52 protein-coding genes and 1 pseudogene (1 of these 53 running past the window's edge) are annotated in these 57671 nt (G+C 63.1%); 20 read left to right on the top strand and 33 right to left on the bottom strand.

Translation table 11 applies throughout. The annotated features are described in order from the left end of the window. The 8 genes in view from AC1DW2_RS09115 to AC1DW2_RS09080 are tightly spaced (at most 52 nt apart) and all read left to right on the top strand, a layout consistent with a single transcriptional unit that may run on beyond the window. Positions 1–290: the final stretch of a GntR family transcriptional regulator gene (locus AC1DW2_RS09115; RefSeq protein ID WP_071915391.1), read on the top strand. Its footprint begins 439 nt before the window's first position; 290 of the gene's 729 nt are visible here — the last part of the coding sequence; its start codon lies beyond the left edge, outside the window; the stop codon is at positions 288–290. 52 nt (positions 291–342) lie between these two features. Beyond that, the gene (locus tag AC1DW2_RS09110; RefSeq protein ID WP_477005796.1) at positions 343–1302 is read left to right on the top strand and encodes an ABC transporter substrate-binding protein; all 960 of its coding nucleotides are present in this window, start codon (positions 343–345) and stop codon (positions 1300–1302) included. A 2-nt stretch (positions 1303–1304) separates the two neighbouring features. Then, positions 1305–2060, top strand: a complete 756-nt coding sequence (locus AC1DW2_RS09105) for an ABC transporter permease (RefSeq protein WP_477005795.1) — start codon at positions 1305–1307, stop codon at positions 2058–2060. Further along, entirely contained in the window at positions 2039–2845 is an 807-nt protein-coding gene (locus tag AC1DW2_RS09100; RefSeq protein ID WP_247308847.1) for an ABC transporter ATP-binding protein, read from the top strand. The genes AC1DW2_RS09105 and AC1DW2_RS09100 overlap by 22 nt, the downstream gene beginning before the upstream one ends. Before the next feature lie 7 nt (positions 2846–2852). Then, positions 2853–3662: an ABC transporter permease gene (locus AC1DW2_RS09095; RefSeq protein ID WP_477005794.1), complete on the top strand. Its 810-nt coding sequence runs from the start codon at positions 2853–2855 to the stop codon at positions 3660–3662. Between the two features lie 9 nt (positions 3663–3671). Beyond that, on the top strand, positions 3672–4331 hold the full coding sequence (locus AC1DW2_RS09090) for a polysaccharide deacetylase family protein (protein ID WP_477005793.1): 660 nt from the start codon (positions 3672–3674) through the stop codon (positions 4329–4331). 3 nt (positions 4332–4334) lie between these two features. Next, positions 4335–5189 carry a fumarylacetoacetate hydrolase family protein gene (locus AC1DW2_RS09085; RefSeq protein ID WP_477005792.1) on the top strand — a complete coding sequence of 285 codons (855 nt, stop codon included), beginning with the start codon at positions 4335–4337 and terminating at the stop codon, positions 5187–5189. A gap of 36 nt (positions 5190–5225) precedes the next feature. Then, positions 5226–6269: a 5-methyltetrahydropteroyltriglutamate--homocysteine methyltransferase gene (locus AC1DW2_RS09080; RefSeq protein WP_477005791.1), complete on the top strand. Its 1044-nt coding sequence runs from the start codon at positions 5226–5228 to the stop codon at positions 6267–6269. A 91-nt stretch (positions 6270–6360) separates the two neighbouring features. On the opposite strand, the gene AC1DW2_RS09075 is transcribed toward AC1DW2_RS09080, so the two are convergent. Beyond that, positions 6361–7368: an alpha/beta fold hydrolase gene (locus AC1DW2_RS09075; protein ID WP_477005790.1), complete on the bottom strand. Its 1008-nt coding sequence runs from the start codon at positions 7366–7368 to the stop codon at positions 6361–6363. A gap of 83 nt (positions 7369–7451) precedes the next feature. Here AC1DW2_RS09075 and AC1DW2_RS09070 point away from each other — a divergent pair, with 83 nt between their 5' ends. Further along, complete coding sequence (locus AC1DW2_RS09070) at positions 7452–8531, top strand: alpha/beta fold hydrolase (protein WP_477005789.1); 1080 nt, start codon at positions 7452–7454, stop codon at positions 8529–8531. A gap of 159 nt (positions 8532–8690) precedes the next feature. On the opposite strand, the gene AC1DW2_RS09065 is transcribed toward AC1DW2_RS09070, so the two are convergent. After that, entirely contained in the window at positions 8691–9449 is a 759-nt protein-coding gene (locus AC1DW2_RS09065) for an SDR family NAD(P)-dependent oxidoreductase (RefSeq protein WP_477005788.1), read from the bottom strand. Between the two features lie 167 nt (positions 9450–9616). Here AC1DW2_RS09065 and AC1DW2_RS09060 point away from each other — a divergent pair, with 167 nt between their 5' ends. The 6 genes from AC1DW2_RS09060 to AC1DW2_RS09035 are packed head-to-tail and all read left to right on the top strand — an operon-like array spanning position 9617 to position 15479. After that, positions 9617–10876: an extracellular solute-binding protein gene (locus tag AC1DW2_RS09060; RefSeq protein ID WP_477005787.1), complete on the top strand. Its 1260-nt coding sequence runs from the start codon at positions 9617–9619 to the stop codon at positions 10874–10876. Between the two features lie 2 nt (positions 10877–10878). After that, positions 10879–11817, top strand: coding sequence for a carbohydrate ABC transporter permease (locus AC1DW2_RS09055; RefSeq protein ID WP_477005786.1), 939 nt, complete (start codon positions 10879–10881; stop codon positions 11815–11817). Continuing rightward, positions 11810–12658 carry a carbohydrate ABC transporter permease gene (locus AC1DW2_RS09050; RefSeq protein ID WP_477005785.1) on the top strand — a complete coding sequence of 283 codons (849 nt, stop codon included), beginning with the start codon at positions 11810–11812 and terminating at the stop codon, positions 12656–12658. The genes AC1DW2_RS09055 and AC1DW2_RS09050 overlap by 8 nt, the downstream gene beginning before the upstream one ends. A 22-nt stretch (positions 12659–12680) precedes the next feature. Then, positions 12681–13778, top strand: a complete 1098-nt coding sequence (locus tag AC1DW2_RS09045) for a Gfo/Idh/MocA family protein (protein WP_477005784.1) — start codon at positions 12681–12683, stop codon at positions 13776–13778. Between the two features lie 10 nt (positions 13779–13788). Next, the gene (locus tag AC1DW2_RS09040) at positions 13789–14433 is read left to right on the top strand and encodes a ThuA domain-containing protein (protein WP_014496439.1); all 645 of its coding nucleotides are present in this window, start codon (positions 13789–13791) and stop codon (positions 14431–14433) included. Next, entirely contained in the window at positions 14430–15479 is a 1050-nt protein-coding gene (locus AC1DW2_RS09035) for a LacI family DNA-binding transcriptional regulator (RefSeq protein ID WP_477005783.1), read from the top strand. The genes AC1DW2_RS09040 and AC1DW2_RS09035 overlap by 4 nt, the downstream gene beginning before the upstream one ends. A gap of 71 nt (positions 15480–15550) precedes the next feature. Here AC1DW2_RS09035 and AC1DW2_RS09030 read toward each other — a convergent pair whose 3' ends face one another. The 20 genes from AC1DW2_RS09030 to AC1DW2_RS08935 all read right to left on the bottom strand — a co-directional run bounded on the left by AC1DW2_RS09030 (position 15551) and on the right by AC1DW2_RS08935 (position 37708). Continuing rightward, entirely contained in the window at positions 15551–16177 is a 627-nt protein-coding gene (locus AC1DW2_RS09030; protein WP_477005782.1) for an FMN-dependent NADH-azoreductase, read from the bottom strand. Positions 16178–16180: 3 nt separating this feature from the next. After that, positions 16181–17755 carry an isochorismatase family protein gene (locus tag AC1DW2_RS09025; RefSeq protein ID WP_477005781.1) on the bottom strand — a complete coding sequence of 525 codons (1575 nt, stop codon included), beginning with the start codon at positions 17753–17755 and terminating at the stop codon, positions 16181–16183. Between the two features lie 22 nt (positions 17756–17777). Further along, complete coding sequence (locus AC1DW2_RS09020) at positions 17778–18626, bottom strand: N-acyl homoserine lactonase family protein (protein ID WP_028147221.1); 849 nt, start codon at positions 18624–18626, stop codon at positions 17778–17780. Positions 18627–18661: 35 nt separating this feature from the next. Continuing rightward, the gene (locus tag AC1DW2_RS09015) at positions 18662–19546 is read right to left on the bottom strand and encodes an amidohydrolase family protein (protein WP_477005780.1); all 885 of its coding nucleotides are present in this window, start codon (positions 19544–19546) and stop codon (positions 18662–18664) included. After that, positions 19543–20664 (bottom strand): vWA domain-containing protein, encoded by a 1122-nt coding sequence (locus AC1DW2_RS09010; RefSeq protein ID WP_477005779.1) that lies wholly within the window; start codon positions 20662–20664, stop codon positions 19543–19545. The genes AC1DW2_RS09015 and AC1DW2_RS09010 overlap by 4 nt, the downstream gene beginning before the upstream one ends. Further along, positions 20661–21542: an AAA family ATPase gene (locus AC1DW2_RS09005; protein WP_477005778.1), complete on the bottom strand. Its 882-nt coding sequence runs from the start codon at positions 21540–21542 to the stop codon at positions 20661–20663. The genes AC1DW2_RS09010 and AC1DW2_RS09005 overlap by 4 nt, the downstream gene beginning before the upstream one ends. An 8-nt stretch (positions 21543–21550) precedes the next feature. Continuing rightward, positions 21551–22573 (bottom strand): xanthine dehydrogenase family protein molybdopterin-binding subunit, encoded by a 1023-nt coding sequence (locus AC1DW2_RS09000; RefSeq protein WP_014496431.1) that lies wholly within the window; start codon positions 22571–22573, stop codon positions 21551–21553. After that, complete coding sequence (locus tag AC1DW2_RS08995) at positions 22573–24165, bottom strand: xanthine dehydrogenase family protein molybdopterin-binding subunit (protein WP_477005777.1); 1593 nt, start codon at positions 24163–24165, stop codon at positions 22573–22575. Before AC1DW2_RS08995 ends, AC1DW2_RS09000 begins: the two co-directional genes overlap by 1 nt. A gap of 11 nt (positions 24166–24176) precedes the next feature. Continuing rightward, on the bottom strand, positions 24177–24653 hold the full coding sequence (locus AC1DW2_RS08990) for a (2Fe-2S)-binding protein (RefSeq protein WP_477005776.1): 477 nt from the start codon (positions 24651–24653) through the stop codon (positions 24177–24179). 6 nt (positions 24654–24659) lie between these two features. Further along, positions 24660–25478, bottom strand: coding sequence for an FAD binding domain-containing protein (locus AC1DW2_RS08985; RefSeq protein WP_354237674.1), 819 nt, complete (start codon positions 25476–25478; stop codon positions 24660–24662). Between the two features lie 2 nt (positions 25479–25480). Then, positions 25481–25924 carry an SRPBCC family protein gene (locus AC1DW2_RS08980; protein WP_477005775.1) on the bottom strand — a complete coding sequence of 148 codons (444 nt, stop codon included), beginning with the start codon at positions 25922–25924 and terminating at the stop codon, positions 25481–25483. A gap of 5 nt (positions 25925–25929) precedes the next feature. Then, complete coding sequence (locus tag AC1DW2_RS08975) at positions 25930–26367, bottom strand: SRPBCC family protein (RefSeq protein WP_014496426.1); 438 nt, start codon at positions 26365–26367, stop codon at positions 25930–25932. Positions 26368–26376: 9 nt separating this feature from the next. Beyond that, positions 26377–29289 (bottom strand): flotillin family protein, encoded by a 2913-nt coding sequence (locus AC1DW2_RS08970; protein ID WP_477005774.1) that lies wholly within the window; start codon positions 29287–29289, stop codon positions 26377–26379. Between the two features lie 25 nt (positions 29290–29314). Beyond that, complete coding sequence (locus AC1DW2_RS08965; RefSeq protein WP_063984343.1) at positions 29315–30148, bottom strand: phosphoenolpyruvate hydrolase family protein; 834 nt, start codon at positions 30146–30148, stop codon at positions 29315–29317. A gap of 3 nt (positions 30149–30151) precedes the next feature. Next, complete coding sequence (locus AC1DW2_RS08960) at positions 30152–32365, bottom strand: Tm-1-like ATP-binding domain-containing protein (protein WP_477005773.1); 2214 nt, start codon at positions 32363–32365, stop codon at positions 30152–30154. Continuing rightward, positions 32358–33140: an ABC transporter ATP-binding protein gene (locus tag AC1DW2_RS08955; protein ID WP_028147232.1), complete on the bottom strand. Its 783-nt coding sequence runs from the start codon at positions 33138–33140 to the stop codon at positions 32358–32360. The genes AC1DW2_RS08960 and AC1DW2_RS08955 overlap by 8 nt, the downstream gene beginning before the upstream one ends. Continuing rightward, positions 33133–34242: a branched-chain amino acid ABC transporter permease gene (locus tag AC1DW2_RS08950; RefSeq protein WP_477005772.1), complete on the bottom strand. Its 1110-nt coding sequence runs from the start codon at positions 34240–34242 to the stop codon at positions 33133–33135. The genes AC1DW2_RS08955 and AC1DW2_RS08950 overlap by 8 nt, the downstream gene beginning before the upstream one ends. Position 34243: 1 nt before the next feature. Then, positions 34244–35254 (bottom strand): branched-chain amino acid ABC transporter permease, encoded by a 1011-nt coding sequence (locus AC1DW2_RS08945; RefSeq protein ID WP_071915371.1) that lies wholly within the window; start codon positions 35252–35254, stop codon positions 34244–34246. Between the two features lie 239 nt (positions 35255–35493). Further along, complete coding sequence (locus tag AC1DW2_RS08940; RefSeq protein WP_071915370.1) at positions 35494–36321, bottom strand: helix-turn-helix domain-containing protein; 828 nt, start codon at positions 36319–36321, stop codon at positions 35494–35496. 136 nt (positions 36322–36457) lie between these two features. Further along, entirely contained in the window at positions 36458–37708 is a 1251-nt protein-coding gene (locus AC1DW2_RS08935) for an ABC transporter substrate-binding protein (protein ID WP_166351801.1), read from the bottom strand. Between the two features lie 448 nt (positions 37709–38156). On the opposite strand from AC1DW2_RS08935, the gene AC1DW2_RS08930 reads away from it, so the two are divergent. After that, positions 38157–40427: an MHYT domain-containing protein gene (locus tag AC1DW2_RS08930; protein ID WP_477005771.1), complete on the top strand. Its 2271-nt coding sequence runs from the start codon at positions 38157–38159 to the stop codon at positions 40425–40427. Between the two features lie 1459 nt (positions 40428–41886). Here AC1DW2_RS08930 and AC1DW2_RS08925 read toward each other — a convergent pair. From AC1DW2_RS08925 to AC1DW2_RS08905, 5 genes are all read right to left on the bottom strand, one after another. Further along, positions 41887–42486 (bottom strand): DsrE family protein, encoded by a 600-nt coding sequence (locus AC1DW2_RS08925; protein ID WP_477005770.1) that lies wholly within the window; start codon positions 42484–42486, stop codon positions 41887–41889. A 36-nt stretch (positions 42487–42522) separates the two neighbouring features. Further along, entirely contained in the window at positions 42523–43143 is a 621-nt protein-coding gene (locus AC1DW2_RS08920; RefSeq protein WP_477005769.1) for a hypothetical protein, read from the bottom strand. Then, positions 43140–44195, bottom strand: coding sequence for a TAXI family TRAP transporter solute-binding subunit (locus AC1DW2_RS08915; RefSeq protein WP_477005768.1), 1056 nt, complete (start codon positions 44193–44195; stop codon positions 43140–43142). The genes AC1DW2_RS08920 and AC1DW2_RS08915 overlap by 4 nt, the downstream gene beginning before the upstream one ends. 92 nt (positions 44196–44287) lie before the next feature. After that, on the bottom strand, positions 44288–46183 hold the full coding sequence (locus AC1DW2_RS08910) for a hypothetical protein (protein WP_477005767.1): 1896 nt from the start codon (positions 46181–46183) through the stop codon (positions 44288–44290). Positions 46184–46339: 156 nt separating this feature from the next. Continuing rightward, positions 46340–46630: a hypothetical protein gene (locus tag AC1DW2_RS08905; protein ID WP_477005766.1), complete on the bottom strand. Its 291-nt coding sequence runs from the start codon at positions 46628–46630 to the stop codon at positions 46340–46342. A gap of 663 nt (positions 46631–47293) precedes the next feature. Between AC1DW2_RS08905 and AC1DW2_RS08900 the strand changes: the two genes are divergently transcribed. Further along, positions 47294–47668 (top strand): VanZ family protein, encoded by a 375-nt coding sequence (locus AC1DW2_RS08900; RefSeq protein WP_477005921.1) that lies wholly within the window; start codon positions 47294–47296, stop codon positions 47666–47668. 1188 nt (positions 47669–48856) lie between these two features. Here AC1DW2_RS08900 and AC1DW2_RS08895 read toward each other — a convergent pair. Next, positions 48857–49852, bottom strand: coding sequence for a UDP-glucuronic acid decarboxylase family protein (locus AC1DW2_RS08895; protein WP_477005920.1), 996 nt, complete (start codon positions 49850–49852; stop codon positions 48857–48859). A gap of 334 nt (positions 49853–50186) precedes the next feature. Between AC1DW2_RS08895 and AC1DW2_RS08890 the strand changes: the two genes are divergently transcribed. Then, positions 50187–51701 (top strand): undecaprenyl-phosphate glucose phosphotransferase, encoded by a 1515-nt coding sequence (locus tag AC1DW2_RS08890; protein ID WP_477005765.1) that lies wholly within the window; start codon positions 50187–50189, stop codon positions 51699–51701. A 151-nt stretch (positions 51702–51852) separates the two neighbouring features. After that, positions 51853–52089, top strand: a complete 237-nt coding sequence (locus AC1DW2_RS08885) for a hypothetical protein (protein WP_477005764.1) — start codon at positions 51853–51855, stop codon at positions 52087–52089. Between the two features lie 21 nt (positions 52090–52110). Here the strand turns inward: AC1DW2_RS08885 and AC1DW2_RS08880 are convergent, their stop codons facing one another. Then, the gene (locus AC1DW2_RS08880; RefSeq protein WP_477005763.1) at positions 52111–52470 is read right to left on the bottom strand and encodes an H-NS histone family protein; all 360 of its coding nucleotides are present in this window, start codon (positions 52468–52470) and stop codon (positions 52111–52113) included. A gap of 638 nt (positions 52471–53108) precedes the next feature. Between AC1DW2_RS08880 and AC1DW2_RS08875 the strand changes: the two genes are divergently transcribed. Next, complete coding sequence (locus AC1DW2_RS08875; protein WP_063676974.1) at positions 53109–53441, top strand: H-NS histone family protein; 333 nt, start codon at positions 53109–53111, stop codon at positions 53439–53441. 157 nt (positions 53442–53598) lie between these two features. Here AC1DW2_RS08875 and AC1DW2_RS08870 read toward each other — a convergent pair whose 3' ends face one another. From AC1DW2_RS08870 to AC1DW2_RS08855, 4 genes and pseudogenes are all read right to left on the bottom strand, one after another. Next, positions 53599–54831 (bottom strand): polysaccharide biosynthesis/export family protein, encoded by a 1233-nt coding sequence (locus tag AC1DW2_RS08870; protein WP_477005762.1) that lies wholly within the window; start codon positions 54829–54831, stop codon positions 53599–53601. Beyond that, complete coding sequence (locus AC1DW2_RS08865; protein WP_477005761.1) at positions 54809–56437, bottom strand: tyrosine-protein kinase domain-containing protein; 1629 nt, start codon at positions 56435–56437, stop codon at positions 54809–54811. The genes AC1DW2_RS08870 and AC1DW2_RS08865 overlap by 23 nt, the downstream gene beginning before the upstream one ends. After that, complete coding sequence (locus AC1DW2_RS08860) at positions 56434–56793, bottom strand: hypothetical protein (protein WP_477005760.1); 360 nt, start codon at positions 56791–56793, stop codon at positions 56434–56436. The genes AC1DW2_RS08865 and AC1DW2_RS08860 overlap by 4 nt, the downstream gene beginning before the upstream one ends. A 193-nt stretch (positions 56794–56986) precedes the next feature. Further along, a pseudogene (locus tag AC1DW2_RS08855) lies at positions 56987–57671 on the bottom strand (Ig-like domain-containing protein); the annotation flags it as partial.

Raw genomic sequence — 57671 nt, 5'->3', positions numbered from 1 at the left:
GTCACCGCATCTTCCATCGTGCGCTGGTCAACGCGTGCGGCTCGCCATGGCTGCTCGGCTTCCGCGACGTGCTGCACGAGCAGAGCGAGCGATATCGCCGCCTCTCGATCCGGCGAGAGGCCGGTGGCAAGCCACGCAACGTCGAAGCCGAACACAAGGCGATCGTCGCCGCCGTGATCAGGCGCGATGCGGATGCGGCAGTTCGCGCCTTGTCAAAGCACTTCGGCACCACCAAAGAATTCGTCGAGCTCGCCGCCTCTCGCATTGCGGAGGTGAGCCGTACGACCTGACGATCCGGAAAATTCCGGCACACAAAAAACAGAGACCGGGAGGAAACCAATAATGAAGATCAATCACGCGTTGATGTCGCTGATCGCCGCCGCAATTCTGGCGGGGCCTGCGAGCGCCGCCGACACCATCCGCGTCGGCCTGCCCACGAAAACCTATTGGCCGACGACGATTGCCGAGACGGCGGTGCGGCAGAAACTGTTCGAGAAGGAAGGCATCCAGGCGGAGTTGACGATCTACCGCAGCGGCGCGGAGACGTTCGAAGGCATGGCTGCGGGCGCGGCCGACATCATTCTCGATCCGCCGTCGCTGGTCTCCGCCGGACGCAAGAAGGGCGTCATGTCACGGATCGTCGCCAATGCCGCGATGGGCAATTTCGGCTGGCAATTGATGGTCCCGACCAAGTCGACGCTCGACGTCAAGGACCTCAACGGCAAGAAGGTGGCGATCACCGCGGCCGGCTCCGGCTCCGACCTGCTCGCGCTGTGGACCATCCAGGACAAGAAGATCGATTTTACGCGTGTTCCCGTCGGCGGCGGTGGCCTGGTGCCGAACCTGCTGGCCGGAAATGTCGAGGCGGCCGTGGTCTATTCGCCTCTGAGTTTCCAGATCTCGAAGTCCGGCGAGGCCAAGCCCATCCTCGATTACGCGACCGCGGTCCCGCCGAACCTCACTGCGGGCTGGATCGTGCTCGACAAGTTCGCCGAGGCCAAGCCCCAGATGGTGCAGAAGGCGGTGAACGCCCTCTACGGCGCGGTCGCGTTCATGCGCGCCAACCGCGACGTCACGATCAAGCTGATCGCCGAGCTCTATGAAATGCCGCCGGAGATCGCGGGCCTTGAGTACGACAACACCATCATGAAGCTCGAGACCAGCGGCGACATGGGCGCGGCCAACGTCAATGCGGCCGTGCAGCTGTCGCTCGATCTCGCCAAGCTTGGCGGGCTCAAGGACATCGTGCCGGTCGAGGACGTGATCTCGGCCAAGTTCAAGCCCGTCCCGACCAAGCCGTAACGATGCAAAGCACGTTCGTCATCAACCTTGCGCGGATCGCGATCATCATCGCGGTCCTGGCGCTGTGGGAGGTGCTGCCGCGCACCGGCATCGTCAATCCGCGACTGCTGCCGTCGGCGTCCGATACCTTTGCAACGCTCGGTGATCTGCTGCAGCGCGCGGCCGTGCAGAAGGATCTGATGGTGACCGCGACCGAGGTGTTGGCCGCGTTCGCGCTGGCCGTGCCCTTCGGTGCGGTGATCGGCTTCCTGGTCGCGGAGAACCGCTACTTCGCGGACGTGGCCAAGCCGCTTTTGTTCTTCGCCTTCAGCATCCCGAAGTCGATCTTTCTGCCGATGTTCATCCTGGTGTTCGGCGTCGGCTTTGCCCAGAAGGTCGGATTCGGCTTCTTCTCGACGATCTTCATCGTGATCATGTCGACCACGACGGCGGTGGAGTCGGTCAAGGTCGAGCACTTGACGGTGGCGCGTTCCTATGGTGCCACGCCGATGCAGACTGCCTTCCGGGTCTATCTGCCGAGCATGCTGCCGGTGCTGCTGGAGGCGTTGCGGATCTCCATGATCTTCAACCTCACCGGCGTGATTTTGGCGGAGATGTACGCCTCGCGCGACGGCATAGGCCACCAGATCGCGACTTGGGGCGAGAACTTCCAGATGAAGCAGCTCCTCGCCGGCGTCGTGATGGTCGCCGCGATCGCCATGACCTTCAACGAACTTGTCAGATGGGTGGAAACGCGATGCAGCCATTGGCGAACGTGACCCCGTTGAAGCCCGCCGCGCGGGCCGGCGCGATCGAGGTGAAGAACGTCGGTCAGGTCTTCAAGACGAGGTCGCAGGACGTCGTCGCGCTGGAGGACGTCTCGCTCGAGGTCAAGCCCGGCCGTTTCGTCGTGCTGGTCGGCCCGAGCGGCTGCGGCAAGTCGACCCTTTTGATGATGATGGCGGGGCTGCGCCAGCAGACCTCCGGCACGATCACCATCAGCGGCGCGCCGATCCTGCAGCCCGACCCCAACAGGGTCGGTGTGGTGTTCCAGGAAGCGAGCCTGTTTCCCTGGCTGACGGCGGAGGACAATGTCGAGTTTCCGCTGGCGCTGCGGGGCGTGCCCAAGGCCGAGCGCCGCGCCAAGGCGCAGGATGCGCTCAAGCTGGTCGGCCTCGACGGCTTCGGCAGGCGTCATCCCCACGAACTCTCCGGCGGCATGAAGCAGCGCGTGTCGATCGCGCGCGGGCTGGTGCAGGACCCGCCGGTGCTGCTGATGGACGAGCCGTTCGCCGCCCTCGACGAGCAGACGCGCATGACCATGGGCGACGAGCTGCTGCGGATATGGGCCGCGACCGGCAAGACGGTCGTCTTCGTCACGCACAGCCTCACCGAAGCCGTCTATCTCGCCGACGAGGTGATCGTGATGTCGGCGCGGCCGGGCCGCATCGTCGACCATCTCCAGGTCCAGCTGCCGCGGCCGCGCACGTATGAGATGCTGAGCGGCGACGCCTTCGGTGCGCTGCGCGACCGCATCTGGCGGCACATCCGCAAATCGGCGTGAGGCTGATATGAGCGCCAGAATAAGTGCGAAGACGCTGCGATACCTGATCGTGATCGGCCTGATTGCGCTGTGGGAGTTGCTGCCGCGCACCGGTCTCATTCCCGAGCTGTTCCTGCCGTCACTGTCATCGACGCTGATCGCCGGATGGACCGATGCTGCGGAATACGGTCATGCGCTCGCGGTGACGCTCTATGAGGTCGTGGTCTCCATGGCGTTCGCCTGCGGCGGCGGCATCCTGCTCGGCGCCATCGTCGGCAGCCTGCCGCGTCCGCGCGTCCTGATCATGCCGATGGTGTCGAGCCTGTATGCGGTGCCGCTCGTGATCCTCTATCCCGTCTTCACGGTGTGGCTCGGCATCGGCTCGGAGTCCAAGATCGCGTTCGCCTCGATCTATGGCTTCCTGCCGACGATGCTCGCCACCGCCGCCGGCATCCAGACCATCGATCCGCAGCTCCTGCTCGCGGCACGCAGCATGGGCGCGACGCTGAGCCAACGGTTGGTTCGCGTCATCATCCCGGCGGCGATTCCGACGGTGCTGTCGGGCCTGCGTGTCGGCGGTGCGCTGGTCATCGTCGGCGTCGTCGTCTCGGAGATGCTGATCTCATCGGCCKGCATCGGCTATCTGATCTCGCGCTACCGCACAATTCTCGATAGTCCGCACGTGTTCGCGGGCGTGCTGCTCGTGCTGTTCCTCGCCATCGCCTTCAACGCTGCGATCCGCTGGATCGAGCGCAAGGCGGCGATCTGGCAGACCGGCACGCGGGCCGGTCAGGCCAATGACGAGATCGCGTCGAGCGCGATGCAGCCGGCGACCTGAGGTATTTGTGTGTACGATTTGACCCTGACATTCGACAACGGCCCCGATCCCGATGTAACGCCGCGCGTGCTCGATGTTCTCGCCGGGCGCGGCATCAAGACCACCTTCTTCGTCATCGGCGAGAAGCTCGCTGACCCCGCGCGGCGCGGCCTTGCGGTGCGTGCGCACGGGGAGGGGCACTGGATCGGGAATCACACGTTTACGCACACCATTCCGCTCGGTGAGCAGGCAGGTCGCGAGACGGCAGAGAACGAAATCGGCCGCACGCAGTCTGCGATCTCTGATCTCGCGCATCCCCAGCGCTGGTTCCGGCCGTTCGGTGGCGGCGGCAATCTGGATGCGCGGCTGCTGAAGCCATCCGTCGTCGACTATCTCACCCGCAACAAACACAGCTGCGTGCTCTGGAATGCGATCCCGCGGGATTGGGACGACCCTGATGGCTGGACCGAGCGCGCACTCGACCAATGCATCCGGCAACCCTGGACGCTGATGGTGCTGCACGATCTTCCGACCGGTGCGATGAATCATCTCGAGCGGTTCCTAGACCGCGCCGAAGCCGCCGGCGCGCGCTTCCGCCAGGATTTCCCGCCGCAATGCGTTCCGATCCGCAGCGGCGAGATTGCGCTTCCGATCAACGACTATGTTTCCTCCATCGAAGAGAGTGTTTGACTGATGAAAGTTGCAAGCTTCACGATCGCCGGCACCGCGAGCTACGGCATCGCCACCGACAAGGGCGTCATCGACGCCGGCAAGCGCCTGAAGGCATTTCCGACGCTGAAGGCGCTGCTGGCGAAGGGATCGCTCGACGAGTTGAAGAAGCTCGCTGTCGAGAAGCCCGACTACGCGCTGCAAGATGTCGCGCTGCTGCCGACCATTCCCGATCCCGACAAGATCTTCTGCATCGGCGTCAACTATGCCACGCATCTGGCCGAGAGCGGCCATCCGACGCCGGCGCATCCGATGATCTTCACCCGCTTCGGCAACAGCCAGGTCGGCCATGGCCAGCCGATGATCCGGCCGCTGGAATCGGAGCGTTTCGATTATGAGGGCGAGATGGCCGTCATCATCGGCAAGGCCGGCCGCCGCATCTCACGCGATGCCGCGCTCAGCCATGTCGCCGGCTATGCCTGCTACAATGACGGCAGCATCCGCGACTGGCAGCGCCACACTTCGCAATTCGCGCCGGGCAAGAATTTTGCCGGCACCGGCGGCTTCGGGCCCTGGATGGTCACGACCGACGAATTGACCGACGTCACCAAGCAGACGCTCATCACGCGCCTCAATGGCGTCGAGGTGCAGAAGGCCCCGATCTCTGATCTCGTTTTCGACGTGCAGGCCTTGATTGCTTACTGCTCGACGTTCACCGAGCTTGCGCCCGGCGATGTCATCGTCACAGGCACGACCGGCGGCGTCGGCGCCTATCGCACGCCGCCGCTGTGGATGAAGGGCGGCGACGTCGTGGAGATCGAGATCTCCGGCATCGGCATCCTGCGCAACCCCGTCGAGGACGAGGGACGCGCGGCCTGATCGGCTGCACTCAACAACAATAAGAAGGAGAATCCCATGCCCATGCCAACGCATATCCTGCCGACCACGGTGGTTGGCAGCTACCCGCAGCCGGAATGGCTGGTGAATCGCGCCATGCTGTCGAAGGTGGTGCCGCGCACGCGGTTGCACGACATGTGGCGGTTGCCGGCAGAGCATCTGGAGGAGGCGCAAGACGATGCGACCATCGTCGCGATCCGCGACATGGAACGCGCCGGCATTGACATCGTGACCGACGGCGAAATCCGCCGCGAGAGCTACTCCAACCGCTTCGCCACCGCGCTCGACGGCATCGACGGGGACAATCCCGCGATGATCGTGGCGCGCACCGGCAACACGCAGACCCCGGTGCCGCGTGTCGTCGGTCCCGTCAAGCGCAAGGGCCCGGTCGAGCTGCACGACATGCAGTTCCTGCGCAAGAACACGGATCGGGCCGCCAAGATCACTTTGCCGGGCCCGTTCACGATGAGCCAGCAGGCCAGGAACGAGTTCTACAAGGACGAGGAAGAGTTGGCGATGGCGCTCGCTGAGGCCGTCAATGCCGAGGCGCTCGATCTGCAGAAGGCAGGCGCGGATGTGATCCAGCTCGACGAGCCCTGGGTGCGCAACAATCCGGATCTTGCCAAGCGCTACGCCGTCAAGGCGATCAACCGTGCATTGCAGGGCATCACGGTGCCGACGGTCGTGCATCTCTGCTTCGGCTATGCCGCGGTCGTGCCGGGCTCGAACAAGCCGGCCGGCTATTCCTTCCTCGCCGAGCTTGACGACACCATTGCCGACCAGATCTCGATCGAGGCCGCGCAGCCGAAGCTCGACCTCGGCGTGCTCAAGGACCTGTCGTCGAAGAAGATCATGCTCGGCGTGCTCGACCTCGCGGATCCCGCGATCGAGAGCGTCGACACTGTGGCCGCCCGTATCCGCAACGGCCTGAAATACGTCTCGCCGGACCGCCTGGTCCCGGCGCCCGATTGCGGCATGAAGTACATGCCGCGCGCAACCGCGTTCGGAAAACTGAAGGCGATGTGCGATGCGGCGGCCATGGTCCGGCGGGAGATCGGCTGAATAGAGCTGGGCCGGCGAGGGTCGTTCGTTCGCCGGCTATCGCCTGGCTGTGGCCAGCCTGGTCGAAGTCTGCGCGGGCGTCAGCTGCCGTTCAAGCCGACAGGAATTTGGTTAGATGCTCCGTTGTGTCGGTCGGGTTTTCCTCGGGAAAGAAGTGACCGCCCTTGACGGCCCGACCTTGTACGTTGTCGGCCCACTTCTTCCAAATTCCCAATGCGCCGCCATTCTGCTCGTAGAATGTATCAAGTGGCCCGCCGGAGGCCCACAGGTGCAGCATAGGGCACTTAATGCGCCTGCCTTCCTTCTGGTCCGCCTTGTCATGCTCGATATCCAGGGTTGCGGCCGCGCGGTATTCTTCGCAGATCGCATGCACCCGGGCCGGATCGCGGTAGGTTTCGATGTATTCCGCTTTCACTTCGGGGCCGAATGAGCCCTGGCCGAAGGGATTGTCGAATACCGCGTCTGGCGCACCGATCAGGTATTTTTCGGGAAGCGGTGCCTTCTGCGAGAGGAGGCTCCATGGCCAGTAGGTCATGGCGAACTTTGCGTCGGCGTGGCCCCAGGCTTCCGAGATCGGCAGCACGTCAAACACTGCGAGACGCTGCACCTTCTCCGGGTGATCGAGCGCAAGGCGGTAGGAAACGCGACCGCCGCGATCGTGTCCAACCAGATCGAATTTGGAAAAGCCAAGCTTATCCATCACGGCGACGAGCTCATTCGCCATCGCCTGCTTTGTATAGGGATAGTGATCCTCCGCAGAGGCGGGAACGCCGCTGCGGCCATATCCACGAAGATCGACGCAGATGACCGTGCGATTACCGGCGAGATGCGGCGCGACATGACGCCACATCAGGCTGGTTCGCGGAAATCCATGGACCATGAGCAGTGGGGATCCTCTCCCGTAGCGCCTGATGAAAATGGTGTTGTCATCGGTCTTGATCTCCTTTGTCTCGAAGAGATCGGAAGCGTTCGAGGTGGAATTGTTTGGGGATTGGCCGGCCGCGCGCCGCGGTAGAAGCGCCAGTGATAGAGCGGCGCTCGATGCAGCGGTCATCACCTGGACGAAGGTGCGGCGCTCGATCTTTGTCTTTTCTGTCATCCCTGAGGTCCTTCGAGGTTCGCGCGACGCTCCTGGCAAACGCCCCCCTCAATGACGACGCGGTGAGACATGTTAGCACCTGCGTGGAAGCGCGCTTTCGCAGGATTAGCGTCACTGAACCGTTCGTGCTGATGATTTCGGTCATCCCGCTGGCGCGATGGGGCAGAGGCGGGAAGCAGTCGGGAAGTGATCGCTGGAATGATCCTCCGCCTGTAACCAATTTGGTCGCGTCGCCGAATAGCGGAGGTCAGGGTGAGCGGAGGTGCGTCAACGCACGCCGCCAGAGCAATGGAGGATTCATGTCCGACGAAATCAACCACGATCGCCGGCGTTTCGTTGGTGCTGCGGCAACGACAGTTGCGGCAGCACAATTCGGCGTGATCGCGCCGGCGGTTGCAGATCCCCGAGCGAGCAAGAAGGTCGCCCGCGACGTCAGCAGAAGATCGGAAGCGGCGGGGACGGACGCCACCGTCGTTCTCGTCCATGGCGCCTGGGCCGACGGTTCAAGCTGGGCGCACGTCATTACGCTGCTGCAGTCCGAGGGACTGAAGACGATGGCCGCGCCGATTCCGCTCACATCGCTATCAGATGATGTTGCGGCGCTTGAACGAGCGCTGGAGCGGACAGACGGGCCGGTTGTCCTTGTCGCGCATGCCTATGCCGGCGCCGTGATAGGTGCGGTCACTCAGGACAGAGTGCGGTCGCTGGTCTTCATTTCGGCTCTCTCTCCCGACGAAGGCGAAACAGTCGCGCAAATATTCTATCGCGACAAGCCGTCGCCGGAGGCGCCGAAACTCACCCCCGACAGTCATGGTTTCCTCTGGATGCCGAACGACCGGTTTGGCGCGGCCTGGTGCCAGCATGCCCGACCTGAGCAGGCTGCGCTCCTGGCTGCGATCCAGCGTCCCATTGCCGTCGCGGCAATCCAGGAAAAGGCTCCGAAGGCCGCATGGAAGGCAAAGCCGTCGTGGTACCTTGTCGCCGAGGAGGATCGAATGATCAATCCGGCGACACAGCTATTCCTGGCACGACGGATGGGTGCGCAGGTTCGCTCCGAGAAAGTCGATCATGCATCGCCGATCACCGCGCCGAAGCTGGTCGCCGGAATGATACGCGAGGCCGTCACCAACTCACGTCCGAGCGTCACGCAGCAACACGGCTGAACTGTCGCGGTGTGAGCTGATTGAAAGTGCCATTGGCATCTTTTCCAATAGGCTTCGCGACCTCGGCTTGTGCAAACAACTGGACGGAGTCACCCGCTGACTCTTAGTCAGCGGGGCCCGGGTTCGTGCTCTGGTCCCGCCCACGACCCTCAAAGCATCTCACACCCAGCCGCCATCCACGACGTAGTGCTGAGCGGTGCAGGCGGAGGCCTCGTCGGACGCGAGGAACAGGGTGAATTTCGCGACCTCGTCCGGTACCAGCCGGCGCTTCAGGCACTGTCGCTGCTGCAGTTCGATCTCGCCCGCCGGCGTCATCCATTTCTCGAGCTGGCGCTCGGTCATGATCCAGCCCGGCGCGATCGCGTTCACGCGGATGTTGTAGGGACCGTAATCGCGCGCGAGGGAGCGCGTCAGACCGACGACGCCCGATTTGCTGGCCGTGTACGCGGCCATGCCGCCTTGTCCGGCCATCCACGACACCGAGCCGAAATTGATGATGGCGCCGGCGTTCGCCGCCTTCATGTCCGGCAGCACGGCTTGCGAGGCGAAGAACTGGTGCTTCAGGTTCACCGCGATGCGGTCGTCCCAGTATTCCGGCGTCATCTCCTCGGTGTTGTGCCGTTCGTCATGTGCGGCATTGTTGACGAGGATATTGATCGCGCCGTGTGCTTTGCGCGCCTCGGCGACGCCGGCGCGCAACGCGGCGATGTCAGTCAGGTCGACGCGCTGGAAATGCGCAGCCAGACCCTGATCCGACAGCTCGCGTGCGAGACGTTGGCCCTCGTCGGCTTTGATGTCGAAGAACACGACATTGGATTTCTGCTGCGCGAAGCGCCGCACGATCGCAGCCCCAATCCCCGATGCGCCACCGGTGACGAGAACGACCTTGCCGGCAAGGTCGGAATAAACGGCGGCCATGGGCACCTCTCAAATTGCGTTGCGGGCGGTGCGAGGCGCCGCCCAGTTGTCCCGCCAACCTTAGCCATTCCCGGCGTGAGGTGCATAGATCAGAATTTTAGTTGCGTACCTCAAAAATCGAAGGCAGGATTGCAGCCAAAGAATAAGAGCCGGTTGGGAGGAATGTGATGAGACTGCTCGGGAAGCTGGGACTCGCCGCCGCCGCATGCCTGCTTTGGGCCAACTCTGCCGCGGCCGACACGACGGTCAAGTGGCTGCACATCGAGGCCAATCCGGCCCAGGTGAAGATCTGGGAGGAGGTTGCGCGCGCCTATGAGGCGTCGCATCCCGGCACCAAGATCGAGATGCAGTTCCTCGAGAACGAGGCCTACAAGGCCAAGCTGCCGACCATCCTGCAATCCAAGGACCGGCCGAACATCATCTACAGCTGGGCCGGCGGCGTCCTGAAGACGCAGATCGAGGCTGGCGTCCTCGACGACATCACCGATCAGGTGAAGGGTTACAGCGACAGCCTCACGCCGGCGGCGCTCGCCGCCTTCACAGCCAACGGCCGCGTTTACGGTCTTCCGACCGCGCTGTCGCAGGTCGGCTTCCTCTGCAACAAGGAGCTGATGGCCAGGGCAAAGGTCGATCCTGCGGGGATCAAGAGCTGGGACGACCTGCTTGCAGCGGTGAAAACGTTGAAAGCCGCCGGCGTGACCCCGATCGTGGTCGGTGGCGCCGACAAATGGCCGCTGCACTTCTATTGGACGCATCTTGCGGTGCGCGTCGGCGGCAAGCCGGCGTTCGATGCGGCGCTGCGCGGCGAGGACGGCGGCTTCGCCGGGGAGACCTTCCGGAAATCCGGCGAGCTGTTCAAGCAGCTGGTCGATCTGCAGCCGTTCCAGAACGGTTTCCTCGGCTTCAAGAATCCGCAGGCGGTCGGCTATTTCGGCGATGGTAAGGCGGCGATGACGCTCGCCATCAGCACGGTCTATCATTTGCAGCGCGCGCTTGCCGCCGACAAGGTCGGATTGAGCGAAGACAAGATCTGCTGGTTCGACTTCCCGGTGGTGGCCGGCGGCAAGGGCGCGCCAACCGATACGCTCGGCGGCATCACCGGCTGGCTGATCACCAAGGGCTCGCCGAAGGAGGCCGTCGATTTCCTGAAATACTTCGTCTCCAGGGACGTGCAGACGCGGCTTGCAGCGGGCAACTTCATCATCCCGGTGGTGCAGGGCGCGGATGCCGGTCTCAACAACGCCTTCATGAAGCTGATCGCGGCCAATCTGGCGAAGTCGAACTACCACCAGAACTTCTATGACCAGAGCCTCGGCCCCTCGGTAGGCCGTGTCGTCAACGACGTTACCGCCGAGATCGCCGGCGGCAGCATGAGCCCGCAAGACGCGGCCAAGGCGATCGAGGCGGCGTGGAAGCAGGGTAACTGACGGTGGCACGCCGGGCCGCGAGCGTGTCGGCGATGGACGTTGCCGGTGAGCTCCCGCAGGTCGCCGAGCGCGGCCCGAGCTGGGACGGCAGGCTGACGGTCCTGATCCTGTTCCTGCCGCCGGCGCTGCTGTTGTTCACGTTGTTCGTGGTGCTGCCGATTGGCGAGGCGGCCTGGTACTCGACCTTCAACTGGAACGGGTTCGGCAGGCCGACCAACTGGATCGGCTTCGACAATTACCGCTTCGTGCTGGAGACACGCGCCTTCTGGCTCGCGCTGCGCAACAACGGGCTGATCATCGCTGTTTCGCTCGCCATCCAGTTGCCGCTTGCGCTCACGCTGGCCTTGATGCTCGCCGAACGCTTTCGCGGGGCGGTGGCGCTGCGCATGCTGTTCTTCATGCCTTATATCCTGGCCGAGATCGCGACGGGGCTGATCTTCAGCTTCGTTTACGACGGCGACTACGGCCTTGTCGCCTCGATCTGGCGGACCTTCGGCGCCGAGCCCCCGCATCTGCTGGCCTCGACCGATACGGCAATGCTGGCCGTGCTGATCGTCGTCGTCTGGAAGTACTTCGGTTTCCACATGATGCTGTTCATCGCGGCGCTCCAGGGCCTCGACAAGAGCCTGATCGAAGCCGCGCGCATCGACGGCGCGACGCGTTCGCAAGCCCTGCGACACGTGGTCATCCCCTTGCTCTATCCGACGATTCGCCTCTCGGTGTTCTTCGCCATCGTCGGCTCGCTGCAGCTGTTCGACCTCGTCATGCCGCTGACGCGCGGGGGGCCTGCGGACTCCTCGAACACGCTGGTGAGCTTCCTCTACAACAACGGCATCTCCCGCATGCGGGTCGGATATGGCAGCGCCATCGGTGTCATTCTGTTCACGATCTGCGTGACCTTTGCCTTCACGTACAAGCGATGGTTCATGCGTGATGAGTAGCACCGAGACCAATCGTACGCCGTTCGATCCCGCCGTGCTGTTCAAGGCGATGTTCCTCGCCGTCGTTGCCGTCTTCGTGCTGGTGCCGCTGCTCGCGACCTTGCTCGGCGGCTTCAAATCGCTCGGCGAACTGCGCGTCAATCCGTTCGGCCTTCCGCATCACTGGGAATGGCAGAACTATGCCGACATCCTGTTCTCCACGCGCTACTGGCAGCTCTTGCGCAACTCGCTGATCATCTCGACGCTCACGGTGACCCTGACCCTGATCGTCGCCTCGATGGCGGCGTTCACCTTCGCCCATGTCAGGTTCTACGGCTCATCGATGCTGCTGAGCTACCTGACGCTCGGCCTGCTGTTTCCGGCCGCGACCGCGGTGCTGCCGCTCTTCATCAAGGTGCGCGATCTCGGGCTGCTCGATACCTATTTTGGCGTGGCGCTGCCGCAGGTGGCCTTCAGCCTCGCGATGAGCGTGCTGCTGCTGCGGCGCTTCTTCAAGGACATTCCCTACGAACTGCTCGAGGCCGCGCTGGTCGACGGCTGCAGCTATATCAAATTCTTCCGCTATGTGACGCTGCCGTTGTCGCGACCGATCCTGGCGACCGTCGGGACCATCACTTTCGTCAATAGCTGGAACGCCTATCTGTTGCCGCTGGTGATGCTCAACACCGATGCGCTCTATCCCTGGCCGCTCGGCATCATGGTTTATCAGGGCGAGTATTCGTCCGAGTGGAACCTGATCCTGGCCTTCATCACGCTGACCATCCTGCCAACTATCATTCTCTTTCTTCTGGCGCAGAAGCACATCGTCGCCGGTCTCACCGCAGGCGCGGTCAAGGGATGAACGATACCTTACGGAGATCACAATGAGAAAAGTCGGCATCGGAATCATCGGCTGCGGCAATATCAGCACCGCCTATCTGAAGGCGGCCCAGCGCTTTCCGGTCATAGAAATCAAGGCGCTGGCCGACATGCGCAGCGATGCGGCAGAGCGGCAGGGCGCCGCCTTCGGGCTGCCAGCGATGCGGGTCGATCAACTGCTCAAGCGGGAGGATGTCGAGATCGTCATCAATCTCACGGTGCCACTCGCCCACACCGACGTCAGCCTCGCCGTGCTGAATGCCGGCAAGCACGTTCATTCCGAGAAGCCCCTCGGCATCAACGTTGCGGAAGCTCGCAAGGTGATGGATCTCGCCGCGCAGAAGGACCTTCGCGTCGGCTGTGCGCCCGATACGTTCCTTGGCGGTGGGCACCAGACCGCGCGCAAGCTGATCGACGATGGCGCGATAGGCACGCCGGTCGCGGGCAGCGTCTTCTTCGGCTGCCCTGGCCATGAGCGCTGGCACCCATCGCCGGGCTTCTATTACCTTCGCGGCGGAGGGCCGATGCTCGACATGGGGCCGTATTACATCACGGATCTCGTGCAGCTGCTTGGCCCGGTCGCGAGCGTGATGGGCTCGACCGCGCGTCCGAAATCCGAGCGGTTGGTCACCAGCCAGCCGATGAACGGCACCCTTATCCCGGTCGAGGTTTCGACCCATGTCGCCGGCACGCTCGAATTCGAGAGCGGGGCGGTCGTCTCGATCGCGATGAGCTTCGACGTGCCGAAGCACCGGCACGCGCCGATCGAGATCTATGGCGACAAGGGCAGCATGCTGGTGCCGGACCCGAACCGGTTCGGCGGCGAGGTGCAGGTCGCGAAGACTGGCGGTGAATGGGAGCCGGTGCCGCTGACCCACGGTCATGTCGATGGCGAGTTTCGTTCCATCGGTGTCGCCGACATGGCCTCCGCGATCCTGAACAACCGTCCGCATCGCGCCAGCGGCGCGCTCGCTTTCCATGTGCTCGAGGTGATGGAGGCGTTCCAGACCTCCGCCGACGAAGGACGCCGCGTCAAGATCGGCAGCTGCGTCGAGCGGCCGGCAATGCTGCCGGCCGGACGTGAAACCGGACAGATCGACTGAGGGAATGACCATGCGCAAGGCAATGATTGTATGGGGCGGCTGGCCGGGACACGATCCCGATCTCTGCGCCTCGATGATCCGCGGCTGGCTGAAGGCGGAAGGCTTCGAGGTTCGGGTCGAGACCACGACGGCGGCGTTCGCCGATCCCGCGATCCACGATCTGTCGCTGATCATCCCGATCTATACCATGTCGAAGATCGAGAAGGCGGAAGCGCTCAATCTCTGCGCGGCGGTGCGTGGCGGCGTCGGGCTGGCCGGGCATCATGGCGGCATGTGCGATGCGTTCCGCGAGTCCGTGGACTACCAGTTCCTGTGCGGCGGGCAGTGGGTCGCGCATCCCGGCAACATCATCGACTACAAGGTCGACTTGACGAAGCCGGATGACCCCATCATGAAGGGGCTGAAGAGTTTCGAGCATCGTTCCGAGCAGTACTACATGCATGTCGACCCCGCCAACGAGGTGCTGGCGACGACGACCTTCACGGGCGAGCACGCGCCCTGGATCGACGGCGTGGTGATGCCTGTGGTCTGGAAGAAGCGATACGGCGCGGGCAGGGTGTTCTACTCCTCGCTCGGCCACCGCGCTTACGAGCTCGACGTACCGGAGATCCGAACGTTGATGACCCGCGGCATGCTGTGGGCCGCGCGGGAATGACAGCCGGTGCGACGCAGCCGGCGGTTCGCGCCACGCTGGAGGACGTCGCGCGTGCGGCGGGCGTTTCGCTCGCAACCGTCGACCGCGTCGTCAACCGGCGAGAGGGCGTGCGCGCCAAGACCGTCGCACGTGTCGAGGCCGCGGTGGCAAAACTCGGCTATCGGGGCGATGTCGCGGCCGCGCGGCTCGCCCGCGGGCAAACGTTCCGCTTCGCCTTCGTGCTGCCGAGCGGCAGCAACAGCTTCATGACCAACCTGGCCGAGCAGGTCCAACGCACCGCGGACTGGCTCGCCGGCCACCGCGGCTTCATCGATATCCTCCATGTCGACGTGTTCGATCCGGATGTGCTCGCCGGTGCGCTGGAAAACCTGTCGCCGGCCTATCAGGGCGTCGCCGTCATCGCACTGGACCATCCCAGGGTGCGCGCCGCGATCGACGAGCTCGCCGCGCGCGGGGTCGCCGTGGTGACCCTTGTGTCGGACGCGCCGAGTTCGCGCCGGCTCCACTATGTCGGTATCGACAACCCGGCCGCGGGGCGAACTGCGGCAACGCTGATGGGACGTTTCCTCGCCGGCCGCGAGGGGACGGTTGCTGTGATCGCGGGATCGTTATCGCTGCGCGATCACACCGAGCGGCAGTTCGGCTTCCACCAGATCCTGTCCAGCGAGTATCCGAACCTGCTCGCGCTGCCGGTGATCGAAGGCCGCGACGACAGCGAGCGCACGCGGGAGCTCACGGCCGCGCTGCTGGCGCGCCACGCCGATCTCCGCGGCATCTACTGCTGTGGCGCCGGGAACCGCGGCATCGCCAATGCGCTGGAGGCCTTGGGCCGCGCGCGCGAAGTGGTCTGGATCACGCACGAGCTGACCCAGTACACGCGGCGTTTCCTGGTCCGCGGCACGCTCGATGCCATCATCAACCAGGATCCCGGTCACGAGGCGCGGTCTGCGGCGCGAGTTCTGCTCGCGCATTGTTCGGGTGAGCCGATCAGCCCCGACCAGGAGCGCATCCGCATCGATATTTTTCTGCGGGACAACCTGCCGTGATTCGCGTACGCGGGTGATGCGCAGCTTGCTTCGATAGGTGTCGCGAAGCGCCGGAGCGTCCTCAACAATGCTCAGAAGTTCGCTGCCATTGCGGCGAGGTGCTGATGGGCTCTTTCGCGGGCAGCCTCGATGGGCTGTTGCGGTCCGGTGGTTGGCCCAATCGGTACGAAACGGACATTGCTGATACCGATAAAGCGCAAAATTTCCCGCAGGTAAGGCGTTGCCATGTCGATGCGCCCGCGGTTCATTCCGGTGGCGAAATCGCTGCCACTGGCGAGGATCACCGTGGTTGGCCGGTCCGTCAGCAGCGGGACATATCCCAGGGAGGGATCGAACCGAAAAGTGAGCCCGGGCTGGACGATGACATCGAACCATTGCTTGAGCTTGTAGGGAATGCTGAAGTTCCACATGGGCGTCGAGATCAGCACCCGATCGGCCAGTGAAAAGCGCAGCGCCATCCGCTCGGCCTCCGCAAAGCTGTCCCGTTGCGCGTCGTTGAAGGGCTGCGCCTTCATCCGCGCATATTTTGCCTCGACGATGGGACCTGCGAATTCCGGCAGCCGCTCGCGCCAGAGATCCACGACGTCGATATCCCAGTCCGGACGGGCCCGCCGAAACCCGTCAAGAAAGACGCGCGCGCCGGCGCTCGACTCGGAGTCGGCGCGGGGCGAGCAGGAGAGGTGCAAAAGCTTTGCCACCACTCATCCCAGCGCTCTGATGACGGCATCCGCCCGGGTGACGACGGCGACGTTCTGCATGGCAAAGTTGATCGAGGCGGAGTGCCAGTCGGCATTCATGGTCGAGCAGCAGTCTTCCGGCACGATCATGAAATAGCCCTTGTCGGCGCCGGTGCGCGCGGTGTGCTCGACCGACATGTTGGTCCATGCGCCGGTGTTGATGATCATGTCGCGCCCGGTGGCTTTGAGGATCGTCTCCAGCCGGGTGCCCTCCCAGGCGCTCATCCGCATCTTCTCGACGACGAAATCGCCGGGCCGCGGTTCGAGGCCCGAGACCGGGGCGGCGCCCCAGCTGCCGCGCACCATCGCCTTGCTGTCGACGAGACCCTCGAACAGCGGTGCGTTCAGCGTCACGCCGGGGGCGCCGGGCTCGACCACAAACCAGACGTGGATGATAGCGACGCCGCGCGCGCGAGCTGTCTCCGCCAAGCGCCGGACGTTCTCGACCACATGCTGTTGCTTCGCATGACCCGGTGCGCCTGACTCGGCGAACGCGCCGCCATCCATGATGACGTCGTTCTGAAGATCCTGGATGATCATGGCGCAGCGGCTCGGATCGAGCCGCATCTCGCCGTCGGCCAGGATGGGCGCCGCAGAGGCGGGGCCGGCACTTGCGCCGCCGCTGCCGCGTTTGCCGCTCATATAGGGCTCGTGGCGCGGCCCGGCCTTGGTCGGGATCGCATAGACCGAATGCGTCGACGTCAAATAGAGCGTGCGGAAGTCCGGGCCACCCCAGGCAAGGTTGGCGACGAGCTCAGGCACGCGGACCTTCCCCAGCAACTCGCCGCGCGGCGAATAGACCCAAACACCGCCGGGGGCGGTGACCCAGACATTGCCATGCTGGTCGCACTTCATGCCGTCGGGCAGGCCCGGCTCCAGCTCGGAGCGGATGCCGCTCGCGAATACGCGCGCGTTCGACAGCGAGCCGTCGCCGTTGACGTCGAATACGCGGATCAGCGCCTGCACGGTGTCGTTGACATAAAGCAGTTTCTCGTCGGGCGAGAAGCACAGCCCGTTCGGCTGGTCGAACAAATTGCGGTCCACCACGAGCGTTGGCTCGCCGCCGGGCATGACGCGATAGACGCCCTGGAAGCCGAGCTGGCGCGGCCGCTCGACACCATAGACCGGCATGCGGCCATACCAGGGATCGGAGAAATAGATGGCACCGGAGGAGTGCACGCAGACGTCGTTGGGGCTGTTGAGCTCCTGTCCCTGGAAGTGCGAGGCCAGCACCTCGCGCCGCCCGTCCGGCCGCTCACGGATCAGCGACGAGGTCGCGTGCTCGCAGACGATCAGATTGAGCTCGGCATCATAGGTCATGCCGTTGCACTTGTTCGACGGGCGCTTGACCTCCGCGACGCCGCGCCGCGCATCCCAGCGCCGCCGCACGTCGCCGGGCATGTCCGAGAACAAGAGATAATGATCGACCGGATGCCAGATCGGCCCCTCCGTGAAGTCAAAACCCGTTCCGACCTGCGCGACCGGCGCGTAGGGGTCGATCACGCTCTCGAATTCGGAGCGCAAGGTGACGTGCGTCATCGGTCGATATCCTCAGGTCACGTCAGGCAGGGAACCAGTTGCGCGCAGGCAGCGATTGCACGATCGGGCCGGGGACCTGGTCGTGCAGCCGTCCAACGACCATGCCGCCCTCGATCTTGGCCGGCCTGTCGTGCACGGGCAGCAGATAGCGCGAATTGCTGAGCAGCTTCTTGATCGACGCCTTCTCGGCCCGCTTGCTGGTGCCGTGGTTTCCCGTCGTCCGCGGCTCCCAGTCGTGGATCTCGTTGAATGGCGTGACGATCTGGTCGTTGAAGTCGTAGATCACGTCGCCGCAGATCGTCGCGATTCCGTCGGCTGTCTCGACGATGACGTTCATCGATCCCTCGGTATGTGCATTGGCCGCATCGCAATAGACGCCGGGCATCAGCTCGATAGGACCTGTGATCTCGAGGTCGAGGAAGCGCAGCGCACTCTTGGTGTGCAGTCGGTCGATGAGATGCTTGATGTCGGGCGCCGGATATTGCGGGTGCATCAAGCCGGAAACGGAATATTCGAGTTCTTTCCGGTTGAGGACGACGGTCGTGTTCATCGGAAACAGATCGTCCTTGCCGGCGTGGTCGATGTGCAGATGGGTGTGGCAGACGAAGCGGACGTCGCCCATGCGCACGCCGTGGCGGGCGAGCTGGTTCTCGATCATGTGCTCGTGGTATTGCAGGCCGCGCATCCCGAGCGTTTCCATGATCTGGTTGGAGCGGTAACCGGTATCGACCACGACCGGATATTTGCCGCCGAGGATCAGAAAGCCGAGGGTGAGGACGCGGCGGGTGCGGCCGCAGTCGCGGCCGAGAACCAGAAAGCTCGATTCCAGCTCGATATCGCCATAGTCCAGGATCTTGATCTCCAGCGCCATTCGTTTCCCTCTCTGTTCTGTTCTGTTCTTGTCTGTCAAAGCCGATAGACGCGCGTTGCCGTCGTCCTGAAAATTGCGTCCTGCTGCTGGGTCGTCAGCTTCGCGGCCGCCGCACGAAAGGCGTCGACGAGCTCCCGATAGCTGGTCCACAATTTCTCGATCGGAAAATTGGAGCCGAACAGGCAGCGCTCCGCGCCGAAAATCGCGACGGTATCGGTAAGGACGGCCGCGATGTGCGCGGGATCGTTGCTATGGATGAAGGTGCCGAGCCCGGAGAGTTTCGAGACCACGTTCGGACAGACCGCGAGCCGGGCCATCCCGGCGCGCCAGGCGGCCCGGCCCGCGGGCGAGAGGTCCTCCAGCATGCCGGCATGCTGGAGGATGAAAGTCACCCTGGGGCAGGACTCGGCGAGTTGCGCCGCGTCCGGCATCTGCGGCGTGAAGACCTGGAGGTCAAAGCTCCAGCCGTAGTCGGCCAGGCGCGCAATGTTGCGGCGGACCATGGGATCGACGCAGAGATCGGGCTTGGCCGCGAAGCGATAGAGCGGATTGTCGTGCCAGTGCAGCTGCATGCGCACGCCGCGCACGAGCGGATAGCGCTTCAGGCGATCGAGTTGCGGGCGCACATCGTCGACGGCGAAATCGGCGTAGGCGACGACGGCATGCGGCCAGCCGTGCGCGTCGGCGGTCTGCTGGACCCAGGCTGCTTCGTCCTCGAAACGGTCGTTGGCCCAGTTGGTCTGGACATAGACCGAACGGGTGACGCCGGTGCCCTTGAGGTCGTCGAGATATTCCCGGATCGGATAATCGCGACGGATCGGCTCGTAGGGTCCAAAGATGCGCGGCTGCATCGGGCCGGTCAGCCAGGGCAGGTCGGCCTGCCGCCAGATGTGATGATGGCCGTCGACAATGTCGCTCACGCCGCTCTCCTCCGTCCCAACGTCAGAATGTGCGCGACGATCGACGCGCTTGAACCGCCGTCCACGAGATCATCGACGAAGCGCTGGATGGCCACCAGCGCCTCGGTCTGCGGGCGGAAGTCCGGGCCCGTCGCGAGCGGCGTCAGCCAGCTCACGCGCCAGGCGCGCCGCGACAGCTTTGCGACCGCGTCGCGTAACGCATCGACTTCGCCGCGCTCCAGCCCGTCCGACACGACGACGACGGCCGCGCCTCGCGCGTAACCACCGAACCGCGGCACCGCGAGGAAGGCTTGCAGCGCGTCGCCGATGCGGGTGCCGCCATCCCAGTCGCTGACGAGGTGCGCCGCCGCGCTCAGCGCCTGCTCGCGACGCTTGAGGCGCAATGGGCGGGTGACGCGGGTCAGCCGCGTGCCGAAGGTGAAGACCTCGACATTGGGCGCGGCCTGTACCAGCGCATGCGCGAGCTTCATGTTCTCCTCGGTGCGCGTCTTCATCGAGCCGGAGACGTCAATCAGCAGCAGGAGTTTTCGTCGGCGCGGGCGCCGCTTCAGGTGCCCGAGCCGCAGGATCTCGCCGTCGTTCCGGACACACTCGCGCAGGGTTCGGCGAAGGTCGGCAAACGGCCCGCGGCGGGCGCGCATGCGCCGGTGGCCGCGACGCTGCGGCAGGCGCCGGGAGGCCTCGCGCGCCAGGCGGCGGAGCGCGTCGGTGGCGGAGAGTTGGGCGAAGCGGCGCTCCACCAGCGCCTCGGTGCGCGTCGCACTGAGGCCGGATTCGTTGGCTTCGTCGGAAAACAGGGGGGCCTGTTCGCCGCGGCCCTCTTCCTGGAGCCGGACAGTCTCGTCGTCCTCGCCGTCATCGATATGTTCGATGGCTTCGCTGCCGCGGAAGTGCAGGTCGAACAGCCGGTCGAAGGTCGTGCGGCGCTCGGGTGGTGGGGCGAGCGTGGCCAGAGCCGATTGCCTGATGTCGTTGAGGTCGCGCGGCCCGAGCAGCTCGATCGCGGCGAGATAGGAGGTGGTCTGCTCGGGCGCGACGGCAAAGCCGTTGGCGCGCAGCAGCGCGACGAAGGAGACGAAGATGCGGGCAGCGCGCGGAAGCCCCGGCTCGGTGCTCATGCGGTTGCCTCCGCGAGCATGACGTCGAGCCGTGGCGAGATGAAGTGCAGGTCTTCCTCGTCTTTCAGCGCCACGCCGATCGAGCGTTTGAAGGCGTCGGGCCAGCGCGCACCGCCCTTGTGAAGGAGCGTCGCCGCTTCAGCCCAGTCGACGGCTTCTGCGATGCCTGGTGCCTTGCTGAGCGGCTCGCGGCGCAATTTGCCGACGGCCGCGACGACGGCCCGCGCTGTCGCCTCGGCGACGCTGGAGGCCCGCAGCATCACGATACGCGCCTCCCGCTCTTCAGTGGGATAGTCGATCCAGTGATAGACACAGCGGCGGCGCAGGGCTTCGTGCAGGTCGCGCGTCCGGTTCGATGTCAGCACGACGACAGGACGTTCGGCCGCGCGCACCGTGCCGCGTTCCGGGATCGAGATCTGGAAGTCCGAGAGAAACTCGAGCAGGAACGCCTCAAACTCCTGGTCGGCGCGGTCGATCTCATCGATCAGCAGCACGGTGGAGTCGGGTGCGCGAAGCGTCGCCAGCATCGGCCGCTCAATCAGAAACGTTTCGCCATAGATGTCGATGCTCTCGTCGCCAGCCTGGCGGATCGCGAGCATCTGGCGTGGATAGTTCCACTCGTAGAGTGCGGCCGAGGCGTCGATGCCCTCGTAGCATTGCAGGCGAATGAGACGGCGGCCGAGGACGGCGGCGATGGCTTTCGCGGCCTCGGTCTTGCCGACGCCGGGGGCGCCCTCGAGCAGGAGCGGTTTGCCGAGGGCAAGTCCGAGATAGGCCGCGGTCGCGAGCCCTTCATCGGCGAGGTAATAGGCTGCCCGAAGCGCCTTCTCCAGCGCTTCGGGGTTGTCGATGCCAACGATGTTGGTGCGAACTGCCATGGCCAGTCTCAGCGTCGCGCCTGTGGCCGCGCGCCGCCCTGGGTCTTGATCGCGCGCAGCACCTTTTCCGGCGTAATCGGCAGATCGTCGATACGTACGCCGACGGCGTTGAAAATCGCATTCGCGACAGCCGGCAGCACGGGATTGGCGCACATTTCGCCCGGTCCTTTGGCGCCGAACGGGCCATCCGGCGCGGGGCGCTCCAGCACGGCGATATCGTGCGGGCAAATGTCGCCCGGGCCGGGCATCAGATATTCGACGAAGTCGCGGGGGCCGTGAACGGGGTCGGGATAATGAGGCTCCGTCGTCTCGTAGAGCGCGTGGCTGATGCCCATCCAGGCGCCGCCGACGAGCTGCTGCTCGACCAGGCGCGGATTGAGCGCGCGGCCGAGCTCATAGGCGGAGTCCATGCGGACCATCGCGACTTCACCGGTCTCGTCGTCGACCTCGACCTCCGCCACGAGGCAGGCATGGGCGTAGCAGGTCGCCGGCGACATCTCGCCGGTTTCGGGGTCGACGTTGGACAGAGGCACGAGAAATATGCCGCGGCCGGAAATGGTCTTGCCCTGCTTGAACTGGGCGGCGATGGCGACGTCCTTGGTCGAGATCGAACGATGCGGCGCACCCTTGACGTGGATGTTGCCGCGTCCGTCGGTTTCGAGATCGGCGGCGTTGACCTCGAGCTCCTCGGCGGCTGCTTCCATCATCACGCCGCGTGCCTCGCGGGCCGCGGCCATCACGGCATTGCCGACGCGATGGGTGCCGCGCGAGGCGAAGGAGCCCATGCAATGCGGACCGGTGTCGGAATCCGCAGTGTCGACATAGACGTCCTCGACGGGAACGCCCAGCGTCTCCGCGCAGATCTGCCGCGTCACCGACTTCATGCCCTGGCCGAGGTCGATCGACGACAGCGCCACCGTGAACTTGCCGCTCGGGTTGGAATGAACCAACGCCTGGCTGGGATCGCCGCCGAGATTCATGCCGATGGGATAGTTGATCGACGCCATGCCGCGTCCGCGATGCCGGGTCATCAGCGCCTCCTGGTGCCGAACACGGATGAGAAGCGGGGCGCGCCATGCGAGGGCGCGGCCGGCCGCGGTGGAGGTGGCGACGGCGCAGGGGGCGGCGGCTCGCGCGGTGGTTCGCGGGTGACGGTGGGCGGGAGCCGGTCATAGCTGGTGCGCTGCTGGACTGGCGCGGCCGGCCGGCTGCGCGAATCCGTTGGTGTCGGCGGGATAACGGCACGGCTGCCGCCGCCGTCCTTGCGCGACGACGCTCGCTTGAACTCCTCTCGGATCGGCCATTTCGCCTTCTCGGCGGCGACCTGGACGCATTCGATCAGTGCGGTGTTCTTGGCTTCGCGCCGATGCGCCTTCATGTCGCCGTCGCGATAGGCATTGAGGATCCGGAACTCCATCGGGTCCATGCCGACGAGGTTCGCCAGCTTGTCCATCTGGCACTCGATCGCAAAATCCATCGCGGTGACGCCGAAACCGCGCATCGCCGTCGCGGGCGTCCGGTTGGTGAAGACGCAATAGACGTCGCCATAGACATTGGGGATCGTGTAGGGCCCGGGCAGATGCGCGGCGCATTTCACGGCAGCGTAGCTGGAAAGCCTCGTATAGGCGCCGCTGTCGAAATAGGCGCGGATTTTTCGCGCGATGACACGGCCGTCGCGCATCACGCCGTCCTTGATGTAGATGCGCTCGGCGCCGCGGGGCGGGCCGTATTGCATCTCCTCCTCGCGTCCGAACACGTAGCGGACGGGACGCCCGGTCAGCATCGCGCCCAGGATCGCGAGCGGCTCGGTCAGCGTATCCACCTTGCCGCCGAAGCCGCCGCCGACCGTGCCGCCGATGAAGTGGAAGGTGTTGGATGGCAGGTCCAAAATCTTGGCGCAGGTGTCGACCGAGAAGAACAATGCCTGCGTCGAGGTGTAGACGACGTAGCGGCCGTTGGTGTCGGGCGCGGCGATCGCGCCATTGGTTTCGGTCGGCGCGTGCTCGATCGGAGACATCTGGTAGCGCTGTTCGAGCACGTGGTCGGCGGTCGCAAGCGCAGCGTCGGCATCGCCGAAGCGCAGCTTCTGGTGATCATGGACGTCGTGATAGATGAAGGCATTCTTCGGATAGGTCTCGTTGACGACGGGCGCCCCGGATTTGAGCGCGTCCTCGACGTCGAGCACGACCGGCAGCTGCTCGTAGTCGATCCGCACCTTTGCGATTGCCTCGAACGCCTCGCGCTCGCTGTCCGCGACGATGGCGACGACCGGTTCGCCCTTGTAGCGGACCTTGTCCGCCGCCAGCGTAGGCTCGTCGTCCTTGCCGAAGTTGATGAGGCTGAGGAGCGTGTTGAGATTGCGCGGCACGTCGGCGCCGCGGATGATCCGGCGTACGCCGGACGAGCGTTCGGCTTCCGTGGTGTCGATATGGCGCAACCGCGCGTGCGCCTGCGTCGAGCGGACCACTTTCAGATGCAGCATGCCCTGAAGCTTGTGGTCGTTGAAATAGCTCGACGTGCCCGTGACATGGCCGAGCATGTCCTGGCGCTGCGTGCCCTTGCCGATCTCATTGAGATTGTCGTCGCGCTCGTCGGCGAAAATATCCTTGCGCAGTTCCAGCATGACAAGATCCTTTAGGCGCTGGCCCGGCCGCCCGAAGCGGCGAGGATGGCATCGATGATGGGTTCGTAGCCGGTGCAGCGGCAGATGTTGCCGGAGATCGCCTCGACGACCTCGGTGCGGCTAGGCTGCGGATTGCGATCGAGCAGCGCCTTTGCGGCCATCAGCATGCCCGGTGTGCAATAGCCGCATTGGGCGGCAAAATTGTCGGCGAAGGCACGCTGGAGCGGATGCAGGTTCGGGCCCTGCTTGAGGCCGTCGAGCGTTTCCACCGATCGGCCGGCGACGGTTTCCGCCAGCGTCAGGCATGACAGGTGCAACTCGCCGTCGATCAGCACACTGCAGGTGCCGCAGCCGCCCTGGCCGCAGCCGAATTTCGGCGTCATATCGCCGATCAGTTCGCGCAGAGCGACCAGCAGGTTGGTGCCGCCATCGACGAAGATCGCGACGTCGCGGCCGTTATGACGAAATTGCAGGGCGGTCTTGGCCATGACGAGCTATTCCTGACCCGAGAGGAGACGGCGCAGATGGACGCCGGCGATCTCGCGGCGATACCAGGCGCTGCCGAGCGCGTTGTCGAAGGGGGAGGTGCCCTCGGTGACGGCGGACGCCGCAGCCCCGATGGTCGCGGCATCCAGCGAGCGTCCCTCGAGCACACGCTCGGCGGCGCGGGCCCGAATCTGGGTCGGCGCCATCGAGCCCAGCGCGATCCGTGCCCCCGCAATTCGTCCGCCGCTGATCGGCAGATGGGCTGCGAGCGTAATGACGGAGCCGCCCTTTGGCTTGATGCGGGCAACCTTGTGGTAGCGGAAGGCGTCCGCGCTCGCCGGCCGTGCGCAGGACACCGAGAGCACCAGCGTGCCGGCCTGCCGCTCGCGCGACTGCAAGAACTCTTCGATGGCGATGTCGCGCGTGCCAAAACCGCCCTGCACGGCGACGGTGGCATCGAGCGCAAGCAGCGCCACCGTGAAGTCGCCATAAGGACTTGGCGCGAACAGGTTGCCCCCGACCGTGCCCATGTTGCGCACCGCAGGTCCGCCGATCGAGCGGGCAGGGGCGTGCAGGAAGCCGAGGTCGCGCTCGGCAAGGATTTTTGCAAAGGTGATGCCGGCCCCGAGCGTCACGCGCGGGCCCGACGCGTCAATCCGGGTCAGGGCCTGGTCGCTGGCGCGGATGACGGTCGAGACGGAGACGTCACCCTCGTTCAGCGCCCGCATCACCAGCGTGCCGCCGCCGAGATAGCGTGCGCCACGATCTGCCGACAGCGCGCCGGCCGCTTCGCTGGTGCTGGCAAAAGTCTTCACTGTCACGGCCATTGCTATGCCGCCTCCTTCAGGTGCCGGCGGATTGCCTCGAAGCCGGCTTGGTAGATGTCTTCTGCGACCATGTGGACGATGCGATCGCGGTCCTCCGGCCTGGTGCTGAAGCGCGACTCCCAGTGCCAGAAGGTGCGGTCGCCGTCTGTCACCGGCAGCAGGCGGACATGCGCCACGTAGTTGAACATCGGCACCGGCGTATCGAGCAGGCAGTAGCTGAAGGTCTGCTCGAGATCGGAGAGCGCCAGCAATTGCTCGCGCAGCTCCGATCCGTCCTGCAGCTTGAAGCGCCTGACACAGCCGATCTTGTCAGGGGAGTGCGCGCGCTCGATCGTGGAGGTCGCGACCGCCGGATGCCAGCGATCGTGTCCGTTGAAATCACGCAGCACGTTCCACACCGCATCGGTGGACGCATCCAGGATCGTGCTCTTGACGATATGCGGCACGGAGCTCACCCTCCGAACTGGCGCTTGAGGGCGTCGAAGCCGCCCTGGAACACGCCGCCGCCGATATTGCCGACGAGCTCCGCTTCCCGTTCGGGTGCGCAGTCGAACTCGGCGGTCCATTCCATGAAGGTCTGGTCGCCGTCGGTGACCGGCGTCAGCCGCAGTGTCGCGACGTAGTTCTCGACGCCCATGGGGGATTCCAGGATCGAATAGGTGCAGAACATGTCGTAGTCGGAAAGGCCGAGCAGCTTCTCGCGGATGCGGTCGCCGTTGCGCAAGCGAAAATCCCTGACACAGCCGATCTTGTCCGAGGGCTCGCCGCCCTCGATGCGGCTTTCCGCGATCGCGGGATGCCAGTTCGGCATGCCGTTGAAGTCGCGCACCCGTGCCCAGACGCGATCGTTGCGCGCATTGACGACGGTTGAGACATAGACGCGGGCCATGATGCGACCTCAGCTCTTCTTCCGGGGGCTGCGCTCCGCGGGCGGCTCGCCCTCGGTGGAAGGCGTGGGCGCCGCAGCCGGCTTCTCGCCGCCTCCGCCTCCACCACCGCCCTTGCGGGCGGACTCCTTGATGCCTTGCATGTCGCGGGCCTCGCGGATCAGGCCCGGCATCTTGGCGAGGCTGCCGCCCTCGACGCCGATATCCGCCAGAAGCGAATCGATGAGCGGCGCCTGCACGCGGTAGCGCAGCGCCGAGTCGATCACCTCGTCGGTGGCGCTGCGGCCGCCATTGCCACCATGGCCGTTGCCGTTGAGGCCGTCGACCTGGAGGATGCGGATGCCCTCGATCTTCTCCATCGGCTTGACGCTCTCGCGCACGATGCCTTCGATGCGGTCGAGCAGCTTTCTGCGGAACAGCGAGTAGCGAGCCTGGTCGGTCAGCACGTTCTCGGCCTCGTTGAGCAGCCGCTGCGCCTCGGCCTCCACGGCCGCGCGCACGCGCTCGGCTTCGGCTGCAATTCGGGTCTCCTCGGCCTGCTTCTCGGCGATCACGATTTCCACGCTCTTGCGACGCCTGGCGATCTCGTTTTCACGTGCGGTGATGACGCGCTCGGTGGCCTCCGTCGCATGTATCCGCGCTTCCTCGGCCGAGGCCCGGGCGGCGGATTCTTCCAGCGACTTCAGGTGGATCGCGATCGCCTTCTCCATCAGAACGGTCTCGACCTCCCTCTCGCGATTGACTTCGAGCTTCCGCAGCTCGCGCTCGCGGCCGATGCGGGCTTCATCCAGACCGCGATCGGAGGCAATGCGGGCGCGCTCGACCTCCTCGCGCGCGGCAATCTCGGCTTCCTGGAGCGACTGGACGCGGGCGACCTCGAGCTGCTCGATCGAGCGGCGCCGTTCGATCCGCGCCGCCTCCAGCGCCTGCTCGCGCGAGACGTCGGTGGTCTCGACGTCTTTGCGTGCGACGATCTCGGCCTGCTTGACCTGGCGGTCGGCGTCGATGCGTTCAGAGCGCTTGGTGGAGAGCGCGATGACGCGGTCTTCGTCCGCGATCTCGATTGCCTTCTTCTGCTCGATATTGAGCACTTCGCGCTTCTTGGACGAATTGATCCGCTCGGACTCCAGCGCGAGATCGACGCCGATGCGCTGGCGCTCGATCACGTCGCGCCGCTTGAGGTCAGCCGCCTCGACTGCGGCGGTCCGCTCGATCTCCAGCGCCTTGGTCTCCCTGTCGGCCTGGATCCGCTCGGCCGCGATGGCCTTCTCCTGCGCGATGCGCGCGGCCTCGATCGCTTCGCGGGAGGCGATATCGGCTTCCTCGACGGCGCGGTTGCGGGCGATCTCGAGTGAACGAACTCGTTCCTCCTGGGCGATACGGGTGGCTTCCGTCGCCTCGCGTGCCGTGATTCCCGCGACGTCGAGTGCCTGGTTCCGCTCGATCTCCAATTGCCGCGTACCCTGCTCAGCGGCGATGCGCTCGGCGGCAAGCGTTCGCTCACGGGCGATGCGCGCGGCCTCGACCGCGCGCTGGGCCTCGATCTCGGCTTCCTGGATCGTGCGCACCTGCTGGATCTCAAGCGCGCGGGTGCGCTCGTCTGACGCGATGCGCTCGACATTGACAATCATGGTCTGGGCGATGCGGGCCTTTTCGGTCGCTTCGCGGGCGGCGATCTCGGCCTCGTCCACGGCGCGGGTCCGCTCGATCTCGCGGCGCCGTGTCTCTTCTTCATTGGCAATACGGGCGTCGGTCACCACCCGGTCCTGCTGGATACGCGCCTTCTCGATCGCCTCGCGGGCGGCGATCTCGGCTTCCTCGATCGTACGCATCCGCTCGATTTCGCGCTGGCGCACCTCGCGTTCAGAGGCGATGCGGCTGGTGTCGATCGAGCGCTGGTTGGCGATCCGGGTCTTCTCGACCTCCTCGCGGGCCAGCAGTTCCTTCTCCTCGATGGTGCGGGTGCGCTCGATCTCCCGCTGGCGGGTCTCGCGCTCCGAGGCGATACGGGCTTCCGCGATCGCCTGGTCGTTGGCGATGCGTGCCTTCTCGATGGTCTCCCGCGCGGAAATCTGCGCCTGCTCGGCCTCGGTCTCGCGGAGGGCCCGCTCACGCGCGACCTCGGTGCGTTGCAGGGCGCGACGCATCTCGATGTCACGCTCCTGCTCGAGGCGCGCCGTCTCGCTTTCGCGCTCGATCTCGAGGGCCTGTCGCTCGGCCTCCAGATTGCGGGAGCGGATCTTGATCATCGAATCCTGCTCGATGTCGTTGCGCAGCTTGCGCTTGGCCTCGATGTCCTCCATCAGGCGTGTCAGACCTTCGGCGTCGAAGCGGTTCGAGGGATTGAAGAATTCGAGATCGGTCTGGTCGAGATCGGTGATCGCGACGGACTCCAGCTCGAGTCCGTTCTGAGCGAGGGCCTCGGCCGCGTTCGCCTTGACGCGGGCCACATACTCGCCGCGTTGCTCGTGCATCTGTTCCAGGGTCATCTCCGAGGCAATCGAACGGATCGCGGAGATGAATTTGCCGGCGAGGAGGGCGTGGAGCTTCTCGGGCTCCATGGTGCGGCGGCCGAGCGTCGCGGCGGCGATGGACACGGCTTCGCGGGTCGCCTGAACGCGGACATAGAAGTCGGCCTCGATGTCGACGCGCATGCGGTCCCGGGTGATCACGGCGTCCTGCCGGGAGCGCACGATGCCCATCGGCTGCACGTTCATGTTGACCGGCGTGTAGTCGTGGATGAAGGGCAGCACGAACGCGCCGCCGTTGATCACGACGCGCTCGCCGAGCAGGCCGGTCCGGACGAACGAGGTCTCCTTGGACGAGCGATGGTAGAGCCAGTTCACTATGTAGACGCCGACCACGATCACCACGATGGCGACGATCAGCCAGAGGATCAATTCACCGACCAGAGTCCCTGACATATTTCCCTCCCTCGACCTTCCGGCGTTATCGCGCGCCGATCGCCTTGAATTTGCGTACCTGATCCGTCAGCGCCCGCTCGACCGGCAGCCGCTCCATCGAGGAGGCGCCGTAAAAGCCGTGGCAGTAGCGGGTGTTCTTCATGATGAAATCAGCGTCGTCCGGATCAGCGATCGGTCCGCCGTGGGCGAGCACCAGGATGTCCGGATTGACGCTGAGCGCGGCGGAGGCCCAGGTGTCGATGCGCGCCGGGCAATCCTTGAGCTTGGGCGCGGTCTGCGCGCCGATGGTGCCCCCGGTCGTGAGGCCGAGGTGACAGACGATGATATCCGCGCCCGCGATCGCCATCGCGGCGGCTTCCTTCTCGGTAAAGACGTAGGGCGTCGTCAGCAGGTCCTTCTCGCGCGCCTTGGCGATCATGTCGATCTCGAGCGCGTAGGACATGCCGGTCTCTTCGAGATTGGCGCGGAACACGCCGTCGATCAGGCCGACGGTCGGAAAGTTCTGCACGCCGGCGAAACCGAGGGCCTTCAGCTGGTCCAGGAAAACGTCCATGTCGCGGAACGGATCCGTGCCATTGACGCCAGCGAGCACTGGCGTTTTGGTCACGACGGGCAGCACTTCGCCGGCCATCTCCAGCACGATGGCGTTGGCGTCGCCATAAGCCATCAATCCCGCAAGCGAGCCGCGGCCGGCCATGCGATAGCGGCCGGAATTGTAGATGACGATGAGATCGACGCCACCGGCTTCCTCGCACTTGGCCGACAGGCCGGTGCCGGCGCCGCCGCCGATGATGGGCTCGCCGCGCTTTGCCATGTCGCGGAAGCGTTTCAACAGTTCTGCGCGTTCAAACCGGGCCATCGGTCACCTCGCTAGTCTCCGGCGCGCCCCGGTGCGGCCGAACAAGGTCCGGAACGCGCTGACAATGGTGGAGGCGAACTCGGGATCGTTGATGTTCTTGGGGACGCGGATGAGTTGACGGTTGGCGGTCTGCCGCACGTTCCGCTCCAGCGCACGGAACAGGGCCGCATCGGCATCGGGATCCCAGAATGGCTGTCCTCGCGCGTCGAGCGCGGAGACGCCGCCCTCGGGCAGGAAGAAGCGCACCGGGCCGTCCATCTGGTTGAGCCGATCGGCGATCCAGCGGCCCATGCGTTCGTTTTCCTCGGCCGTGGTCCGCATCAGGGTGACCTGGGGGTTGTGGACGTGGAATTTGCGGCCGCGATAGCGCTCGGGAATGGTGTCCGGGGCGCCGAAATTCACCATGTCGAGCGCGCCCACCGAGCCGACATAGGGCAGGCGGCTGCGGATGATGGCGCCGAAGCGGTCGTCGGTTGCCGGGAACACGCCACCCATCAGGAGATCGCAGATTTCTGTGGTGGTGAGATCGATGACGCCGGCGATCTGCCCGGAATCGACGAGTTTCTCCATTGAGCGGCCGCMAACGCCGGTGGCGTGGAAGACGAGGCACTCGAAATCTTCGCGCAGGTCGGCCGCGATCTTCTGGACCGCCGGCGTGGTGACGCCGAACATGGTGATGCCGACCGACGGCAATCCGCTGTCGCCACGATCCTTCCGCGCGTGCTGATCGAGCCGCGCCCTGACCATGCCGGCCAGCGCATGGGCGCCATTGGCGAGCACGGCACGAGAGATCGAGTTGAGGCCCTGCACGTCGGTGACCGAATGCATCATGGTGATGTCGGCCGGGCCGACATAGGGCCCGACGTCGCCGGAGGCGACGGAGGAGATGATCAGCTTGGGCACCCCGACGGGGAGGGTCCGCATCCCCGGCGCGACCAGTGACGCTGCGCCCGAGCCGCCCGCCGAAATCACGCCAGCCACATTGCTCTGGCGTCGCAGCCAGCTGGCGAAGGCATCGGCCATCGCGGTGACGGCGGCGCCGCGGTCGGGTCCGAACACCGCCGATCCGCCGCGCCCATGGTTCAAGGCGATCTCCTGGGCCGAGACGTCGCTGGTTGCGTGCCGGCCGCTGGTGGAGACATCGACCAGTCGCGTGCGCAGGCCGCTCCCGGCGATGATGTCGCGGATGAAGCGAAGCTCCGTGCCCTTGGTGTCGAGCGTGCCGACGACGAGCACGACCGGGGGTCCCTGCGTTTGCGCCGCGACCGGCTCGCGCCTGCGCCGGGCGGTCTCGTCGAGACGCGCCACCTGTGTCGAGAGCGTGCGGGCGGCGGCCTCGATGCGGGCGATCGGGACCGGCTGCGACCAGCGGGTGGGCGGAGTCGGATTGGATATGTAGACGCGGATCGGGCCGCCTGGACGGGACGGCTGCGGTGCGGCCTTCGCCCCGGTGCCTGCCGCCGGTATGTCGACGGCGGGCTCGAGCTCGGCGTGGAGGCCGACGCCGAGCAGGCGCTGCTGCAACTCCCGGTCCGCGGCAAGGCGCGCGGAATCGATGATGCGGTTGATGCGGCCGTTGACCATGATCGCGACGTTGCGCGAGACGGCCGTGGCCACACCGATGTTCTGCTCGATCACGAGCACGGACATGTCGCCGTCCTCGCCAAGCCGTACCAGCATCTCCTCGACCTGGGCGACGATGACGGGCGCAAGCCCCTCGGTCGGCTCGTCCATGATCAGGAGCTGCGGATTGGTGAGCAGCGCGCGGGAGATCGCCAGCATCTGCTGCTCGCCGCCGGAGAGCTGGCCGCCGCCATGGTCCTTGCGCTCGGCCAATCGCGGAAAGGTCTCGTAGATGCGCTCGACCGTCCAAGCCCCGCGCCGCAGGCCCGCGGCAAGCTGCAGATGCTCGTCGACGCTGAGCGAGCGCCACAGCCGCCGGCCCTGCGGCACGTAGCCGACGCCAAGCCGGGCTATGTGGGCGGGCGGCCGCCGGGTGACGTCGTCGGCGCGGACGCGGATCGAGCCGCCGCTGACCGGCACCAGCCCCATGATCGCCTTGCACAGCGTGGTCTTGCCCATGCCGTTGCGACCGACCACCGAGAATACGCCGGCTTCGAGCGTCAGGTCCACGCCTTGCAGCGCATGCGAATGCCCGTAGTAGACGTCGAGGCCGCGGACTTCGAGGGCGGCGGCGGAGCGGCGGACCTCATTCATGGCCGCCTCCGAGGTAAAGCTCCTGCACCTCTGGATCGGACTCGATCTCCTGCGGCAGGCCTTCCTTGAAGATGCGCCCGTTGTGCATCATCGTGACGCTCTCGACGACGCGTAGCGCCACGTCCATGTCGTGCTCGATGATGATGTAGCCGATATGCGCCGGCAGCGAGGTCAGGATCTCGACCAGCTCGGCACGCTCGGTCGGAGACAGGCCCGCGGCCGGCTCGTCGAACAACACGAAGCGCGGCGCGCCGGCGAGCGCCAGTGCGATCTCGAGCTGACGCTGCTGGCCATGCGCAAGCTCCGCGACGCGCTGGTCTTTCACGCCTGTGAGATGGACAGCCTGCACGAGATTGTCGGCCGCGCTCATCAGCGCGTCGTTCTGTCCGGGGCGCAGGAACGAGAAGCGCCCGCGCGAGACGCCGCGGCAGGCGAGGTAGACGTTGTCCTGGACGGTGAGACCAGGAAAGAGCGCGGAGATCTGGTAGGTTCGACGCAGGCCGCGGCGGATGCGCTCGTAGGGCGGGAAGTGGGTGACGTCCTCGCCGAAGAACCGGATGGTGCCGGAGGAGGGCGGGAAATCGCCGGTGATGCAGTTGAACAGGGTGGTTTTTCCGGCACCGTTCGAGCCGAGCACCGCGCGCCGCTCGCCGGGGCGCACGGTAATGGTGACGTCGGTGAGCGCAGCCAGCGCGCCGAACAGGCGCGTCACGCCGCGAAGCTCCAGCGCCGCGCCGGCGCCGACGGCTGAGAGGCGTTGCGCGACGCTATCCATGACCGGATCCTTGACCAGATCCTCGGCCGTGACGTTCGCTTGAACGGGCCGCGCCGGATCGCTGGCGCTGTCGCCAGCTCTGCCAGAGCCCGATCACGCCGTCCGAGGACCAGAAGACGATGGCGAGGAAACCGAGGCCGATCAACAGCCGGAAGCGGTTGCCGTCGAGCCCGAGCTTGACCAGGAAGTCGAGCGCGAAGGTGCGTAACAGCACGAAGATCAGTGCGCCGATGAACGGACCGATGGGACGCGTGATGCCGCCGACCACGGCGATGATGAGGATATCGATGCAGGCGCCGACGCTGACGGATCCCGGCGAGATCTGCCGGTAGTTCCAGACCTGGAGAACGCCGGCCAGCGCCGCGACAAAGGACGCGAAGGCGTAGGCGGCGACGCGGTGCGCATTGACGTTGAAGCCGAGCGCCGCCATGCGGCGGGGATTGTCGCGCACACCCTGCAGCGCCAGGCCGAATGGTGCGCGGGAGATGTATTCAACGACGAAGTAGCATAGCGCAGCGACCGCGAGCACGATGTAATAGAAGGGAATGTCGGCGCGCCAGTTGACGCCCCAGAAATGCGGCGTGGCGACGGTGTTGATGCCGGTATGGCCGTTGAAGATCGCCCAGTTCTGATTGGTGAAGTAATAGAACGCCGCGCCGATCGCGAGCGTGATCATGATGGTGTAGATGCCCTCGGTGCGCACCGCCAGCGCGCCGCCAAGCGTGCCGAACAGGGTCGCGAGCGCGAGCGCCATCGGGACTGCGAGCCACCACGGCCAACCCAGGCTGATATTGGCGTTGCCGCTGACGCCGAACACCGCGACCATATAGGCGGAGAAGCCTGCGATGGTGAGCTGCATCAGGCTGACCATGCCGCCGTAGCCGGCAAGGAACATCAGGCTCAGCGCCATGATGCCGAGGATCAGCGTGGTCGCAAAGATCTCGATCAGGAAGAAGCCGTTGGCGATCAGCGGCATGATCAGGAGAATGGCCGCGACGATCCAGGCTGCAGGATTGTTGATCTCCGGCCATCCGCGCAAGGTGGGGCGCTGCGCGGCTGCGGCGGGACGAATAGTGACGCGGGCGTCGTGGGCGAGCGACATCTCAGCGCCTCGCCAACAGGCCTTGCGGCCGGACTGCCAGGACCAGCACCATGATCAGGAAGGTCACGACGATGGCGTAGGTCGGGATGTAGACCGAACCAAGCTGTTCGGCGAGGCCGATGATGAGCGCGCCGAGCGCGGCACCGGGGATCGAGCCCATGCCGCCGACGATGACGACGACGAGCGAGGCAAGCAGGAAGCGGATGTCTTCGCCAGGCGAGAGAGACTGGAAGGTGCCGCCGACGACGCCGGCGATGCCGGCAAGCCCGGCACCGAGCGCAAAGACCAGCACGAAGACGAGCTGGATCCGCACTCCGGTCGCGGCCAGGATGTCGCGATCGTCGACACCGGCGCGGATGATCATGCCGATGCGTGTGCGGTTGAGCGCCAGCCACATCGCCAGGCCGATCACGACGGACGCGGCGAAGATCACCAGCCGGACCAGGGGATAGCGGAGATAGACCGGTTCGCCCGAGGATTTCACCGCAGTGACCAGCGGCAGCTCGATCGGGCCGATCAGCCAGTTCGGTGTCTGGATCTGATAGAAGTCGCCGCCGCAAGCCCACAGCATGAGATCGGCGAAAACGATCGAGAGACCAATCGTCACCATGGTCTGCCGCAAGTCCTGGCCTTCCATGCGGCGGAAGACGATGAGCTGAAGCAGGACGCCGACCAGCGCCGTCAGGATGAAGGCGACGATGAAGCTGAGGAGCCAGGAGCCGGTCGAGGCGCTGATGGCGTAGCCGACATAGCCGCCGAACAAATACAGCGAGCCGTGCGCGAGGTTGACGTTGCGCATCAGGCCGAAGATCAGGGTGAAACCGCTGGCGACAAGGAAGTAGAGGCCGCCGAGCGTGATGCCGTTGAACACGGCGTTCAGGAAGACCCGCTTGCGGCCGATCGCCTCTTCAAGTCCGGGCGGCCACACCGCCAAGGTCAGCCACAGTGCGAGCGCGATCGCGACGATCACGATCAGGGCCCAGGCCGGATGACGTTCGACGAAGCGCGTCATGTCAACTGCCTCATCCCCGCCTCGCGCCCCCGCAAACGGGAAGAGGGCGCGATCAGGTCGCTTCGACCTCGCCCTGCCTCATGTTTTGAACGCTGGTCGAACAGCCTTGCGTAGGCTGCGTACCTCGCCATGGACGTGCGTCCTCCCGGACTTGCGATCCTCTTTTCGGGATCGCGTTCCGACCATCTTAGCGAGGGCACAAGAGGAGCGTTTGATCGTCAGTATCTTTTCGCGCGCGGTCAGGCCCGCAAAACCTTGGCGGCGCGGCGGTAATCGGTCGGCGCCATCCCGACATTGGCGGTGAAGAAGCGCGTGAAGCCGCTTTGCGAGGAGAAGCCGAGGTCGAAGCCGATGTCGGCGATCGGTGCTTCGCCGGCGACAAGGGCTTCCAGCGCCTGTTCCATGATCAGGGTGTTGAGGTAGAGATGCGGCGTGACGCCGGTCTGGGTGCGGAATAGCCGGTAGAAATGCGGTCGCGACAGGCCGGATTCGCGCGCAATCGTGTCGAGCTCCATTTCGGCGCCCGGACTTTCCGACATCAGCTTGATGCATTTGCGCACGCGGAAGTCGGTGACGGCGCCGGCCGTGCGCGCGTCGCGCGCGATCTCGGCCTGCTGCCAACTTTCGTCGTAGCAGATGTCGATCAGCCGCCGCAGCTCGGCATCGAGGCTGGAGAGCGACGGTGCGCCGCACACAAGCGCTGCGGTTCGTCTGATGTGCTTGTCGAGTGCGACCGTGCGCTTGAACTGGGTGCGGCCGAAACGCAGGCGGTCGGCGCCGGGCGCATCGGGGGCGAACCACTCCGGATTGACGTAGAGCACGAAGAAGATCGCGCCACCGTCGAGATCGGACGGCAGGAAATTGTGAGGCTCCCAAGGATTGACCGCAACGATGGAGCTTTCCGTAAGGTCGTAGTGCCCGTTACAGACGTCGATGCATGCGGACTGGCCGCCAACATGGAAGATCAGATGACCTTCGCGATGTGCGTGCACGTTGAAGGGGCGGTTCAACTGATAGACCGTCGCCCGACCGAACCGGCCGTGAAAGACGGCAAGCGCCCGGCTCATGCCTTCCCTCCTGAATGTTCTTGTCTTTTCAGTCAGCGTTCAACAACCGGGGCGAGATTGCAAGAGCGCAAGATATCGCGCCTGCAAATCGCTCCCGGTTGCCGGAGAGCATGCGAAACGAGCGACGGTGAATGCGTCAGTACTTCTTACATTCCGGGACCGTACGGCTCGGCAGTCCGATCTTGGCGAACACCGCCGGATCGTAACCGAGCGTCTGGTTCACGTTCGGGATCACCTTCACGACCTTGCTGAACAGCGCGCCCTTGCCGTCATCGACGACCTCGGTGACGAAGTTGGTGCCGATCGCCTGGCGGTTGGCGTCAAGCTTGATCTTGCCGTTCGGTGCGTCGATCTCGATCTTGGCCAACGCCTCCTTGTATTTGGCCTGGTTATTGGAAAGATCGCCGTTGACCTCGCGCAGCGCGAGGATCAGCGCCATGGTCGAGCCGTAATAGTTGGTCGCAAGAAGCGACGGGCTTGGGAAGCGCTTGTTGGGCGGGAAGGCGTCCTGATAGGCCTTCACGAACTTCTGCCAGCCCGGATCCTCCCAGGTGTCGGCCTGACCGCTCGCCGCGATGGTGCCGACCAGCGCATTCTTGGCGTTGCCCTTGGACGAGAGGATGGTCTGGTCGATCATGATGGAGCCGCCCATCAGATGCGCCTTGCCGCCGGCCTGCTGGTATTGGTTCAGGAAGTTGACGGCGTCGGCGCCGCCGAGGCCGAGATAGATCGCATCGACATCATCGGGCAGCGCCGCGATGACGGAGGCGAAATCCTTGGTGCCGAGCGGCACCCATTGCCGGTTGGTGACCTGGCCGCCGGCGCCGCAGAATTCGAGCACAAGGCCGAACACCTGCGTATAGATGAAGGAATAGTCTTCGCCGACGGTCGCGATCTTGCGATACTTCTTGTCCTCATAGGCGTATTTGCCGAGGCCGACCTGCCACTGCGCGCCATCCATGTTGTAGCGGAAGAAGTTCGGCGCGGGATCGACATAGGTCGTCTCCTGCGCGCCGGAGGCGGCGTTGATGAAAGTCAGCTCCGGATGGGTCTTGGCGAAGTTCTTGACCGCGATGCCCTCGTCGCCGGAGAGCGGCGACAGCAGGATCTGTACTTTATCCTGCTCGATCAGCTTGCGCACGGCGCGCACCGCGGAGTCCGGCGTCGCGTCGGTCGACGCAACGATGAATTCAAGCTCTTTGTCGCCGACCTTCTTGCCAAGCACATTGAGCGCCGTCTGGTGGCCGCGCATACCGTCTTCGCCGAGCACCGTGTAAGTGCCTTCCAGCGTTGCCGTGACGCCGACCTTGATCTTTTCCTGGGCGATTGCCGCGCCTGAAAGGAATAGGCTGCTTAGCGCGATCAGTCCCACACTGCATTTCAACATTTCATTCCTCCCTCTATGGCCAAATTTTTCGCTGAATTGGCGCGGCGCCGTGGCTCCCGAAAGGCGCCCGGCTGTTGAACGAAGGCTAACCGAAGTCGGATGCAGTGCACGTATGGGCGCATCGTGCGGCTTGACGGGCAGTCTCATTTTGAATGTTGCGGCGCAATTGGCTTCGCGGTGCAATAGGCAGCCGGCTTGCCCAATTTGCAGGGCGGTGCGTGAGCGGCACGATCCTCCGCTCGATCCGTGCACGGAGCCTGATCCAGCACAGGCCTGGTCCGGTTCAAATCCCCAAGGGAGGTGGGGCGGAAACAGCCCCCCGGCGGCTGGATCCAGCTTGAATTTGCCGACAGGGTGCCACGGATCGCGGCCAGCCGGGCCTTGGTCCCGCGGCCGCTATTCAACCTAGGGTGAATTTGCCCCGGATTTCCATTACCATCGGGTGGAAATGAATCACCATACGGCCTCTCACGATCCCGTTCTTGTGGCGCTGTCGATCCTGATCGCCGCGCTCGCCTCCTACACAGCGCTCGACCTCGCGACCCGGATGCGTGCCGCGTCCGGGCGGGCTCGTCCGGCTTGGCTTGCAGCCGCGGCCACCGCCATGGGGGGCGGCATTTGGTCCATGCATTTCGTCGGCATGCTGGCTTTCAGGCTGCCGGGGGTCGAGATCTCCTACGATCCATTCCTCACCTTTCTATCGCTTGTCGTCCCCATTGTTGTCGCGGCCGCGGCCTTTGCCGTGGTCGGAAGACGCCCGCAGGCGCTCCTGGTGTCCGGCCTGGCGATGGGGCTTGGCATATCCGGCATGCACTATACGGGCATGGGCGCGATGAGAATGGCGGCATCCGTCGCGTACGATCCTCGGTGGGTCGTGCTCTCGGTCGTGATCGCGATGTGCGCTTCGGTCGTGGCGCTCTGGCTTGCCTTTCGCAAGACGAATGCGACGCAGCGACTGTTCGCAGGACTTGTCATGGGTCTCGCGATCTCCGGCATGCATTACGCGGCTATGGAAGGTGCCTCGTTCGAGCCTGCGAACACCATGGCGGGACACGCTGGACATTTCGTGGGTCGGGCGCCGCTGGCATTTCTGCTCGCCGGCGCCACCATCCTGATCCTGAGCATTGGGATTGCCGCTGCCGTCTACGATCGGGCCTCGGCGGAGCGCGCCCAACGCGAGGCCAGCGCGCTGAGGCGAAGTGAAGAACGCTTTCGGCTCCTGGTGGAGGGCATCGCCGATCACGCCATGTTCATGATCGAGCCGAATGGGTCCGTCGGAAACTGGAATCTCGGGGCGCGCCGGCTGATGGGTTACGGCGACGACATCGTAGGGACCAGCTACGCGATCCTTCATACCGACGAAGACCGCGCGTCCGGGGCGCCAGCACGTGCTCTCCTTGAGGCGGAGCGATACGGCAAGTCAGCAGTGGAAGCCTGGCGCGTGCGCCGGGATGGCAGCCGTTTCTGGGCAGAGGCAACCCTGGTCGCGGTACGGAACGAAAGCGGCTTGATCACTGGGTTTGCCAAGATCGTGCGCGACATCAGCGAGAGAAGGCGGGCACAGGAAGCGCTGGATCGGGCACGCGAAGCGCTGACGCTGTCGCAGAAAATGGAGACCATCGGTCAACTTACCGGCGGCGTCGCCCACGATTTCAACAACCTGCTCGCCGCCGTTCTCGGCAGCCTCGAGCTTCTGAAAAAACGCCTGCAAACAGACGATCCGAAGATACAGCGTCTCGTGGACAACGCGATGCAAGGCGCGCAGCGGGGCGCACTGCTAACCCAGCGCTTGCTCGCCTTCGCTCGCAAACAGGATCTCAAGCCGGCTGTCGTCGATATCGCCGCACTGGTGCGGGGCATGGCGTCACTGCTGAAATTCGAGGCAGGCGTCCGTATCGACACACTCTTTCCGCTGGACCTGCCAAACGTAAAGATTGACGCCAACCAGCTCGAACTGGCCATCCTCAATCTCGCCGTAAACGCGCGTGATGCGATGCCGGCCGGTGGCCTGATAACCATCTCCGCCAGAGACGAGCAGCACGAAGCTGGCGCTCCCCGCTACGTGGCGCTCTCGGTGAGCGACACGGGCTGCGGCATGGACGAGGAAACGCTCAAGCACGCTCAGGAGCCATTCTTTACGACGAAGGGTATCGGCAAAGGCACCGGGCTCGGACTATCGATGGTTCACGGCCTCGCCGAGCAGTCCGGCGGCAGGCTCGTCCTGAAGAGCCGCCTTGGAGTGGGCACGACGGCCGAGATCTGGCTGCCGGTGGCTGAGGAGGAGGCCGCGGTGCCAGCGCCGCGAGCGGAGTCCCCGGCACCCATGCTTCGGGCCGACCACCGGCTTTCCGTGCTTCTGGTCGACGACGACCCTCTCGTGCTGGAGAATACGGCGGCAATGCTGGAGGATCTCGGGCATGCAGTGGTCGAGGCACGCTCGGGCGAAGAGGCATTGGATCTCCTCCACCGCACGCAGACCATCGAACTCGTCGTCACCGACTTTGCGATGCCGGTCATGACCGGCCTGCAGCTTGCTGAAGCCGTGGTCGTGGAGCGTCCCGGTACGGTCATCCTCCTGAGCACCGGGTATGCGGAGCTTCCCATTGACGCGCGTTCCAATCTGCACCGCCTGTCGAAGCCGTTCGATCAGGCTGCCCTTGAGAAGGCTATCCAGGGAGCGATGCGAGAGCGGGAGCGCGCGAGATCTGTCGTCGCCTGACGGTGTCGGGCTGACGGCCGCCGATCGGTGCCGCCAGCACATTTGCCTCCAGCTCCCCGGCGAACCAATATGATCGCGTGGAGCCACCAGGTCGTGTTTCGACCGGAGAGAATAACGGCGCCTCAGCGATGAGAGATTGCCGCTGTCCCGGTGAAAGCATGCCGGTGCTTGGCAACCGTGTTGCCGATTCGATAAAGGGCTAAATTCAAGTCAGCGTCGCACGCGGATTCACAACCGTGTACCCCCTCAAAGAACGCGCGTGTATTCTCGTTGCGCGTCCACCTGAGTTGCCGTCGTACGCCATCCAGACGTCGCCCCCGATGTGCTGCTCGAGGACGAAAACGTGCCCGCGTCTTGCCGCGACCATTCCTGGTGCTGGCGACGTACGCGGAAATCTCAGCCAGTTTGCCGCGAGATTCAATTCCGGAACGATGCGGCCAAACAGGCGCAGGGCTGCGGCACAACCGCAGAATGAGGAGGGGCAGCCCGCGGGGCGGCCGCCAACGATTCGATGGCTATGGGGAGTATCGAGCGCGGCGAACTGCTCTAACCGGTGTGTCCGCAGCGAGTGCCGCAACTCCGTTCGCTGCTTCAAGGCTTGCGAGTAGTATGAGAAATCGCACGGCATAGTGACATTGCATTCGGTGGCGCGTTCTATTCGATATGGCCGTGCTTCCGAATTGAGCGAGGTGACTACAACCAAGCAATACGCAAAAACAATTTGCTTGAGCATCGCAGGCTCCGAGTTGAAGGATTCTGCCCCAAGCAATGAACAATCAACAACAGATGGCTGAAATCGGCCCAAAAAGCGGCCTGACTCCGAATGAGACGCCGACTATACCTCTGAGGTAACTCCGGACGTGTCGTTCGCTGACGATAATCTCTCCTGCTTGCAAGTGGGCCGTGGATGCGGCCCATTCAATTGTCGATCATCGCCAGGTACATCATATGAAGAGTGATTGGGCCCTTCGATCCGTCCAAGATCACGCGGAGACTCTTGGTGTAGTATCCGGCGCCAATCACGGTCCCGGTCTTTCCAGCCAAGCGAGGACCGGCGGTCGGCTTTACCTGAATTCGGGAGCCCGGTGGAAACTTGAGCTCGATTTCGGCCGATCCCGACATCGTGTCCCCGGCAGCGCATGACCTAATTCTGCTCGAACTCGCAGGCCCGTGGCACAGTGAACGAACGTGCGCATTGCACGAGGGGCATATTCAACTGGGCGTCAGTCAACGAGCTCTTCAACAATGGTGCTGAGGAAGCAACACAGCCCGGCGCCTAGGACAGAATTCTCTTTAATTTCGCAAGCTCCCTCGGCAACGAAATCAATTTCGGTGTCTCGATACCGATTAATAGCGAAGTCGGTCCATAATGAACTCCAATGCCTCCGCAAAGGCTCGCCCTCGCACCCCGCCTGGATGTTGTTCGCTCTTTTGGAAAATGGATGGCCGGCCCTCCGGCTTACGGCTTGACGTAGGTCCAGCCCATCTCCTGCAATTCCATCACGCGCACGACGCCCGACTTTACGACCTCCGCCTGCCGAACAATCGGTATGTCCTTATTCTCGGCCTTGTGCATTTTCTCCTGGGTGTTGCCGCAGGCTTTGAACGAAACCTCAGGCGTGCTCAGGGCCATCTCCTCGATGCGCGGCTTTACCGGCGATGTGTCTTCACGCAGCATGTGCAGGCCGGGCCCGAACGTGACAACCTCGATCTTCACCTTCTCGCCAGCGTCCTTGTAATATTGCGCCACGTTGGTTGCGTTGTTGAGCGCGAGATTCATCGCCGCGGTATCGTTGGTATTCACCTGCAGGACCAGGTGATGTTCTCTCTTCTTCGTTGGGGCCGGATCGGCCATACGGGCAAACGCGGACTGTTTTCGCGTCGCCGTCGTCTGCTTCGCCATGTGTTGCCTGGCATGGCTCGCTCTATACAGGACAGGTTGGCCGTCTGCCGGTGTCCAGTATTTTCCGCCCTGTTCCGCTGCCGCAAAGGATGTGGAAACCAGAACGGCGATCGCTCCCATCGCGGCCGCTTTGGCAAAGTGATGAAATCTGGTCATTATACGCCTCCATCGAAGAAGATCATTTGCATGCCGTCAATGATTTGGTGTCGCGATCGCACGCGGCCATTTGCACGTCGTGGCCATTTTTGCTCGCGTCGCGTCCAGCCCGGCGAGGGAGAATGCGCCGTCATGGGCAGCCCCGCCCCGTGGTGAGAAGAGGACAATAAGGTCTCCGCTGTCCGGAAGCGACTGCACCAATCGAACAACATCCCCGGCAAACGCGACGCCAGGACCGAATGCCGGCACGGCTGCTGCGACCTGCACCGCCGGATTATCATTGACGCGATAGGAAATTGCATCATCACCGCCTCCACGGGAGATGCCGGGTCCCGCGAGCACCAGCTCCGTCCGGCCGCCGCGACAGCGAATCGATAGCTGCATCACGGACTCGCCGGTCCCGCTGCGCGACGATGTCGTAGCGGTCGCGATCGGTGAGTAGTCTATGGGGGAGGTCGTCTGGCCGACGATCCAGTCGTCTTCGGGCGTCAGGCGATGTTGAGGCGCGATGGTACGTGTCAGTTTATTCAGACACCCGAGGCGCTCCGCGTGTTCCTTCTGAAGGCAGGAGCGCAGCTGTGCCATGGGATCCTGGGCCAACGCAGTGCCGCCTGTACCCCCGAGTGCAATAAGAAGAAGGAACGCTGCGCGTTTCATTGCGATGCTTGTGTTGCGCGGGGCTGACGATCCAGCCACGCCTGCGCCGCTGGGACGCGCGCGAGACCCGGAACCGTCGCAGCCAGGTTGATGGATTTCCACTTGGGATCGAAACCCGGCGCCTGCAATCTGTCGATCCGCGAGAACAGGTGATCGATGAAGCGCGAGACGCGCTCAGACCGATTTGACCCTGCAGGCCAATTGAAGGCGACCAGAGCAGTCGGCACGGCGATCGTGGAAATCCGTTCGCCCTGCTTGATCAGATTGGGATAGTCGGTCGCATCGAGGGCAGCGGGGAGATAGTAGTCCTCGAACTTGCTCTCGTATGGGACGGGCAGGAATTTGAAGCCTGGCTCCCACCGGCCTTTCACGAAAGCATCCACCGGCTTCGATGTAATAAACACGACGGCTGCCATCTCGCCCTTGCGCATCTGCTCAAGCGCGACCTGGTGCGGAATGAATGTCTTCTCGACCTCGAGATTGAGGCGGCTGAAGATCAGCGGGCCCGAATACGCCGCGGCGGTGCCCTGCGTATTGAAATTGACCTTCTTGCCAGCGAGATCGTTCAGACTCCGAATCTCCGGACGAACGAAGATGTGCAACTCGGACGGGAACAGGTTCAGGACATACACAATTCGTCGCTGAATGTCCGGCACCTGGCTCTTGTATTCCTCGAGGGCGTCGGAATTGATGATCGCCGCATCGATGCCGCGCAAATAGAGCAGGGAGTTCAGGTTTTCGGCGGCCCCGCGCGTAACGACCGGCAGAACATGCAAATTATCCCCATCGTCGACCACACGGGCCATTTCCGCTGCTAAGCGGATCGGCGCGCCCTCGAGGAGGCCTCCCGCCAGGCCGATCGTCCAGGCGTTCATGGACATGACCTCGGGCCTCGGCTGCGGCGGCGCGGGCCGTGTCAGTCGGACCTTGTGAGGCCGATTATCCAGCGGCCGCGCAGCTGCCCAAGATTGAATAGACAGCTGAATTGACAGGAGCAATGGTGCGAACGCCGCGAGTAAGAGCAGCCGACGGAATCCGATAAGCCTTTTCATCGACAAACTCCTCTACATATGCTGCATCTGAGCCGGCGCTTTCGATCCCTGGCTGCGAATGACTGGTTCGGAAAGCGGCTCGATGAGATCTGCTATCGACGCAACGCTTCGAACCGCGCCTTCGCCTCCTTGATTCCCCCAGCTTCGGCCTGCGCGTAAAGATCTCGGGCTCTGGTCGCGTCGCCGCGCGTTCCATACGTTCCAAAGTTGGGAAGGATCAGCGGATCGTAGGTTTCCGCCAGCGCGAAGATTGCCTGCGCATTCCCCATCGCGGCGACGTGCTCCAGCACGATCCGCGCCGCGCCGATGTCTCCCTGTTCGAGCAGCAAGCCCGCACGCGCCAACAGCCTCGCTACCTGAAGCCCTTCGTCGGGATTGAACTGCGCATCGCCCGTGCTGCGCGCTGCTATGGCCTGGTCTTGGATCGGCTTGTCTTGTGCTTGCTTGTCTTGGACTGGCTCGTCTTGTACAGGCTGATTCTGGACCGGTGGTTCCGGCGCGGCGGGCGGCGCCTCGCGCCCGGCCCGGCCCGTGGTTGCCAGTTGGAACGCAGCGGCGGAATATTTCGCCAAAAGCGCGTCGTTGTTATGACGCGCCAGTACGAGATCGTTTTCTAGTCGCTCGACCCGCTCGCGCTCACGCTGCAACGAACTGCGCAGCTCAGCCGAGTCTCGCTCTTCGGCCTGCTTGATCCGTATGACTTCCTCGCTCGCCTTGGCCGCCCGCTGGGTCTCCACGTCGAGATCACGGCTTGCCTTCGCGAGATCGCGGGCCAGTTGCTCGGCCCGCTCGCGTTCGCGTTGCTGCGATTGCTCCAAGTCGGCGGTGGCGCTTGCCTCGGTCTTTTTGAGCTGTGCCGCGTCCTCGCTGGCCTTGGCCGCTTGAGCTTCGTAAGCGTAGATCTTGGTGCGTGCCATCGAGAGATCCTGCGCCAGCGCATCGGCTCTCTCGTGCTCCTTCTGCATCGACCGTTTCTGCTCTGCGGCGTCAGCTTTTGCTGCTAGCGTCAGCCTGCCGACTTCGTCGCCCGCCTTTGCGGCCAGCGCCGTCTGCGCATCGATATCTCGTCGTGCGGCTGCAAGATCCTGCTCCAGCCGCGCCGAGCGCTCGCTCTCCTGTTGCACGCTGTTCTGCAGCTCCGCCACGCTGCTCTCCGCCGCCTGTTTCAGCTGGGAAGCTTCCGCACCTGCTTTCGTCGGCGCAGTCTGGGTTTCGACATCGCGCCGCGCGGCTGCGAGATACTGCTCGTGCCGCGCTGACCGCTCACGTTCCCGCTGCAGTGACTTCTTCAGCTCCGCCACGCTGCTCTCCGCCGCCTGTTTCACCTGGGAGGCTTCCTCACTTGCTTTCGTCGCCAGCGCAGTCTGGGTTTCGACATCGCGCCGCGCGGCTGCGAGATCCTGCTCCAGCCGCGCCGACCGCTCGCGCTCCTCTTGCAGCAATGCCTGCAGCTCAGCCGGGTTACTCTCGCCCGCTTGATTCAGGCGGGAAGCTTCCTTCAGTCGGGACGCTTCCTCGACGGCCTTCGCTAGCAACGCCTTTTGGATTTCGACTTCGCGCCGCTCAGCGTCAAGACCTTGCACCAGCCACTCGGCCCGATCGTGCTCCTGCTCGAGATGTTGCAGCAACGCAATGTCGCGCCTTGCGAGGGCAAGTTCGCAAGATAGTGACTCTGTCCAGTCGAGTTGCCGTTCTGGAGGTTGCTGCAGGGCTCCTGTGTCGCCAGTCGTCGCTTGCGCAAGCTGTATCGATTTATCGCGGCCGCCTGGGCGCGGCAGGAAGGTGTCGAACTCGTCAGAACCGAGATTGCGGGCAGTCGTCGCCTGTTGCGCGTCTGCGGGGTGCCGCGCCTGATCCGGGGAGGCCTCCGTTTCCGACGCCCATGTTATAGTTATAGCGAGCATGACCGCTGCCATCCACAGGGGTGCACATCTTTCCCGTGTGAGGGAGAGCTTCACTTCCTCGTTGAGCATGACGGTGCGACCCATCTGCAATCACCTATCGCGTAGCGATGCGACTTCCTTCAGATGTGTCATTATGCCCTCCATCTTTACAGGACCCTCCCCACCACTTTTGGGTTAGGCTACGGAATGTGCCCCATCGAAGCGTAAACCGCTCAAAGTTCCTTCCCGTGTATTTCGCGACTACAGGTTGGTAGGCCGTTTGCAGAAACAAACGGGTCGACAATCGTCACGTGCAACACAATCAACCGTGCTAGAAATCTCGCTTTGCCGCTTGAAGAAGGGCAGCAGCTTCTCGAATATCTCATCCCGATGCCGGCCGATTTCGCGGTTGAGTGCGTCACTAAAGCCAGGCGCTTGGCTATGTATTGTTTCCCGGTCTGTTGATACTTTCGTCGGCGTTCCGTCGAGGTTTACCCAGCCGCTCAGGGTTTTGCCGTCCCAATCAATGGCCTGCGTGCGACTAATCGACAAGCTGGTCTCCGAGGAGCGCCTTCCTGGAGTAGCGCCTTGCTGGATCGCCATTGCACCAAGAAACAGCGCTTTAGAACAACTGCGATGGATGGGTACTCCCTGCCGGGCAGCCTGTCCCAACCGCCAGCCGGCCGTGTGCCGATCCAGAGCGAGCGCGTAAGCCCGCAGCGTCGAGGCGTTGCAGGAGTGCCACGTCCGGATTTTGGCTCAGCGCCCGATCCCTTCGTAGTACTCTCCTTTCGTCCACGCACATCAGGAATTCTGCACGCATGTGTCAGGAGGAGGTGGTAACCTTTGACTTGGTGTTCCGCCGCTTAGGCGGGCATGAATTTGGCCGAATGGGTTTCCGCAGCAGGACATCGGATTGCCTCAGAGCAACCGACGCCGCTACCTAGATCAATGCCACTGCAGACGACAGCCCTGCTGCAGTGCCGTACTCAGCGTGGAAACTGGCAGGTCGATCTGATCAAAGCTGGGAGCGCTCCAGCCGACTCGATCGTTCAATGTTCGCGGCCTTGGCGCAAGCGTACGAAGAGTATTGCTGAAGGGTTACGAGTATTGATGTTGCAGTTTGCGGTGGGTGGAGGGAACATGCTCTTGAGATCGAATCTCAGAAATGAAAGAGCCCCGGCTGGGGCTACCAGTCGAGGCGCTTTAGTGGTTATTGCCGCTCTTCTTCGACTCGTCGCGTGGCTGCTCGCGGTCGCCGTCACTTTCGTAACGCTGGGACCTCAGGACGTTCGGCCTCACCCTGTGCTCGGACAGCAGGGCGATCACGCGCTCGCCTTCCTTCTGATCGGGATTTTCTTCGGGCTCGCCTATCCGCAGCGGCGCTGGACTGTTTCGGCGGTCGCCGTTGCCCTGATCGGCCTGCTTGAAATTATGCAATTATGGGTGCCGGGACGGCACGCGAGGTTTGAGGATTTTGTGGTCGATGCGCTCTCGGCCTGCGTTGGCTTCGCGCTGTCCGCCGCGGCTGACCGGATGATGGCGCAATTTGCCGATCCCGACCCGTTGACACGCGAACGTCCTTGCTGATCTGGCTCGCCAAGGCTTCTTGCTAGTCAAATGCCTCACACGGATCGGCACCTTCTCTAAAACGCGGCGAGCCGCAACGGCGCACGTCAGCCGCCGCGACGGTCAGGCGGTTTACCAACCTCCACCGTAAGCACGGTGCCGGTGATGTTCCGGCCGTGCCTCCGGTGCTCGGTCAACACCTTGGGCGGGCGCGCTCAGCCATGACGGCGGAGATGCCTGGACCGCTCCCGGGCCTTCGGGAGTTCGCTGGCACGATAGCCGTTGGTGTTCTGCAATTGCCAGCGCCAATGGTCCGCACACATTTGCTGCAACGACCGCGTCAACGTCCAGCCCAGCGCATCTTTCGCAAGGGTCGGGTCGGCATAGCAGACGGCGACATCACCGGCCCGGCGCTCCCCGATCTCATAGGGGATTGTCCGCCCGCTCGCCGCTTCGAATGTGCGAACAACGTCCAGAACGCTACTGCCGTTGCCCGTTCCAAGATTGGACCGTCAGCACACCAGGCTGGCTGAGGTGGCGCAAGGTACTCCAATGCCCGGATGCGAGATCGACCACATGAATGAAGTCATGGATTCCGGTGCCATCAGGCGTGTCGTAGTCGTTCCTCCAATCTGCATCTTCTCCCGACGTTCAATCGCCACCTGCGCCCCCGTTCACTAATCCGCGGGCTTGGCATTATTCGAAGCCTCGGGCGGTTGGGTTACCCGTATACACTTTCAAGATCACCTGGCCCGGCGGGGATTTCCAAGATACCTGAGAGGAAGCTTTGTCTGGAACGCAAGTCACCTGCCAAAGCAGCAGATGCTCGATAGGTTGGCGAGGATCGGCAAAAGACTCAACAAACCCACAATTCTTATTCCTACGGATGATCTGCGTGCGATCCTGGTCGCCGAAGAGTCCGCAGCGCTGCGACAGTCGTTCGTATTCCCGACATATCGACCGGCATGGCGCGAAATCTCGCGAACAAAGAGATGCTGTACGCGCTTTGCCGCCAGATAGGCGTGCCACCGAGCACGCGATGCCCCACGTCGATCTCAGGATATATACTAATTTACCGAATTTGCGAGCTTCCCGATCGTCGTCAAAGCCCGGTGGCCTGCTTCATCTCGATCGGAGGTGAACTATGGCAGTATCTGGCACGGCGTGGTGGGACTAGCCCGCTTGCTGAGCTTCACGCAGCGCGAGCCGCTATTCGGCGGCGATCGGATGCGGCTTCTCCTCGTGCGATCGGCGCGCCTCGTCGCCGCGGAAAAATGCAACAGTTGGCTTCAGTCCGTCTTGCAGCCGGATGGTCGGTTGCCAGCCCAATTCCCTCTTGGCGAGGGAAAGATTCGGTCGACGCTGCCTTGGATCATCGCGGGGCAACGGTAGACGGACGAGTTTTGACGAGGAGCCGGTTTCCGCGAGAACCAGTTCCGCGAGCTCTCGAATCGTGAATTCTGTGTCATTTCCAAGATTGACCGGTCCAGTGAACGAAGCCTGACTGTCCATCAGGCGCACTAGACCATCAATCAAGTCATCCACGTAGCAGAATGAACGAGTTTGGTTGCCCTCACCGTAAAGCGTAATTGGCTTGCCGCTGAGTGCCTGAATAATGAAATTGGAAACGACTCGACCGTCAGCCCGATGCATCCGCGGCCCGTATGTATTGAAGATACGAGCGATCTTGATGTCGACACCGCACTGCCGATGATAATCGAAGAATAACGTTTCGGCGCAACGCTTTCCCTCATCATAACAGGACCTAGGGCCAATGGGGTTCACATGGCCCCAATAATCCTCGGTTTGAGGATGAACGGTGGGATCGCCATAAACCTCGCTTGTCGAAGCCTGCAAAATTCGACATCTCAGCCGCTTGGCGAGGCCCAACATGTTTATGGCGCCGTGTACCGACGTTTTCGTGGTCTGTACCGGATCGTGCTGGTATTGGACTGGCGATGCGGGGCAAGCCAAATTGTAGATTTCGTCAACTTCGATCTGCAAGGGAAAGGTGATATCGTGACGCAGAAATTCAAAGCGCGGGTGTGCGTACAAACGCTCAATGTTGTGCTTGGTTCCGGTAAATAGATTGTCTACGCAGACAACCTCATGGCCGTCGGACAGCAGTCGATCAATTAAATGAGAGCCCAAGAAGCCGGCGCCTCCGGTGACCAAAACGCGTTTGCAACTATCATATTTACGCATGGTATTCTCCGTTCGAAATGGTGGGCCGACGATGCTTTGTGTCGGCAGCGTCGCCATTCACCTCCCTCCTTCAAATTCGTCCTCGGAGGGCCGTGTCGACGAGGCTACCGTCGGACGACGGTCCAGACAGGCGATCCGCAAAGGGCCACCGCCCAGTCCTCATTGACGACGGGCCGCTTCGCCATTTCGCTGCTTCCCGACAGTTTAGATACGCACGGCAGCAGCTCAACCAACCATTGGGGTTACCTCTCAGTACTCACTCTTGCCAATTTCCACCCAGTGAGCCGAATGCTACCGCTTGCGCCAGGAACACGAAGCAGCTGGGTGGAATGCAATGAGTTATGCGTCATTCACCAATTTGCCGGGCACTACCCAGCTTCCGGCACACTCGGTTGATAGTCGCACGGCAGTCCCAGCAGGCGTTGGTTGGGGCAAAGGCAAATTGGCCTCCCCCCTATCCGCCCTCCTGGTACTTGCAGCAGGCGCCGAATTCCTGCTCGTAGCCCTGGCGGCTTGGTTCGCAGCCGTCCTCTATTATCGTCTGGTGCTGCTGCATTGGCCGGACCCCGCCCAGTACATCCCGGAATCTCTTCTGATTTCCACGTTGCACTTGCTCCTATCAATAGCACTCCGCCAATATTCGAGGATCCAGACGCAGCCCCGCCACGTGTTCCTGTGGAGTGGCGCCAGTGCTGTCTTGCTCGTATTCTCCTTCTTTATCTCAACGATATTCGTTCTGAAGATCTCAGCAGACTACTCGCGCGCTACCGTCATCGTCCAAGGCGTGAGTGTCATGCTCGCAGTCCTCTGCTCACGGACAATATGGTTCTCGTTGCTGCAGCGTGCCATTGCGTCAGGGATGATCGACGCCAGGCGCGTTATCCTTGTTGGAGATCCGGCTCACTGCCTGGATTTTTCCACGCGAGCAATGATCACCGCAATACGGACGATCCACTCCTTCGACTTTCCGATGGTTCGCGCAGATCGTTCGGGGCCGGCGCGTCCCGATGCGGTCCGAGGGCTAACTAATGCCCGCCAACTGGTTACGGAGTGCCGGCCTCTCCGAGCTGATGACATTGTCATTTTGACTTCAGAGCCGGATGTTCCATCTGCGCTTGCGCTCGCCAGCGCACTATCAGACCTGCCGGTCGACGTTCACGTCGTCCCCGTTGGATCTATCGATCTCATGGCCGTGTCACGGATCACCCAGTTCGGCAACATGGTGACGATGCGGATCTTCCAGTCGCCCCTTACTCCATTCAATCGAGCAATCAAGCGAGCGTTCGACGTCGCCGCTGCGATCGCTGGTCTCATTCTGGCTAGCCCCTTCTTCATTATTGCTCCGCTCGCCATCAAGCTCGAGTCCCATGGGCCGGTGTTTTTTCGCCAGACGCGGCACGGCTACAACAACGAGCCCATTCGTGTGCTGAAATTCCGATCGATGACCGTGATGGAGGAGGGTGACAATTTCAAGCCAGTCACCAGACACGATCCACGTGTGACCCGTCTGGGACGGCTCATGCGCAAAACCAATATCGATGAGCTTCCGCAGTTGTTCAACGTCTTGGCCGGCGACATGTCATTGGTCGGGCCTCGTCCCCATCCAACTGCGCAAAACGAGAACTTCGCTAAGCTGATCTCGTCGTTTAACCGTCGTCACAACGTCAAGCCCGGCATTACGGGCTGGGCTCAGGTCAATGGGTACCGCGGCGACACCGATACCCTCGAGAAGATGCAGCGCCGTCTGGAGCATGATCTGCACTATATCGACAACTGGTCACTCCTGCTCGATCTCAAAATTATAGTCATGACCCTATTTTCTAGAAAGGTGTACTGGAATGCCTATTAACGCGGCTACGCTTACAGCATCTTCTGCTCGTCGATTGGTGAATCGCCCGCGCGCAACTCGGAAGACTCAACACACTACAATGAGCAAAGCCCCGAGCCGAGGCGGGCGGGGCGCAGAGAACGATCGAAAGCTATTTGAGGTGGAGGCCTTCATGGCAACGATGAGCGATTTGAGGACGTCGTCCAGCTGTTCGGTAAGCGATTCCTTAAGCATTATCAGGCAGGCCCACGTCCAGCTTCATACCCTGACAGACGTGACCACAAGCGCGAATGTGGTCACCACGCGAATCGAGCTCTGTGACGTTCTCCTTGGCGAGATTTCAGGCATTCGCAGCAGCCTTGCCAAGGATCTCCGGCGCACCCGCAAGCCTCCACGGGCGTTGATCTAGTCCCATTTTGAGCGGCGCGTTTCAGGATTGGCCGTGGTCGGTCTCATCCCTGGGCGGCTGATCGCGATCGGATATCCGGAACTCCTCAAGCCGGCGCCCAGATTGGAGTGCTGCGACGACCCAGCGGGGTTGTTTTCCGCGGCCGGACCAGGTTTCCTCCGGAGCCGCCGGGTTGCTGTATTTCGGCAGAACTTTTGGATATCTGCGTCGTGGAGGCCGGTCGGTCTGCTTCTCGGGGGAGGGACCCTTGGTCTCGCCGATCGGCTCGGCCCTGTTGAGCTGTGCGAGACGCTTTTCAAGTTCGAGCTTCTCTGCACTAATTTTTTCCGAGAGAATGTGCGTGAGCTGCTCATGCAGGCGCCAGAGTTCATCAAGATCCATGGCGTCTAGATCCAATTTATGCATTCTCGTCACTATTCAAGGTTGCGATTATGGTCGGGGCTGCCTCAATGCCAGGCGTGCGCCGGGTGAAAGCGGGATAAACACCGCACACTAATTAAACATTCGAAGATTAAATTATATAATTTATTTGTATTAATGGAACTATTATTTTTGAATTTTTGACGTTTGTCGGGTTAAGTTTAATGAAGCAGAAATATCCGGTTAGATCAGGCGGTTGCTTATTATAAATGGATTTTTGTTGCGCTCGCGGATTTAAATTGCCTTTAGCGTCGTCGGCTTTCATAAATATATGTGTCGTTTTGCTGTTCCATCGACCGCGCAGCCCTCTCTCATGGCGCAGATCGTGCTCCAGCGGGGCATTCGGCGCCAGTTGCGGCCGTTCATGCGTTGCGGAGGCCGGCTGAGCCGGGAACCGCGGGGCGTCGATCACGCATCGGCTACGTGCAATCGCACCCGAATTTGGAGAGTTTGCCTCCGGCGGCTCGTTGAAGTTGCGGTTCGGGTCGCCGACTTAAATGACTATTTTTGTTCTTGTTGGTAACAATCTGGTACCCTCTTGATTATTCGGGGGTGCGGCAATATTGAAACCCGAATTGATTCTACAGGGCGTCGGAATGTTGTCGAAGAAAAAGCTCGAGCTCGAGTCTATGTCGTTAGACGACCTCTGGTCGCTCCACGAGAAGATCAGTGCGATCCTGGCGGCCCGGATCAAGGCGGAAAAGCATGAGTTGGAGAAGCGCCTGGCCGTCCTTGACCGCGGAATGGGCGCCATCGTTCAGCCGGGCGAGGCCCAGCCGAGCGACGCGAAACGGCGTCGCAAGTATCCACGGGTGCTGCCGAAATATCGCAACCCGCAGACCTCCGAAACCTGGTCCGGCCGCGGTAAGCTTCCCCGCTGGTTGGTTGCCGCGAAGAAGTCGGGACGCAAAATCGAAGAGTTTCGGATCTGACCTGCCACTGAATTTCTGGCGGCGGAGACACCAGGCCGGTGCTCGCCGCGCTCATCTCTCGACAAATGCAGCTGTAATGCCAGAGAACGTTTAGCCTCCGTTCCGATTCAATCGGAGCGGAAAAGGCTCTCCGATTCATGGGAGCGGTCGCCGGGGCCTAGCGTTCCGGTGGGGCCGCCCGCGAGAGGTTGACGAGGTTATTCGGAACGACCCTGATGACATCGTCCGGGGCCACAAGCGTCACTTCGTCCCCCACAATCTCCCGCATTGCCTCACCCTCTTTTCGAAGGATAGTGAAACTGGCCCGCTGGGCGTTCTTTGATGAACGATCAGGCGCATCGCCGGGCACGCTGGCCTGAACTATCCCAAGCACCTGCGTTGCCGCCATGATTTTTGCGCGCGCATCGACAATATCGTCTCTTGCCTTCTCCAACTCCGTCGTTGCGATGCGCCGTCTCTGTTGCTGAAGGTCGCTGACACGCTGTTCGGCCAACGAGATGTTCTCTTTGGCTTTCACAATGGCCGTTTCCGCGCTCATCTGCTCATTCGAGACTTGGGCAAACGATCGCTCGAGGGCAAACATTGTCGGGGAAAGCGCAAGGCCTTTTGCAGCCATCGCACGCAGCTGGTTGAGCTGTGTCCCAATACTTTCCTTCTCCTGTACGAGAGCCCCCACCTGTCCGCCAAGCGAGCCTATCTCGTTTTGATACAGCGACTTGATCGTCTCCAATCCCGCCTGTTCAATGCGCTTCATCTCGGTTTCCAGCGCGAGTGCGGCTTGCTCGTTTTTCATGATCGCTGCGATCTCGGGATCGTTCTTCTTCGCAAATTCCCGCGGCAGGGGAATATCCTCGCGTCCATCGATCGCCGCGATCAGCCGCGCCTCGCGGGCGATCAGCCGGTTCAGCTTGGCCGATTGGCTGGTGAAGTCGCTGCTCGCGCCAAGCCGGAGGACCCCCAACTCAGGTCGATAATACCCGCCCGCGACGCTGATCGCCTCGAGCACCGTAAGACCCGGCCGATACGGATATTGACCGGGCTTTTGAACGTCTCCCAGGATTGCGAAAGGGCGGTACTGAGAGATTTCGACCGCAGCGAAAGTCCGCTGTGCGCCCTCTGAACGTTGCTGCAGGCGGTCGGAGATCTCGCGCGCCAGATCGTTGAGATTGCGGCCGGCCACATTGATGTTCCCGATCAGGGGCAACGAAACGACACCGTCGGGATTGACCGCGTACTCGCCGGCGAGATCCGGCCATTCCTGCACCTTGATCTTGACCCGATCGGATACTCCGAGCTTGTAATCGCCGGCCAGGACCGACGCCGGCGGCGCGGCAAAGATCAGCGCGAGGCTCAAGGCCATCGCAATATCACTGAATCTTTTCGTGATCATAGATGTACCTCGCCGTCCACGATTTCGGATCGATGCTCGTCGCAAGCCGGCCGCCGGCCTGAGCCAGGCTTGGCGTCTCGGAATCGATCGAAGTCCATGGCGCCTTGTTGATGACCGTACCGACGATTCTGTCCCGCAAGGATCCCAGCGCGCGGAGCCCTTGCTGGAGCTGTCCCTCCGAGGTGCGGCCCCATTCCACCACGATCAGGAGGTCGTCGAAGACCTGACCTGCGGCGCGCACATCGATCGCTGTTGCAAGTTCGGGCAGATCGAGAATGACCCATTCATAACCGCGCTCGCGCCCGTCGTTGACGGCATGAACGAGATTGCCCCACAGCAGGTCGAGATCGCCAAGGGCTTTTCCACTCGGCAGAAAATCGAGGTTGAGACAAATGTTGTCCACGATGACGTCGTCCAGGGCGGCCGTTTCCCGCAGCAATTCCTGAAGACCTGGTACGTCGCCTTGTCCCGGACCGCGCGCCGCATCGGGACGACATGCATCGATCAAAAGCACGCGCGAGCCTTCACGCGCAATGAACCGGGCCAGGTTGGCGGCAAGCGTCGTCTTCCCCTCGGCGGCGCTGCAGGACGTCACGCCGACAATGCGAGGCACCCTTGTCGACCGTTCAAGCACCGCGGAGCGCACGCGGCGCAGTACGGACCGCCTCAATATGGACTGCAGATCAAAGTTGTAGTCGGGCTCCGATAGCAACGAAGATTGTGGGTCGACCAGGGGCACGTATCCGAAACATTCGACCGAAGTCAGGGCGGCGAGCCGCTCTGCAGCGCGCAAGCGCCGATCCAGCATGGTAAAGGCGAGGCCGCTTCCCGCGCCCACGGCGCCGCCGAGCAAGATGCCGAGCAGCATGGCGACTGCAGCCCTGGGTGGATCCTTCCATTTCGGCGGAACGGCCTCGCTAATGATCCGGGCCGTCGGACCGAGCACCTTGATCCGCTCCCGCAAGGCAGCGTTCGTGGTGATGACGGCGTTCGCATCGTACAGTTCCTGAACGAATGCTCCACCAATCTCATTCGCGAGCGTCACCGCGTCCACTGCGGTCAACGCTCTCGCGCCGAGCGAGACAATTTGGCTTGTGCCCACACGTACGACGGTCATGTTGGACCGCAACAACGCTATCGCCGACTGTCTCCTGCTGGTGTCCGAGGACTCCGGCTCGCGAAAAAAGTCGCTCCAGGGCAAGGCATATGATGATCTCGGCAATTTTTGCTCGATCTCATCCCATCCGACCTTGTCGACCACGCGGCCAAGCACTCTCCCGGATCTCAACACTTCGATCGCGCTCTGGATGAGCGAATTCTCGACCAGGATCTGGGTCACGACCGCGTCCGTGCCAGACAACTGCAGCGTCGTGTTCGAAATCAATATGTCCGATGAAGCAGAGAACGCGGGGACTCTGACGGTAACGTATGCGAGGCTCGCTACCGATCCGACGGTGGCGCCGACCAGCGTCAGAACCATCATCATCCGCCGGTGATGACGAAGTTTCTCGATCAACGTCCTCAAGCCTGTCCCGTCTCGCCAAGGGGGCTGCTGATCTTCCTGGTCGACGACGGAAAGCCTGCTATTTGTCGCGTCGAGCATCATGATTCTCCCGGGTCCATGGGCGCGTCCATATTTGCGGCAAAGGCCCCGACGCATTTTGTCTTGGGGAAGGTCTCATCAGTTCCGGCACTGTTGCCTGCACAACCTCCAATTTTTGCTTGAAGCAAAACCACGAAGGCCTTTGTTACTGTCGGAATAGCGCGGGCCCCCCAGACCGGCCCTTCGCGCCCAAGAATGCCGCCGAACCCGAAATACGGATTCTGGCGCGCCATTCGTCCGCGGCCCGCCTGCTGAGAGAATGAAACTTCCAGATTGCCGAATAACACTCGTTGCACCGTGAATGTTGTTGGTGCGATTCGCAGAACAATGACGCTCGCCCAAGGAACGAGCGCGGTCATATTCGGCCAAATTCGCCAGTTCAGAGCCGCTCCAATTAAATATTAAAAGATTTAATTTCGCAACCGAAAAGTGAGGATTAAATATTGGGTGCTTCGGTACCTTTCGGCCGAGGCTGTAGGGCGCRGTCGGATGCAGCAGCCCGCGCGGCGGGCAAGAGGGTGCGTGCCGTCGACGAACACGTCGAGCGCAAACTCAGACGATATGAAAGTCCGATGCGGGCAGCAGGGCAGCCAATTGCACGTCGTGAAGGGTCACCAGGTTTGACCCGTCATGCGCAATGACCACGTCTGATCCCACCTGCTGGGCGACGCTCAGAGCTGCATTCGCATCGGAAAATATCGAATGATCGAATTGGAGTACGTCCGTTCCTGGCGTGAAATTGTTCACGGTGTTTGCACCGAAGTCCGGCCGGAACACGAACGTGTCGGCGCTGCTGCCCCCAGTGAAAATATCGTTAGGGCCGCCGATTAGCGTCGTCGGACTGCTACCAGCGGCGAGCGTCTGACCGCCTGAACTTCCATCCAGCACGATGCCCTGGTAACCGTCACCGTTGAGATCCTGATGGAAGCTGGTCTCGATCGATTGCAGCGCAGCGCTTGCTCCCGACACGCTGGTCAGCGCATTCGAAAGGTAGTTTCCATTGCTGTCGGTGAGCCACACCGAATACTGATCGGCGCCTGGCTGCTTCCAGGCGACCTCGTATCCGCTCGCCGTCTGCTCGGCGCCGATCGGCGTTATCGAACCGAATTGACCGTCGACATAGTCGGCGCCCTGATATTTGAGCGATGGGCCCGTGCCGCTGCCGTCGTAAAGATAGAAGTGCGTGCCAAGCTCGGTCAGGCTGGTCGATCCGAAGCTCTCGACCACGGTGGGGCCG

The organism is Bradyrhizobium sp. P3_C3, from assembly GCF_056402655.1.
Note: the sequence above shows the minus strand (reverse complement) of the source record. Positions and strands in the feature narration are given on the sequence as shown.

Coding starts and splice junctions, on each gene's coding strand:
- AC1DW2_RS08860 (WP_477005760.1), bottom strand. CDS start 56,793: ATGACCGCGCTCGTTCCTTGGGCGAGCGTCATTGTTCTGCGAATCGCA.
- AC1DW2_RS08865 (WP_477005761.1), bottom strand. CDS start 56,437: ATGATGCTCGACGCGACAAATAGCAGGCTTTCCGTCGTCGACCAGGAA.
- AC1DW2_RS08965 (WP_063984343.1), bottom strand. CDS start 30,148: ATGGCCCGGTTTGAACGCGCAGAACTGTTGAAACGCTTCCGCGACATG.
- AC1DW2_RS08975 (WP_014496426.1), bottom strand. CDS start 26,367: ATGGCCCGCGTCTATGTCTCAACCGTCGTCAATGCGCGCAACGATCGC.
- AC1DW2_RS09045 (WP_477005784.1), top strand. CDS start 12,681: ATGAGAAAAGTCGGCATCGGAATCATCGGCTGCGGCAATATCAGCACC.
- AC1DW2_RS08885 (WP_477005764.1), top strand. CDS start 51,853: ATGGCAACGATGAGCGATTTGAGGACGTCGTCCAGCTGTTCGGTAAGC.
- AC1DW2_RS09040 (WP_014496439.1), top strand. CDS start 13,789: ATGCGCAAGGCAATGATTGTATGGGGCGGCTGGCCGGGACACGATCCC.
- AC1DW2_RS09080 (WP_477005791.1), top strand. CDS start 5,226: ATGCCCATGCCAACGCATATCCTGCCGACCACGGTGGTTGGCAGCTAC.
- AC1DW2_RS08940 (WP_071915370.1), bottom strand. CDS start 36,321: ATGAGCCGGGCGCTTGCCGTCTTTCACGGCCGGTTCGGTCGGGCGACG.
- AC1DW2_RS08920 (WP_477005769.1), bottom strand. CDS start 43,143: ATGAAACGCGCAGCGTTCCTTCTTCTTATTGCACTCGGGGGTACAGGC.
- AC1DW2_RS09050 (WP_477005785.1), top strand. CDS start 11,810: ATGAGTAGCACCGAGACCAATCGTACGCCGTTCGATCCCGCCGTGCTG.
- AC1DW2_RS09085 (WP_477005792.1), top strand. CDS start 4,335: ATGAAAGTTGCAAGCTTCACGATCGCCGGCACCGCGAGCTACGGCATC.
- AC1DW2_RS08930 (WP_477005771.1), top strand. CDS start 38,157: ATGAATCACCATACGGCCTCTCACGATCCCGTTCTTGTGGCGCTGTCG.
- AC1DW2_RS09010 (WP_477005779.1), bottom strand. CDS start 20,664: ATGAGCACCGAGCCGGGGCTTCCGCGCGCTGCCCGCATCTTCGTCTCC.
- AC1DW2_RS08945 (WP_071915371.1), bottom strand. CDS start 35,254: ATGACGCGCTTCGTCGAACGTCATCCGGCCTGGGCCCTGATCGTGATC.
- AC1DW2_RS08995 (WP_477005777.1), bottom strand. CDS start 24,165: ATGCTGGAACTGCGCAAGGATATTTTCGCCGACGAGCGCGACGACAAT.
- AC1DW2_RS09065 (WP_477005788.1), bottom strand. CDS start 9,449: ATGGCCGCCGTTTATTCCGACCTTGCCGGCAAGGTCGTTCTCGTCACC.
- AC1DW2_RS08950 (WP_477005772.1), bottom strand. CDS start 34,242: ATGTCGCTCGCCCACGACGCCCGCGTCACTATTCGTCCCGCCGCAGCC.
- AC1DW2_RS08955 (WP_028147232.1), bottom strand. CDS start 33,140: ATGGATAGCGTCGCGCAACGCCTCTCAGCCGTCGGCGCCGGCGCGGCG.
- AC1DW2_RS08925 (WP_477005770.1), bottom strand. CDS start 42,486: ATGACCAGATTTCATCACTTTGCCAAAGCGGCCGCGATGGGAGCGATC.
- AC1DW2_RS09100 (WP_247308847.1), top strand. CDS start 2,039: ATGCAGCCATTGGCGAACGTGACCCCGTTGAAGCCCGCCGCGCGGGCC.
- AC1DW2_RS08970 (WP_477005774.1), bottom strand. CDS start 29,289: ATGTCAGGGACTCTGGTCGGTGAATTGATCCTCTGGCTGATCGTCGCC.
- AC1DW2_RS09105 (WP_477005795.1), top strand. CDS start 1,305: ATGCAAAGCACGTTCGTCATCAACCTTGCGCGGATCGCGATCATCATC.
- AC1DW2_RS09000 (WP_014496431.1), bottom strand. CDS start 22,573: ATGACCCGGCATCGCGGACGCGGCATGGCGTCGATCAACTATCCCATC.
- AC1DW2_RS09035 (WP_477005783.1), top strand. CDS start 14,430: ATGACAGCCGGTGCGACGCAGCCGGCGGTTCGCGCCACGCTGGAGGAC.
- AC1DW2_RS08870 (WP_477005762.1), bottom strand. CDS start 54,831: ATGATCACGAAAAGATTCAGTGATATTGCGATGGCCTTGAGCCTCGCG.
- AC1DW2_RS08880 (WP_477005763.1), bottom strand. CDS start 52,470: ATGGATCTTGATGAACTCTGGCGCCTGCATGAGCAGCTCACGCACATT.
- AC1DW2_RS08935 (WP_166351801.1), bottom strand. CDS start 37,708: ATGTTGAAATGCAGTGTGGGACTGATCGCGCTAAGCAGCCTATTCCTT.
- AC1DW2_RS08890 (WP_477005765.1), top strand. CDS start 50,187: ATGAGTTATGCGTCATTCACCAATTTGCCGGGCACTACCCAGCTTCCG.
- AC1DW2_RS09020 (WP_028147221.1), bottom strand. CDS start 18,626: ATGGCGCTGGAGATCAAGATCCTGGACTATGGCGATATCGAGCTGGAA.
- AC1DW2_RS09110 (WP_477005796.1), top strand. CDS start 343: ATGAAGATCAATCACGCGTTGATGTCGCTGATCGCCGCCGCAATTCTG.
- AC1DW2_RS08915 (WP_477005768.1), bottom strand. CDS start 44,195: ATGAAAAGGCTTATCGGATTCCGTCGGCTGCTCTTACTCGCGGCGTTC.
- AC1DW2_RS08910 (WP_477005767.1), bottom strand. CDS start 46,183: ATGGGTCGCACCGTCATGCTCAACGAGGAAGTGAAGCTCTCCCTCACA.
- AC1DW2_RS08985 (WP_354237674.1), bottom strand. CDS start 25,478: ATGGCCGTGACAGTGAAGACTTTTGCCAGCACCAGCGAAGCGGCCGGC.
- AC1DW2_RS09005 (WP_477005778.1), bottom strand. CDS start 21,542: ATGGCAGTTCGCACCAACATCGTTGGCATCGACAACCCCGAAGCGCTG.
- AC1DW2_RS08895 (WP_477005920.1), bottom strand. CDS start 49,852: ATGCGTAAATATGATAGTTGCAAACGCGTTTTGGTCACCGGAGGCGCC.
- AC1DW2_RS09060 (WP_477005787.1), top strand. CDS start 9,617: ATGAGACTGCTCGGGAAGCTGGGACTCGCCGCCGCCGCATGCCTGCTT.
- AC1DW2_RS09075 (WP_477005790.1), bottom strand. CDS start 7,368: ATGACAGAAAAGACAAAGATCGAGCGCCGCACCTTCGTCCAGGTGATG.
- AC1DW2_RS08990 (WP_477005776.1), bottom strand. CDS start 24,653: ATGGCCAAGACCGCCCTGCAATTTCGTCATAACGGCCGCGACGTCGCG.
- AC1DW2_RS09025 (WP_477005781.1), bottom strand. CDS start 17,755: ATGACGCACGTCACCTTGCGCTCCGAATTCGAGAGCGTGATCGACCCC.